General features: G+C 44.1%; 59 protein-coding genes, 1 pseudogene and 2 other annotated features (1 of these 62 running past the window's edge). Of the genes and pseudogenes, 6 read left to right on the top strand and 54 right to left on the bottom strand.

Features of this window, described 5'->3' with window-relative positions:
* The 5 genes from FFM75_RS10200 to FFM75_RS10180 all read right to left on the bottom strand — a co-directional run.
* Positions 1-875 carry the 5' portion of an exonuclease SbcC gene (locus FFM75_RS10200; protein ID WP_137629072.1) on the bottom strand. The gene continues 19 nt to the left of window position 1, outside the view, so 875 of the gene's 894 nt are visible here — the first part of the coding sequence; the start codon lies at positions 873-875; the stop codon falls past the left edge of the window.
* Between the two features lie 260 nt (positions 876-1,135).
* Complete coding sequence (glnA, locus tag FFM75_RS10195) at positions 1,136-2,482, bottom strand: type I glutamate--ammonia ligase (RefSeq protein WP_137629071.1); 1,347 nt, start codon at positions 2,480-2,482, stop codon at positions 1,136-1,138.
* Between the two features lie 44 nt (positions 2,483-2,526).
* Positions 2,527-2,907: a MerR family transcriptional regulator gene (locus FFM75_RS10190; protein ID WP_137629070.1), complete on the bottom strand. Its 381-nt coding sequence runs from the start codon at positions 2,905-2,907 to the stop codon at positions 2,527-2,529.
* A gap of 109 nt (positions 2,908-3,016) precedes the next feature.
* Positions 3,017-3,940 (bottom strand): tRNA (adenosine(37)-N6)-dimethylallyltransferase MiaA, encoded by a 924-nt coding sequence (miaA, locus tag FFM75_RS10185; protein ID WP_137629069.1) that lies wholly within the window; start codon positions 3,938-3,940, stop codon positions 3,017-3,019.
* 3 nt (positions 3,941-3,943) lie between these two features.
* A complete protein-coding gene (locus FFM75_RS10180) occupies positions 3,944-4,678 on the bottom strand; it encodes a glycerophosphodiester phosphodiesterase (RefSeq protein ID WP_137629076.1) in 735 nt (244 codons plus the stop codon).
* Between the two features lie 102 nt (positions 4,679-4,780).
* On the opposite strand from FFM75_RS10180, the gene FFM75_RS10175 reads away from it, so the two are divergent.
* Positions 4,781-4,957: a DUF3042 family protein gene (locus FFM75_RS10175; protein ID WP_137629068.1), complete on the top strand. Its 177-nt coding sequence runs from the start codon at positions 4,781-4,783 to the stop codon at positions 4,955-4,957.
* 53 nt (positions 4,958-5,010) lie between these two features.
* Here FFM75_RS10175 and FFM75_RS10170 read toward each other — a convergent pair whose 3' ends face one another.
* From FFM75_RS10170 to FFM75_RS10140, 7 genes are all read right to left on the bottom strand, one after another.
* Positions 5,011-5,424, bottom strand: coding sequence for a rhodanese-like domain-containing protein (locus FFM75_RS10170; RefSeq protein ID WP_137629067.1), 414 nt, complete (start codon positions 5,422-5,424; stop codon positions 5,011-5,013).
* Positions 5,425-5,593: 169 nt separating this feature from the next.
* Positions 5,594-6,556: an ROK family glucokinase gene (locus tag FFM75_RS10165; protein ID WP_137629066.1), complete on the bottom strand. Its 963-nt coding sequence runs from the start codon at positions 6,554-6,556 to the stop codon at positions 5,594-5,596.
* A gap of 1 nt (position 6,557) precedes the next feature.
* Positions 6,558-6,800: a YqgQ family protein gene (locus FFM75_RS10160; RefSeq protein ID WP_137629065.1), complete on the bottom strand. Its 243-nt coding sequence runs from the start codon at positions 6,798-6,800 to the stop codon at positions 6,558-6,560.
* 27 nt (positions 6,801-6,827) lie between these two features.
* Entirely contained in the window at positions 6,828-7,514 is a 687-nt protein-coding gene (locus FFM75_RS10155) for a rhomboid family intramembrane serine protease (RefSeq protein ID WP_137629064.1), read from the bottom strand.
* Positions 7,492-8,058, bottom strand: coding sequence for a 5-formyltetrahydrofolate cyclo-ligase (locus tag FFM75_RS10150; RefSeq protein WP_137629063.1), 567 nt, complete (start codon positions 8,056-8,058; stop codon positions 7,492-7,494). The genes FFM75_RS10155 and FFM75_RS10150 overlap by 23 nt, the downstream gene beginning before the upstream one ends.
* Positions 8,059-8,206: 148 nt before the next feature.
* The gene (rpmG, locus tag FFM75_RS10145; RefSeq protein ID WP_081721478.1) at positions 8,207-8,356 is read right to left on the bottom strand and encodes a 50S ribosomal protein L33; all 150 of its coding nucleotides are present in this window, start codon (positions 8,354-8,356) and stop codon (positions 8,207-8,209) included.
* Positions 8,357-8,483: 127 nt separating this feature from the next.
* Complete coding sequence (locus tag FFM75_RS10140) at positions 8,484-10,520, bottom strand: peptidoglycan D,D-transpeptidase FtsI family protein (protein ID WP_137629062.1); 2,037 nt, start codon at positions 10,518-10,520, stop codon at positions 8,484-8,486.
* Between the two features lie 197 nt (positions 10,521-10,717).
* On the opposite strand from FFM75_RS10140, the gene FFM75_RS10135 reads away from it, so the two are divergent.
* On the top strand, positions 10,718-13,360 hold the full coding sequence (locus FFM75_RS10135; RefSeq protein WP_137629061.1) for a YfhO family protein: 2,643 nt from the start codon (positions 10,718-10,720) through the stop codon (positions 13,358-13,360).
* 69 nt (positions 13,361-13,429) lie between these two features.
* On the opposite strand, the gene FFM75_RS10130 is transcribed toward FFM75_RS10135, so the two are convergent.
* On the bottom strand, positions 13,430-13,735 hold the full coding sequence (locus FFM75_RS10130; protein WP_137629060.1) for a HesB/YadR/YfhF family protein: 306 nt from the start codon (positions 13,733-13,735) through the stop codon (positions 13,430-13,432).
* Positions 13,736-13,917: 182 nt separating this feature from the next.
* Between FFM75_RS10130 and FFM75_RS10125 the strand changes: the two genes are divergently transcribed.
* Both FFM75_RS10125 and FFM75_RS10120 read left to right on the top strand, forming a co-directional pair.
* The gene (locus FFM75_RS10125) at positions 13,918-14,370 is read left to right on the top strand and encodes a LytTR family DNA-binding domain-containing protein (RefSeq protein ID WP_137629059.1); all 453 of its coding nucleotides are present in this window, start codon (positions 13,918-13,920) and stop codon (positions 14,368-14,370) included.
* Between the two features lie 3 nt (positions 14,371-14,373).
* Positions 14,374-15,111 (top strand): LiaF transmembrane domain-containing protein, encoded by a 738-nt coding sequence (locus FFM75_RS10120; RefSeq protein WP_137629058.1) that lies wholly within the window; start codon positions 14,374-14,376, stop codon positions 15,109-15,111.
* A 67-nt stretch (positions 15,112-15,178) separates the two neighbouring features.
* Here FFM75_RS10120 and greA read toward each other — a convergent pair whose 3' ends face one another.
* The 8 genes and pseudogenes from greA to FFM75_RS10080 all read right to left on the bottom strand — a co-directional run bounded on the left by greA (position 15,179) and on the right by FFM75_RS10080 (position 23,509).
* A complete protein-coding gene (gene greA / locus FFM75_RS10115; protein WP_137629057.1) occupies positions 15,179-15,661 on the bottom strand; it encodes a transcription elongation factor GreA in 483 nt (160 codons plus the stop codon).
* A gap of 109 nt (positions 15,662-15,770) precedes the next feature.
* Positions 15,771-16,409, bottom strand: a pseudogene (gene udk / locus FFM75_RS10110) (uridine kinase); the annotation flags it as partial.
* Between the two features lie 11 nt (positions 16,410-16,420).
* Positions 16,421-17,641 carry an endolytic transglycosylase MltG gene (gene mltG / locus FFM75_RS10105; RefSeq protein ID WP_137629055.1) on the bottom strand — a complete coding sequence of 407 codons (1,221 nt, stop codon included), beginning with the start codon at positions 17,639-17,641 and terminating at the stop codon, positions 16,421-16,423.
* Positions 17,642-17,907: 266 nt separating this feature from the next.
* Positions 17,908-20,325 carry a phenylalanine--tRNA ligase subunit beta gene (pheT, locus tag FFM75_RS10100; RefSeq protein ID WP_137629054.1) on the bottom strand — a complete coding sequence of 806 codons (2,418 nt, stop codon included), beginning with the start codon at positions 20,323-20,325 and terminating at the stop codon, positions 17,908-17,910.
* A 9-nt stretch (positions 20,326-20,334) separates the two neighbouring features.
* Entirely contained in the window at positions 20,335-21,381 is a 1,047-nt protein-coding gene (locus FFM75_RS10095; RefSeq protein WP_137629053.1) for a phenylalanine--tRNA ligase subunit alpha, read from the bottom strand.
* A gap of 57 nt (positions 21,382-21,438) precedes the next feature.
* Positions 21,439-21,681: a binding site (T-box leader), on the bottom strand.
* Between the two features lie 45 nt (positions 21,682-21,726).
* Positions 21,727-22,098 carry a winged helix-turn-helix transcriptional regulator gene (locus tag FFM75_RS10090; protein ID WP_137629052.1) on the bottom strand — a complete coding sequence of 124 codons (372 nt, stop codon included), beginning with the start codon at positions 22,096-22,098 and terminating at the stop codon, positions 21,727-21,729.
* A gap of 36 nt (positions 22,099-22,134) precedes the next feature.
* The gene (locus FFM75_RS10085; protein WP_137629051.1) at positions 22,135-22,641 is read right to left on the bottom strand and encodes an HD domain-containing protein; all 507 of its coding nucleotides are present in this window, start codon (positions 22,639-22,641) and stop codon (positions 22,135-22,137) included.
* A gap of 97 nt (positions 22,642-22,738) precedes the next feature.
* A complete protein-coding gene (locus FFM75_RS10080; protein WP_137629050.1) occupies positions 22,739-23,509 on the bottom strand; it encodes a TrmH family RNA methyltransferase in 771 nt (256 codons plus the stop codon).
* Between the two features lie 141 nt (positions 23,510-23,650).
* Between FFM75_RS10080 and FFM75_RS10075 the strand changes: the two genes are divergently transcribed.
* Positions 23,651-23,923, top strand: coding sequence for an acylphosphatase (locus FFM75_RS10075; protein ID WP_137629049.1), 273 nt, complete (start codon positions 23,651-23,653; stop codon positions 23,921-23,923).
* 64 nt (positions 23,924-23,987) lie between these two features.
* Positions 23,988-24,932: a membrane protein insertase YidC gene (gene yidC, locus FFM75_RS10070; RefSeq protein ID WP_137629048.1), complete on the top strand. Its 945-nt coding sequence runs from the start codon at positions 23,988-23,990 to the stop codon at positions 24,930-24,932.
* Between the two features lie 60 nt (positions 24,933-24,992).
* Here the strand turns inward: yidC and FFM75_RS10065 are convergent, their stop codons facing one another.
* From FFM75_RS10065 to FFM75_RS09905, 33 genes are all read right to left on the bottom strand, one after another.
* A complete protein-coding gene (locus FFM75_RS10065; protein WP_137629075.1) occupies positions 24,993-25,931 on the bottom strand; it encodes a 1,4-dihydroxy-2-naphthoate polyprenyltransferase in 939 nt (312 codons plus the stop codon).
* 107 nt (positions 25,932-26,038) lie between these two features.
* The gene (locus FFM75_RS10060; RefSeq protein WP_137629047.1) at positions 26,039-27,007 is read right to left on the bottom strand and encodes a UbiA family prenyltransferase; all 969 of its coding nucleotides are present in this window, start codon (positions 27,005-27,007) and stop codon (positions 26,039-26,041) included.
* 107 nt (positions 27,008-27,114) lie between these two features.
* A complete protein-coding gene (locus FFM75_RS10055) occupies positions 27,115-28,761 on the bottom strand; it encodes a HAMP domain-containing sensor histidine kinase (RefSeq protein WP_137629046.1) in 1,647 nt (548 codons plus the stop codon).
* The gene (locus FFM75_RS10050; protein ID WP_003638551.1) at positions 28,761-29,447 is read right to left on the bottom strand and encodes a response regulator transcription factor; all 687 of its coding nucleotides are present in this window, start codon (positions 29,445-29,447) and stop codon (positions 28,761-28,763) included. Before FFM75_RS10050 ends, FFM75_RS10055 begins: the two co-directional genes overlap by 1 nt.
* A gap of 198 nt (positions 29,448-29,645) precedes the next feature.
* Positions 29,646-30,974, bottom strand: coding sequence for a replication-associated recombination protein A (locus tag FFM75_RS10045; protein WP_137629045.1), 1,329 nt, complete (start codon positions 30,972-30,974; stop codon positions 29,646-29,648).
* A 163-nt stretch (positions 30,975-31,137) separates the two neighbouring features.
* Entirely contained in the window at positions 31,138-32,574 is a 1,437-nt protein-coding gene (gndA, locus tag FFM75_RS10040; protein WP_137629044.1) for an NADP-dependent phosphogluconate dehydrogenase, read from the bottom strand.
* 327 nt (positions 32,575-32,901) lie between these two features.
* The gene (locus FFM75_RS10035) at positions 32,902-33,516 is read right to left on the bottom strand and encodes a hypothetical protein (protein WP_137629043.1); all 615 of its coding nucleotides are present in this window, start codon (positions 33,514-33,516) and stop codon (positions 32,902-32,904) included.
* Between the two features lie 49 nt (positions 33,517-33,565).
* Positions 33,566-34,252 carry a hypothetical protein gene (locus FFM75_RS10030; RefSeq protein WP_137629042.1) on the bottom strand — a complete coding sequence of 229 codons (687 nt, stop codon included), beginning with the start codon at positions 34,250-34,252 and terminating at the stop codon, positions 33,566-33,568.
* An 18-nt stretch (positions 34,253-34,270) separates the two neighbouring features.
* Positions 34,271-34,879 (bottom strand): hypothetical protein, encoded by a 609-nt coding sequence (locus FFM75_RS10025; protein ID WP_137629041.1) that lies wholly within the window; start codon positions 34,877-34,879, stop codon positions 34,271-34,273.
* A gap of 81 nt (positions 34,880-34,960) precedes the next feature.
* Positions 34,961-35,536, bottom strand: a complete 576-nt coding sequence (locus FFM75_RS10020; RefSeq protein WP_137629040.1) for a hypothetical protein — start codon at positions 35,534-35,536, stop codon at positions 34,961-34,963.
* 314 nt (positions 35,537-35,850) lie between these two features.
* On the bottom strand, positions 35,851-36,030 hold the full coding sequence (gene rpmF / locus FFM75_RS10015) for a 50S ribosomal protein L32 (protein ID WP_125072845.1): 180 nt from the start codon (positions 36,028-36,030) through the stop codon (positions 35,851-35,853).
* A gap of 61 nt (positions 36,031-36,091) precedes the next feature.
* Positions 36,092-36,643 carry a YceD family protein gene (locus tag FFM75_RS10010; RefSeq protein ID WP_137629039.1) on the bottom strand — a complete coding sequence of 184 codons (552 nt, stop codon included), beginning with the start codon at positions 36,641-36,643 and terminating at the stop codon, positions 36,092-36,094.
* A 134-nt stretch (positions 36,644-36,777) separates the two neighbouring features.
* Entirely contained in the window at positions 36,778-37,926 is a 1,149-nt protein-coding gene (locus FFM75_RS10005) for a nucleotidyltransferase (protein WP_137629038.1), read from the bottom strand.
* A 9-nt stretch (positions 37,927-37,935) separates the two neighbouring features.
* Positions 37,936-38,670, bottom strand: coding sequence for a class I SAM-dependent DNA methyltransferase (locus FFM75_RS10000; RefSeq protein WP_137629037.1), 735 nt, complete (start codon positions 38,668-38,670; stop codon positions 37,936-37,938).
* Positions 38,667-39,023 carry a ribosome silencing factor gene (gene rsfS / locus FFM75_RS09995; protein ID WP_137629036.1) on the bottom strand — a complete coding sequence of 119 codons (357 nt, stop codon included), beginning with the start codon at positions 39,021-39,023 and terminating at the stop codon, positions 38,667-38,669. The genes FFM75_RS10000 and rsfS overlap by 4 nt, the downstream gene beginning before the upstream one ends.
* Before the next feature lie 23 nt (positions 39,024-39,046).
* On the bottom strand, positions 39,047-39,664 hold the full coding sequence (gene yqeK / locus FFM75_RS09990) for a bis(5'-nucleosyl)-tetraphosphatase (symmetrical) YqeK (protein WP_137629035.1): 618 nt from the start codon (positions 39,662-39,664) through the stop codon (positions 39,047-39,049).
* Entirely contained in the window at positions 39,648-40,283 is a 636-nt protein-coding gene (locus tag FFM75_RS09985; protein ID WP_137629034.1) for a nicotinate-nucleotide adenylyltransferase, read from the bottom strand. The genes yqeK and FFM75_RS09985 overlap by 17 nt, the downstream gene beginning before the upstream one ends.
* A gap of 13 nt (positions 40,284-40,296) precedes the next feature.
* Positions 40,297-40,611 (bottom strand): ribosome assembly RNA-binding protein YhbY, encoded by a 315-nt coding sequence (yhbY, locus tag FFM75_RS09980; RefSeq protein WP_137629033.1) that lies wholly within the window; start codon positions 40,609-40,611, stop codon positions 40,297-40,299.
* A gap of 9 nt (positions 40,612-40,620) precedes the next feature.
* Positions 40,621-41,754 (bottom strand): ribosome biogenesis GTPase YqeH, encoded by a 1,134-nt coding sequence (gene yqeH / locus FFM75_RS09975; protein ID WP_137629032.1) that lies wholly within the window; start codon positions 41,752-41,754, stop codon positions 40,621-40,623.
* The gene (locus FFM75_RS09970) at positions 41,755-42,282 is read right to left on the bottom strand and encodes a YqeG family HAD IIIA-type phosphatase (protein ID WP_137629031.1); all 528 of its coding nucleotides are present in this window, start codon (positions 42,280-42,282) and stop codon (positions 41,755-41,757) included. It abuts the gene before it with no gap.
* Between the two features lie 334 nt (positions 42,283-42,616).
* Positions 42,617-42,976 (bottom strand): 50S ribosomal protein L20, encoded by a 360-nt coding sequence (gene rplT, locus FFM75_RS09965; protein ID WP_137629030.1) that lies wholly within the window; start codon positions 42,974-42,976, stop codon positions 42,617-42,619.
* Positions 42,977-43,011: 35 nt separating this feature from the next.
* A complete protein-coding gene (rpmI, locus tag FFM75_RS09960; RefSeq protein WP_137629029.1) occupies positions 43,012-43,206 on the bottom strand; it encodes a 50S ribosomal protein L35 in 195 nt (64 codons plus the stop codon).
* A gap of 21 nt (positions 43,207-43,227) precedes the next feature.
* Complete coding sequence (gene infC, locus FFM75_RS09955; RefSeq protein WP_171001478.1) at positions 43,228-43,728, bottom strand: translation initiation factor IF-3; 501 nt, start codon at positions 43,726-43,728, stop codon at positions 43,228-43,230.
* A gap of 43 nt (positions 43,729-43,771) precedes the next feature.
* Positions 43,772-43,895 (bottom strand) — a sequence feature (ribosomal protein L20 leader region).
* 43 nt (positions 43,896-43,938) lie between these two features.
* Positions 43,939-45,903, bottom strand: coding sequence for a threonine--tRNA ligase (gene thrS / locus FFM75_RS09950; protein WP_137629027.1), 1,965 nt, complete (start codon positions 45,901-45,903; stop codon positions 43,939-43,941).
* A gap of 382 nt (positions 45,904-46,285) precedes the next feature.
* On the bottom strand, positions 46,286-47,221 hold the full coding sequence (dnaI, locus tag FFM75_RS09945; RefSeq protein WP_137629026.1) for a primosomal protein DnaI: 936 nt from the start codon (positions 47,219-47,221) through the stop codon (positions 46,286-46,288).
* Between the two features lie 3 nt (positions 47,222-47,224).
* Positions 47,225-48,637, bottom strand: a complete 1,413-nt coding sequence (locus FFM75_RS09940) for a replication initiation and membrane attachment family protein (RefSeq protein WP_137629025.1) — start codon at positions 48,635-48,637, stop codon at positions 47,225-47,227.
* A gap of 12 nt (positions 48,638-48,649) precedes the next feature.
* The gene (gene nrdR, locus FFM75_RS09935) at positions 48,650-49,162 is read right to left on the bottom strand and encodes a transcriptional regulator NrdR (RefSeq protein WP_137629024.1); all 513 of its coding nucleotides are present in this window, start codon (positions 49,160-49,162) and stop codon (positions 48,650-48,652) included.
* A 41-nt stretch (positions 49,163-49,203) separates the two neighbouring features.
* Positions 49,204-49,800, bottom strand: a complete 597-nt coding sequence (gene coaE / locus FFM75_RS09930) for a dephospho-CoA kinase (protein WP_137629023.1) — start codon at positions 49,798-49,800, stop codon at positions 49,204-49,206.
* A gap of 9 nt (positions 49,801-49,809) precedes the next feature.
* On the bottom strand, positions 49,810-50,634 hold the full coding sequence (gene mutM / locus FFM75_RS09925) for a bifunctional DNA-formamidopyrimidine glycosylase/DNA-(apurinic or apyrimidinic site) lyase (RefSeq protein ID WP_137629022.1): 825 nt from the start codon (positions 50,632-50,634) through the stop codon (positions 49,810-49,812).
* A gap of 13 nt (positions 50,635-50,647) precedes the next feature.
* A complete protein-coding gene (polA, locus tag FFM75_RS09920; RefSeq protein WP_137629021.1) occupies positions 50,648-53,296 on the bottom strand; it encodes a DNA polymerase I in 2,649 nt (882 codons plus the stop codon).
* 130 nt (positions 53,297-53,426) lie between these two features.
* Positions 53,427-54,149, bottom strand: coding sequence for a Bax inhibitor-1/YccA family protein (locus FFM75_RS09915; RefSeq protein ID WP_137629020.1), 723 nt, complete (start codon positions 54,147-54,149; stop codon positions 53,427-53,429).
* Positions 54,150-54,448: 299 nt separating this feature from the next.
* The gene (murC, locus tag FFM75_RS09910; protein ID WP_137629019.1) at positions 54,449-55,759 is read right to left on the bottom strand and encodes a UDP-N-acetylmuramate--L-alanine ligase; all 1,311 of its coding nucleotides are present in this window, start codon (positions 55,757-55,759) and stop codon (positions 54,449-54,451) included.
* 61 nt (positions 55,760-55,820) lie between these two features.
* Positions 55,821-57,671 (bottom strand): DNA translocase FtsK (locus FFM75_RS09905; protein ID WP_137629018.1); only part of this gene is annotated, 1,851 nt, incomplete at its 5' end.

Below are 57,671 nucleotides of genomic sequence, written 5' to 3'. Positions count from 1 at the left end.
ACCTGCGCCTTTCCAATCAGCGTGGTTAGGTAGTCGACATAGAGGCTACGATTACGCTCATTAAAGTTTTCAAAACTCTTGAAGGACGTTTCAATCGCTTGCTTTTCATAAGCTAAAATCGTGTCTTCTTTAGATAAGGTCAAAATCTTAGCTTCGTTATCCTTCATCGTCGCATGGGCATTATTCGCTTGTTCATCTTCATCGGCCAACTTCGTTAATTGGTCAATGATTTGTTGCCGTTCTTCTTTAATCCGGCCAGAATCAAATAAGGAGTTCCGTTGGCCGTTTTCTTTCAATTGTTGCCGTAAGTCATCTTTTTGATGGTCCCGGTCGCCTTGGGCATCGATCAATGCTTGTAATTGATCATTATCCGCAGAGATACGTTGGATGCCATCGGTATTAAACCGTTTATGACTAGCAGCTAGTTCAAACGTTTGTTGTAATTTGTTAAATTCTTCTTGACTAAATTCAAACGCGACTTTTAAAACGTTTAATTTACCAAACCGTCGCCGATCCCACCAGTTACCGAAGTAAATTTGGAATTCGCCGAGTTGGATTTCTTCGTAATAAAAGAATGGGTATTCATGCGCCAAATAATCAATTAATTTCGTACTCAAATAATGGCTGATTGCTGGATGAACATCCGTAATCAAATTGACTTGCGCATTGCGAGTCGCATTCGGTTCTTCATTTAATAAGGCTTGATGATAGTGGTCACCATCGATCAATTCGTAGATCAACCGGTCATCACCAGCCGTAATTGCTTGGCGTAACGTTGCTAAATAGTCTAACTTTTGTTGCAAACTATCGGTTAGCGCACGCGTAGGTTGATCTTGTTCGTTTTGTTCAAGATCAGGCTGACTTTGTTTTTCCATGATAATCTCCTTGCAATCATTGATAATTGGCAAATTGCTGAATTGCGTTTCTGGTATTAATGTTACCGAAAAACCGGTCAATAATAAAGGTTTGTGCGCCTAATTTTTCAATTTTATAAAACTTTCCAGCCCTTGACCATTAAAAAGTGGTTATTCGCTCCCTATCAAGCACTGAAACACTTGCGACAGTCACCGTTCAAATTGGTTTGCCGCACAAAAAAAGAAGCCCCGTAGGACTTCTTTTCGTGTCAACCAATGGATTAATACAATTCCATGTATTGATCGCGTTCCCATTCACTAACTTGTTGGCGATATGAAGCCCATTCCAACCGTTTGGCTTCTAAGAAGCTTTGATAAATATGTGGTCCTAAGGCTTTCTTCATCGTTGGGTCAGTTTGGAATTCCTTCAAGGCGTTGTGTAACGTTGATGGTAAGTCAGCAATGCCAGCTTCACGACGTTCGTCTTCATCCATCACATAGATGTTACGGTCAACACTCTTAGGTGGTTCGATGCCGTTCTTGATCCCATCAAGCCCAGCTTCCAAAACAGCCGCAAAGGCCAAGTATGGGTTAGCTGATGCATCGACACTCCGAAGTTCCAAACGGGTTGATAAGCCACGTGAACTTGGGACCCGGATCATTGGTGAGCGGTTAGAACCAGACCAAGCCACATAAACCGGTGCTTCGTAACCAGGTACTAAGCGTTTATATGAGTTAACAGTGGGGTTCGTTACCGCAGTATAACTACGGGCATGCTTCATTAAGCCACCTAAGAAGTGGTAAGCATCCGTTGATAATTGTAATTCATCTTGTTCGCTCTCATCGTAAAACGCATTGCCTTGATCGTGGAACAAGGACATGTTCACGTGCATCCCTGAGCCATTAACACCGTTAAGTGGTTTTGGCATAAAGGTTGCCCATAAATTGTACTTGCGTGCAATCGTCTTGACGACAAGTTTAAAGGTTTGGATATGGTCAGCGGCGGTTAAAGCATCTGCATACTTAAAGTCAATTTCATGTTGGCCAGGCGCAACTTCATGGTGACTGGCTTCAACGTTAAAGCCTAAGCGTTCTAGTTCAAGCGCGATATCACGCCGACAGTTTTCGCCTAAGTCCATTGGGGCCAAGTCAAAGTAGCTCCCCTTATCGTTTAATTCAGTCGTTGGTTCGCCTTTTTCATTCATCTTGAATAAGAAGAATTCAGGTTCAGTCCCAATGTTAAACGCAGTGAAACCAGCATCACGCATGTCACTGAGGACCCGAATCAAGTTGTTCCGGGGATCCCCTTCGAATGGTTGGCGGTCGGACGTGTAAACTTCACAAATAATCCGAGCGATCTTCCCATGTTCAGTATTCCAAGGCATGATTAGCCAAGTTGATAAATCAGGATATAGGTACATGTCACTTTCTTCAATCCGGACGAAACCGTCGATTGAAGAACCGTCAAACATTAGTTTGTTGTCCAATAATTTGTCTAATTGTGACACGGGCACTTCCACGTTTTTGATGGTCCCAAATAAATCGGTAAACATTAAACGTAAAAAGTTAACGTTTTCCTCTTTGACAATCTTGCGAATGTCGTCCTTTGTATACTGCTCTTTTGCCATGCAAATCGCTCCTTAAATTGATTGACTAACTGGATGCAGACGCATTAATGAGTTGGAAATTCCGGACCATTTTTGGCTTTAAAGCCACTAATATTCAAGAATTCATCATGTAAGATACGGCGTACATCGTTGTCCGTCAGCGGACGCGCTAAATCAGCGGCCTGTTGCGCGGCTTTTTGCTGCTGCTGGGCATAAATCTCTTTAATCCCAGCCATGTTAATCCCATCAGCTAAGTAATCCTTGATCTCTAATAACCGATCAACATCGTTTAACGAAAACATCCGGCGATTACCGGCATTCCGTTCGGGATGAATCAAGTCCTGCTCTTCGTAATAACGAATTTGCCGGGCGGAAAGATTAGCTAACTTCATAACTGTACCAATTGGCAAGACAGCTAACGAACGACGTAATTCCTTTTCTTTCATGACGACCCTCCTCTTTAATACATGGTTAATATTAGCAATCTCGTATCAGAATGTCAATCATTCATGTAAGAAAATATTACATCATTTATCGAGGTATACCAATTATTTTTTAATTCAACCAACTAGCCAGCTTTTGCTTAATATTATTAAGTTCAGCCGGCTGTTCAATTAAGTTATACCAGTCAACCGTCATTTTGTTACGGAACCAAGTTAACTGACGCTTGGCATAATGACGCGAATCTAGCTTGATTTTATCAACCGCAACTGGCAACGTGCAGTCCCCCGCAAAGTAAGGGAAAAGCTCATGATAGCCAATGCCCTTACCAGCTGGCAGCTGACTGCCGCCTTGTTCATAGAGCCATTTGGCTTCATCTAACAAACCAGCCGTCATCATTTGATCGACCCGTTGATTGATTCGCTCATAGAGCTGGGCCCGCTCAGTTGTCAGACAAATCGTCCACGCGTCTAATGCCGTGGTTGCCACATCTGCTTGGGCCGAGAATAACTGGCCGCTCGTATGATAGTACTCTAATGCGCGCACCACCCGCACCGTATTTTGCGGTTCGATCACTTGGGCAGCCGCTGGATCAAGTTGATTGAGTCGGTCCCAAACCGCTTGAGCCCCTTGTTCAGCTGCAACATCAAACCATTGTTGGCGATACGCCATATCGGGGTCAGCGTCGGTGGGACCGAACTGATAGCCCGCTAGTAAAGACTGCAAATAAAAGCCCGTACCACCAACAATAATTGGCAGTTTTCCTTGGGTATTTAATTGATTGATCAAAGCGGTGGCCCGCGTGACAAATTCAGCGACCGTAAAGCGCTCAGTCACGTCTTTAATATCAATTAAGTGATGCGGGATTCCAGCTTGTTCAGCCGGCAAAACTTTCGCCGTGCCGATATCTAAATGCCGATACACTTGCATCGAGTCACCTGAGATCACTTCGCCATTGAATTGACGTGCCAATGCTAATGACAACGCGGTTTTGCCAACGGCAGTCGGACCCGCGATTAATAACACTTGATTACGCAAAAATTAACCTCCTTGCATTTGTACCCGAATGCGGTGTGCTAATCCCGGGTAATCGGTAATCAGCCCCGCAAACCGGTGGCGATAACAAAACTTCATATCACGTTCCGTATTGACCGTCCATGGCCGCAATTGGACTTTTGGCAGTAAGAGCCAATGACTGCGCACCCAGCGAATATCCGGGTGGTAGCCAATAATAATTTGTTCAGCGTGTAGTCGTTTTGCAGTTTTAAATTTTGTTTGAAATAAGCTGTCAAATTCAACATCTGGTTGCAAGGCATGTAGGCGTTCAATCGATTTGCCATAAAAACTAGAATAGACCAATTTAAATGGCACGTCGTGATGATTAAAATAATCGGCCACCATGGCTTCAATGCCGTCATAATGAATCTTATTGGTCTTGAGTTCTAAGTTAAAAATGCCCGTGAAGTTTTGGTCGATCAATAATTGGACAACTTCATCAAGGGTCGGAATCCGGGTGCCAATATAAGCACTGTCGAACCAAGCCCCAGCATCCAGCTGCTTGAGTTCCGCTAACGTCTGGTCAACGATCCGACCTTCACCATTAGTGGTCCGATCGACACGTTCATCATGCATGATAATTAAGTGACCGTCTTTTGACAAATGGACATCCGTTTCAATGCCATCAGCGCCATCAGCTAAGGCCGCTTGAAACGATGGCAACGTATTTTCTGGCCGGGTACCTTTACTCCCCCGGTGGGCAATAATTTGTGTTAACATTTTTACCACCTGAATTCCCCCATGATAATTTAAGTTATTTATATTGATATCCAACCGCAAAACAATCATAATGAACGTAAGAACTTACGAGGAGGGTCGCTTATGAAATCATTCACACGCGGTTTCTTATTTGGTGTTGTCGCAACGGCAGGTGCCGTTATCGGTTCAGTACTGTCATTTAAGAAACAGGTCGTTGATCCAATCGAAGACCAAGAAAACAAAGTTGAAGAAAACCGGAAAAAGGCATTACGGAAGAGTCGTTCCGCCCATAACGGTTAATTAAAAAAATGGTGGCATGAACAAAAAGATATTTTGTTCCGGCCGCCATTTTTTTAATACTTCGCTTTTTTGGTCTTGCCTTCCCACTTTGCATAACCAGGCTTCAAGATAAATAAATCTTTATAACCCTTCTTAGCTAACATCACCACTGCCCGCGTACTAAAACTATGGGTTTGGTCATATAAGTAGATTGGCATATCACTGCGTAGTTCATTCATTCGCATTTTCAATGCACTGAATGGAATATTACGGGCGCCTAAAATATGGCCCGCATCAAATTCCTTCTTTTCACGCAAATCAATTAATTGGGCTTTGCGCATACCCGCTTGAAAATCTTCTTCATCCAGCATCTGAGAAACTTGCCGCCGCCGAATATAATTGTATAGTGACCAACCAAAGTAAGCCACAATCAAAATTAATAAGACGATGTTAACGATCGTTAACCCGCTAATCGCACCTAAAATCACAGTATCCCTCCTAATTTCTACTTCTATATTTTACACATAACTTGAAGCCCTGTAAACCGCGGTTTCACAAGCATGCCCCAATTTTGGTAACGCCACCAACTGGGGCAACAAAAAAAGGGAGCGACCGCAGCCACTCCCCAATGTGTCTTAACGTTATTTAATTAACGATCTAGATGAAACGGGTTGCCAATGAAGCGGCCCCAATCACCCCAGCATCGTTACCTAAAACAGCTAATTTCAAAACAGTCGTGTTCCGTACAGTTGGGAACGTGAATTGTTTGAAGTAATGGTCAACTTGCTTCAATAAGAAGTCACCAGCTGCTGACACCCCACCACCAATAATAATTGATGAAGGGTTCATGGTGTTACCAACGTTACCTAAAGCTAAACCTAAGTAGTAGCTAACCTTGTCGACAACGCTCTTAGCTAAGATGTCGCCTTCTTTAGCCAAATCAAAGGTAATCTTTGAGCTGATTTCTTCACCATTATCTAAGAGTTCTTTTAACTTAGATTCGCCAGAGAATTCTTCAGCCATATCGCGGGCAACGTGAACCACACCAGTTGCTGAAGCGTATTGTTCCAAACAACCGCGTTTGCCACAAGTACACATATAACCATTTGGTTCAACGGTCACGTGACCAATTTCACCAGCGGCACCTGCTGTCCCATGTAAGAGATGGCCATCAGCGATGACCCCACCACCAACACCAGTACCTAAGGTCACAAAGACAACGTCGTTGCCGTTTTCGCCGGCACCCTTCCAACGTTCGCCCAAAGCAGCCACGTTAGCATCGTTGTCTAACGTAAACTTAATGCCAGTGCCAGCTTCGATTTGTTGCTTAACTGGTTGGAGTGTCTTCCAGTTCAAGTTGTAAGCGCCAATAACGGTCCCTGCTGCTAAATCAACAGTCCCAGGCGTACCCATACCGATCCCAACAAAGTCAGACTTATCCATGTTGTATAAGTTGATCCGGTGGTTAATTGAATCGATGATATTAGGCACGATATGTGCCCCTTCATCTAAAATCGTGGTTTCAATACTCCACTTTTGTTGGATTTCACCATTTTCAGTTAAAATAGCGAATTTAGTTGTCGTACCACCAAGGTCGACCCCGATTAATTTGCGATCCATGTTACAAAATCCCTCCATCATTCTGGTTATGCGCCGCTTTAGCTTGCGCACGTTCTGCTTCTAGCCGGTGCTCATGACTCAATACGACTTTCACGCGGGCATACATTTTGGCGTCAATGACCCCAGCTTGATACAAATGATCAACCTCGATCGCCATTAACTCAATATCCCAAATGCGTTTGCCCACGTAAACGTAAACGCCGAATTTCTTCAGTAATTGTTGGACATCGTAAAGTGTTTTCATGTGCATATCCTCGATTAATTATACAGTTTATTGCCAGTTTGTAAAACCTAATTTTAGTAACGCGACCCACGCAATCACAATTGTAATTGCGGCTAAAATCCGTTTGACTTTTGGAATCGCGCCAATCCGCGGCACGCCGACCACATAGGCCAACAAGAAGCCGCCAGCTAATCCACCAACATGGCCCCATAGATCAATACCACTTGAAAAGAGGTCAAAAATTAAGTTGATTACCGTTAACATTAAAAATTGTCGTGTCAGTTGCTGAATCACTGGGTTCTCCCAGAACGACTCCCCGACCATTAAAAACGCCCCAAATAGCGCAAAAATGGCCGTACTAGCACCGACTGATTGATCTGGTGACAACGCAAAACTCATCACGTTCCCACTGATACCCCCTAAGAGATACAGGGCCAGCATCCGCCAGTGGCCGAATAGGGCTTCAATCTGCATGCCCATAAAGTAAATCACGACGCCGTTAACGGCAATGTGCATCAAGCCCATATGTAAAAATATCGGCGTAATGAAGCGCCACCATTGACCTGCAATAATTGCTTGGTCGTTTTTAGCCCCTAAGTAATATAAGACGGCCGTAACAGTACTGCCACCTAATAACCATTCAATTAAGAAAACCGCGATCGTCACGCCTAATAAGAGTTGCGTCATCGCCGGTTGTGTGTGCCACCATCGCTTAATGTCCGTTGTTAACACCATCCTCTGCTACGATTAACTGATCTAATAAAATATCATAGGCATCGACCGGCCATTCGGCATGATCGAAGGCCATCACTTGGAAGGCCAGCGTTAACTTGACACCAGGGTAATCAGCCAAATAGCGGTCATAATACCCCCCACCAAATCCGATGCGCGCATGTTGGTCACGGCTATAGCCTAGACCAGGAACCAAAATCAAATCAATCGCTGTTTTAGCCACTGCGGTACCGTTAACCGGTTCCAAAATACCAAACTTGGTACGCGCTAATTCGCTCGTTGCCGTATACGGCATAAAGGCCATTTGACGATGTGGTAAGGTCTTTGGAATCACGACTTGTTTACCCGCTTGCCAGGCTGCTTCAATGATTGGCTGCGTATCGACTTCGATCGCACTGCTAATTGTCATTGCCACCACTTGAGCTTGTTGCCAAGCTGAGCTCGCAAATAATTGTTGTTGCAAGTTGGCATTTTGGGCCTGACGTGTGGGTTCCGATAGTTGGCTAAGTTGCGTGATTTGGTGTTGGCGGAATGCTTTTTTCTCCATTGTGGCAGCCTCCCAAATTTAAATGACTTAATAAAAAAATCTCATTCATCAACATGGATGATTGGCAAACAACCACCCATTTGCTAACAAATGAGATACCCATTGTCTGATGACAATGTCGCAGAAAAAACAACAGGTAACCCTGTTGTTATTTTGTTTCACGATGTAAAGTTACTTTACGTTCACGTGGACAATACTTCTTAAATTCAACCCGGTCCGGATTGTTCCGACGGTTCTTTGAAGATAAGTAGTTACGTTCGTGACATTCTGTACATTCAAGTGTAATGTGTACCCGCATGTTGTTGACCCTCCAAACTCATTCGCATATTACAGGGCCGGAACCCTTAACTTGAATTACTATACCATTAATAACCTAAAAATACCAGTATCAATTAAGATACTGGTATCTAAAAATCTAAATTTAATTATTTAGAATAATACTTCCAGAATTGCTTGTAGATCAACTTGGCCGTATCAGTGTTGGCAGTCCCACCACTAGAATTCATCCCTGGGAAGACGATGGCAATCGCAACCTTTGGATTATTGTAAGGCGCATAAGTCGCCAAACTCAATGTTTCAGTGGCTGTCGTGCCATGGTAAGTTTCGGCAGTCCCAGACTTAGCGGCTACGGCTGGTGATAAGCTCGAAAGCGCACTCCCGGTCTTATAAGCACTAGTCCCATGAACCACTAAATAGTACCCTTTTTGCACGATATCAAAGTATGATGATGGCACATCAATGGTGTTTAAGACGCGTGGTGTCACGTTAGTCTTAACTTTACCTTGGGTCCCATCTGAATTCGTCCCCGTAATGGCTGAAACGATATGTGGCGCAATCCGCCGACCACCGTTAGCCATCGTTGAGATATATTGGGCCACTTGGATCGTGGTATAAGCATCGTAGTTACCAAAGGACAAGTCTAACGCTTTCCCAATATTGGCTGTGTTAGAAGCCCCTTGGAACCCAGTAGCTTCACCAGGTAAATCGACCCCAGTTTTGACCCCAAGTCCAAATTCATTAAAGTAACCCCGCAACTTCGAGAAGACTGACGTTGACATCGTCAAGGCTTTCCCTGAAGCATACGAATAGTTACCTTCCTTCATGGCTAATTGCATCATGTACGAGTTAGAAGAAACTTCCATCGCTTCAGAAGCATTCAATGATAAACTCGTCCCACCAGATTTGTTGAACCAAGAACTCTTAGTGGCCGTCCCGGCTAACTTGATCGGTGTATCCGTTAAGGTGTTATTGGTTGGCGTGATGACGCCAGATTGTAAGGCACCCATGACGGTCGCACCCTTAACAACTGACCCCATAACGAAGGTTTGGTTAATCGTCCCTAAGGCATTTTCGGTTACTTTACCAGTTGATAAGTTCCGACTAGCCCCAGCTAAGGCATAGATCGCCCCCGTGCTAGGATTCATGACAACTGCATAAGCCCCTGGCAAGTATGGATTGCTGGCCCCAACTGATTTAGTTTCTGACATCATAATTTCTTGAACGGCTTTTTGGAACTTAGAGTTGATCGTCAAATCGATGTTATCACCTTTTTGACCACCATACTTCTTGATTTCTTTTTGAATAACGCCATCTTGCGTCTTCACTTCAGTTTGTGACTTAGTCCCCTTCAACACATTTTCATATTGTTTTTCAAGTTGACTTTGACCAACTGAGTCATCACGCGAGTAACCTTCGGCTAACAAGGTCTTGATGTTGTCACTTGGCAACCCTTGCTTTTCAGTCGTAACAGTCCCAAGCACACTCGTTAAGCTCGTCCCGTTTGGATAACTCCGCGTCCAGCTTGTCCCAACTTTAACACCCGGCATTTCAGATTGATGTTCACCAATCTCAGCCAATTCGGTGCTCGTAACACCCGTTGACTTGATGTTGACCGTTGACAGTGAATACGCAGCACTCATCTTGGCATAAATGGCGGCAGCATTCTTTTCAGCTGAGGTGAAGTTCTGAATCAAATTCTTTTCAACATACGTGACTTCACGGTCATACAAGACGTCAGAATCAGTCGACGTTTTGACATGTTTCGCCGCAGATTTCAAATTGGTCTTGTTGGCCAAGTAATAATCCGCTTTGTTCCGATCCGTTAAACTCGACGTTGAAACCGTCAAGTAACTCCCAAGCTTAGTGGCAATCGTGTACATCTTATCAGACGCCACACTCAACCCTTTGGTATATTGAATCGCTTGATGCGACTTGTTACCGACTAATACCCGGCCCGTCGAATCGTAGACCGACCCCCGTTGGACACTGGCGGTCGCGGTGGTATTGTTCGCTGAATTAACTTCGGTGGCGAATTTTTGACCATAATCAACTTGCAAATAAGCAAGCTGAGCGATTAAGGCCGCAAACAGTAGAAAGACCACGAAGAATAAGAAATTCAGGCGGAAAGGTATATGTGACTTATTAGGGTCACGGTTGGCAGAAATTTTTTTAAACAGTTTCAATTCTCAAGCTCCCGTTCTTAAACTTAGTAAACATTTAACAAAATTTCGTCAGATGCTACTAGCAATCCTAAATAATTGCGCTACTTATGTTATTCTAAACGATAGGCATAAAAATTTCAGCCGATATTCAGGATTTTAATGTTTTTTTGATTTTTCTGTATAATTGCTGAATATTTTAAAAAGATTGAGGTGGCATTTTGAAAATCCGTCGTATTTTTGACAAGCAGACTTGGCCGCTCTGGTTAAGCTTTTGGCTGCCATTAATATTAATGACTGGCTATTTTATTTCTCGACACATGGCGCCCTTTGGTTCTAGCAGTTTGTTAACTGTAGACATGGGCCAACAATACGTCGACTTGTTTGCTTATTTTAGGCATACCGTCCTGCATGATCCAAGTGCATTTTTCTACTCCTTTTCTAAAACCATTGGGGGTGACATGTTAGGGGTCTGGGCTTATTACTTAATGAGTCCCTTCAATTTAATCTTGTTAGCCTTCCCAGGTCAATCAATCACCACCGGAATCTTTATTTTAACCATTTTAAAATATGGGTTTGCTGGTTTATCATTCGGTTGGTTGTTAACAAAAACCCACACACAAAAGGGCTGGTTAGTCCCAACTTTCAGTACGGCGTACGCCATGATGGGCTGGATGATTGCTAATCAGTTGAATGTCATTTGGTTAGACACCACTGCTATTCTACCACTAGTTATTCTCGGCTTAGAGCGCTTATTCAAAACGGGGAAAATTCGTTGGTTTGCCGGTTGGTTAACCGTGATGTTGATCGACAACTATTATATGGGCTATATGGTCGTGTTATTTAGTTGTTTATATTGGCTTTACGCGGCCACTAAATACTGGGAAAACTTCAAAACCCTTTGTATTCAAGCTGGTAAGTTTATCTGGGGTGGTCTGACCGCTGCGTTACTTTCAGCATGGTTACTCCTACCAACGTTTTATGCGCTCTTGCAAAGTAAGGCGCAATATAATGAAACAAAAATTAGTTGGAAATTAGAGTATGCCCCTTGGAAGATGTTGGCCAAAACCATTATTGGTAGTTTTAATTTCGACCAAATGCCATCCGGGCAACCTAATATTTACATCGCTTGGCTAGCAATTATCGGTTTTATCGTCTACTTCTTACGGCATAAACCAAGCTGGCCTGTTAAAATTAGCGCGCTAGTTATCACCGCTGTTCTCATACTCTCATTTTGTTTCGAACCACTGGATTTGCTCTGGCATGCCGACCAATTTCCAGTCTGGTATCCTTATCGGTTCTCATTTGTCTTTTGTTTCTGGATCATATGGCTTGGCGCCCAGGCATTGACTGAGCGGCTAACCATTAAGTTGTGGCAAGCCCTAGTGGCCCTTGGTATTTTTGCTGCTATCTTTATTACCGTGGCCTTAAACTTAAAACACGTGACCTATGTCAGTGCTGGCAATATCGCGATTACGGCTGGTTTAGCGGCTATTTCATTAGTCTTACTCGTGATTCCCAAGCAGCGTAATTTGATTATTTATCAAATCGTCGCCCTCTTGCTAGTTGCTACCGATATGACCACTAATGCAGTGGCATCTTTAAATAATATTTCGTATGTCTCCCAAAGTGAATTTGGCGACTACACCAATATTTTAGATCAGACAGTTAGTGGTATTCAAAAACAAAATAGCAACTTTTATCGCATCGGTAAGACCTTTACCCGGACCAAGGATGACCCGTTGCAAGCCGCTTATAACGGTGCTGATCACTTTAGCTCGACGTTTGAAAGCATTATTCCAAACTTCTTTGGCTCAATCGGTCAACCAGATGGTGACGGGGTCGTCACCTACTCTAACGGGACCTTGATTACCGATTCGTTACTTGATATGCAGTACTTTATGGATAAAAACATTCCGACCGCAGAAACAAATAACGATAACTATCACAGTTATATTCCGGTCACAAGTACTAAACCAGATTTACGGTACTATCAAAAGTCCTCTAGTTTAAGCAACAGTAAAGTTAATGTCTATCAAAATCCTTACGCACTGGGGCTCGGCTTCGGGGCTTCAGATAAGATCTTGAACTTGAAAGTCTCAAAAACGACCGGGGACCCAATTGCGCGGCAAGAATTGATTTATCAAACACTTGCCAACCGGTCGACATCAGCTTTGATTTCAGCAGAAAACTTTGATCAAGTCGTTTTCCAAAATGTCAAGAAAGTCGTAACGTTGACGGGTTCGGTCGTCAACAAGAAGAATCTCGCTAAAACCGGGGCCATCTACTTCAAGTTCACGCCGAAAACGAATGATTCGTACTACATTACGCTGGGACAAAATTTGACGACTTCTAATGCGAGCTTCTATATTAACGGTAAGGCCTTAAAACAATATCCGACCTACCGGCATACCGTCGCCGTCAATGTCGCCACGCACAGTAAGGGTAAAACCGTGACCTTCGGGATTCAAATGAAGAAGACCTCGCTCTGGTTACAAAACTTTACCCTTTATAAACTCGATAATAGTCAATTTAAACAGTCCGCTAAAAAGCTGCAAAAATCACCTTGGCACATCACGAAACATTCCAGTCGCAAGTTAACTGGGACGATCAACATTAAGCAAAAACACCAAGTCTTAATGACGACCATTCCTTACTCGGCTGGTTGGCATGCCAAAGTCGATGGCAAGACGGTCAAGACCCACAAAGTAATTAACACCTTTGTGGCGGTCCCATTAAGTAAAGGAAAACATACGGTGACCTTAACTTATCGGCCACCATACTTCCTCCCCGGCTTAATTGCCAGTGGGACGACGCTTGTCGCAACACTTGCCTGGTTCGGCCTCAAACGGCGTCGACACTAAGTTAAGCACTAATTAAAAACGCGTCCCCTAGTTGTGAAGACTACCTTCACGAATTAGGGGACGCGTTTTTTAGACATCCTGATTAGGCGTATAGTCGTATTTGGGGCCATCGTTAACGGCATCATAGTCCACCGTTAAATCATAGCCTTTGAAGAACCACTCGTCACGGTCATTGACGTAGTAAGTGACGTCGTCAACCGTGGTACTAGCAATGGGACGATGCGGTTCATCGTCACGCATCACGCCGATAGAAAAACCACTATGAACGGCCGTTTTTCCATAAGTTTTCCCAAAAAAGCGCACCCCATTACCGGTCGTGACCCCCATCTCTTCGTGGAACCATTGACTCGCTGCTGCCGTAATTGTAATTTTCACGCGTCTCACCCTCACTAGTTGTAATCGTTTACAGTCATTGTCCCCTTTTTAAGATTAAAACGCAACATTGCGCCACAATGAGCAAACCGACCACTTAGGCTTGAAATCTGACCGCTTGTGCCAACCTAATTTACAATGGGCCTGAGTTATGGTGTACTAATAACACCAAGGAGGTGGCTGGGGTGCAAATTCACGTGGAAATCGACCCAACTTTAACAGCACCGGAAATCAATGTACGGGCGCCAGCGGCCGATGACCAACTGACAGCACTCATCCAGGCGCTCGAAGAATTAACGACAAGTACCGCTACGTTAGCCGTTTCACAACAAGGCCGTACCTTACAATTACCGTTAACCGATATTATTTTTATTGAGGCTAGTGGTCATGACGTTCGAGTGCACACCCGCACAGAAGCGTTTAAGACCACCACGCGTTTATATGAATTGGCAGAACAACTACCGGCAACTTTTTTACGGGTATCCAAATCAGCCATCGTTAATACTGATGCGGTCTATGCTTTGACCAAATCATTAACAGGAAACTTGATTGAGTTTCAACACACGCACAAACAATTGTATGCGTCGCGGCGCTACTATCAACAACTAAAAACCGCTTTAATGCCAAAGGAGTCTTAATATATGTCAAAAAAATTCAATCGTCAGCGTTGGTTCTGGGGTGTCTTCTTTCTCGCCAGTGCCATTATCTTAGTCCTGAGTCAACTGGGCGTCTTCAGCTACCATGTCAGTGTCTTCACGTTAGTCTTAACGATCATATTAGTCGCCGTCTTACTGAATAGCTTGCGCTATATGATGATTCCGGGGGCCGTCTTCGCCCTGGCCTTTCTCGCCATTCTTTATGCCCACCCACTTGGGATTGCCAGCTTGGTGCCGTGGACGATTTTAGGTGCCGCGCTCTTGTTAAGTATCGGTCTTAGCATCATCATCAATCCCCGACGCTTTTGGGAACGCCGGTGGCACCATCATCACCGCAACTTCAATCACCACCATGGCAACTGGGATGACTGGGAATCAACCGAAACGATCGACGATGCCCACGTCAACTTAGACCTCTCGATGAGTAACAGCATTCGCTACATCCATAGTGAAGCGCTCGCCTCAGCCAATATTCGCGTCTCAACTGGTGGGGCTAAAATTTACTTTGATGACGTCACCTTGGCTAATGAGACCGCAACAATCAACTTGGATGTGTCATTGTCCGGTGTTGAACTTTATTTACCGAGAACTTGGCAAGTACGGGTTAACCTAGATAACAACATGAGTCACATCGACACGCTTGGTCAGCCAACCACTGCTGGACCAGTAATCGATTTAACCGGTCGGATCTCACTTTCTGGACTAACGATTAACTATTTATAACCAATTGAATCTATAAAAACGCCACTAACGAGTTTTGCGACTCGTTAGTGGCGTTTTTGGTTAACCCTTAGGCATTTTCAACCTTTAAGATTTTAACTTTCATTGAACCAGCTGGGATATCAATGCTAACTTCTTCATCAACGTGATGGCCAATTAAGCCTTTAGCAATTGGTGAATCGTTAGAGATTTTCCCGACCATTGGATCTGCTTCCGCAGCACCAACAATGGTATAGCTTTCAGGTTCTTCGTCAGGTAATTCTTTGAACGTGACGATTTTACCAACTGAAACTTCAGTATTGTCGATTTGTTCGCTATCAATGATATCAGCGTATTGCAGCATATGTTCCACCGTTTTGATCCGGTTTTCTAACATACTTTGTTCATTTTTTGCTGATTCATATTCAGAATTTTCTGATAAATCCCCGTAACTACGGGCAATCTTAATTCGATTAATAATTTCAGGTCGTTGGTTGACTTTAAGGTCTTCAAGTTCTTTTTCAAGTTTAACTTGACCTTCTTCAGTCATTGGATATCTTTTTTCTTCAGCCACTGTTTCCACTCCTCTAGTTCTTTAACATAGTTGACATTGACCAGACTACCATGTCAGTTTTTAATTGTAAACTCTCAAAAACAAAATTTGAGCAGTCTTTTCGTTCAGTTTACAAAATTGAACGGACTTTAGTCGTTAACAAGTCAATCGCAACTTCATTTTCGCCACCCTCGGGCACAATAATGTCCGCGTAGCGTTTCGTTGGTTCAACGAATTGGTGATACATCGGCTTAACAGTCGCTAAGTATTGGTCAATGACCCAATCTAGCGTCCGGCCACGTTCCTTAATATCTCGTTGAATCCGCCGAATGATTCGAATATCGTCATCGGTATCGACAAACACTTTAATATCCATTAAATCACGTAAGCGTTGGTCGTCTAAAATCAAGACGCCTTCAACGATAATCACATCACGTGGTTCTTGATGAATCGTTTTGCTACTCCGAGTGGATTGTTCATAATCATAAACTGGTTTTTCAATTGGTTGGTAAGCCAACAAAGTTTTGATTTGGTCAATCATCAAATCCGTATCAAAAGCCAAGGGATGATCGTAGTTGACTTGCCGCCGTTCGGCCATCGTCATTTCACTTTGATCATTGTAATAGGAATCTTGTTGTAAGATTAGCAACGATTGCCCAGACAATTGATTATAGATTGCTTTACTAACCGTGGTCTTACCACTACCAGAACCACCCGTAACCCCAATCACAATTGGTCGGTGGTGTTTTGCTTCACTCATTAATTTAGCCTCATTCTTACTTAGTTACTTGCTTCGTCGTTGTGTTTAGCCGTTTTTTGGATATTAGCAGCATGACCGGCTGCCGTTTTGGCATAGTAGACTTTCCCAGTCTTCAAATCAGCCACAAAGTACATGTAATCTTTACTTCGTTGGGCTGGGTCTAAGACGGCTTTAATCGAAATCAAACTAGGACTGTTAAATGGTCCCGGGCCGTAGCCTAAGTACAACCGTAAGTTGTATGGTGATTTCGTTTGTAAGTCTTTATTCGTTAAAGTCGACTTGGTCGAGTTGATTGCATAGAACACTGAAATATCAGAATCTAAGCGCCATTTAGCATCTAACCGGTTCAAGAAGACCCCGGCAATGATCCGCCGATCTTTGGTGGTACTCCCTTCACGTTCTACCAAGGAAGCTAACGTCATAATTTCTTGGACTGACATTTTTGACTTCTTGATTTGCGCATAATAAGGTTGCAACTCATCATCCGTCTTAGCCACCATTTGGGTCACTAATTGCTTCAACGTTGTCTTCTTGTCAGCCCGATATGTTGCTGGGAACAAGTAACCTTCCAAGCGATACCGAACTTTCTTTGCCTTCATCGCAGACCCTAATAATTGTGGGTATTTCTTCGCCAACGACTTAATAAAGGTTTCATCCTTCATCAAGGCCAAGAATTCCTTCGATGTAAAGTCGGTCTGTTTTTGAATCGTTGTGGCAATCGTCTTAATTTGACTACCTTCCACAATTAACACTCGACCAGTTGAACTTTGCACTGGTTCTGAAGAGCCACCCTTGTTCAAGGCCTTGGCAACTTGGGCCAATGACATTGACGGCTTCAATTGGTAATAGCCGGCATGGAAGTTAGATAAGCTGTGCGCTTTCGTCCAATAATCAAACACAAACCCACTCTTAATAATGTGCTTTGATTGCAAAATTTCTGCGATTCGCTTGCTATTCGCACCGTAAGGAATCTCAACTTGAACCACTTGATTGTCGTTTTTATTGTAAGGTTGCGTGGCATTATCGAAATATCGATAACCCATGACCCCAATAATCACTAACAAAATCACTAAAATACCAATCACGCCACCAATGACGTGTTTGGAAAATGATTTGCGTTGCTTTTGTACGAGCCGATTACCTCGTGGTTCAGTCGTGCTAGGATTTGGCTTCGGTGCTTGATCCTTTTTATCTGATTGATCCTGGTTATTTTGATCGTTATTCAAAATTCGCCCCTCCATCTAGTTAGTCATCTTGTCAATTATACAAAACTGGCCGCTGCTTTGCACTAACTCTAGCATACTTTTAACTTTTTTTAGAGTTATCACTAATCTGTTGTTCGCCGTCATCCATCTTAAAGACACCAAACTAACGACCACTTGTCATTAATTACGCAAAACAACCACCCTAACCACGACTTAACTGATTATTGGTTGCGCTAATTCACAATAAAATTCAAACAAACAGCCCGTAACTAAGTTACGAGCTGTCCATAAAAATCTCAGTATTAACGAATTTCAGCACCAAATTCTTCAGTTAAGGCACTTAAGACCTTTTCAAAGGCTTTCGTCACATCATCATCAACTAACGTGGCATTTTGATCTTGATACGTCAATGTATAGGCTAAGGACTTCTTACCTTCTGGCACGTGCTTGCCGTTATAAACGTCAAACAACTTGACCGTTTGTAAGTGTGCCCCACCCTTGCTTGTAATCAAATCAACCACTTGTGCATTAGTGATTTCATCATCGATCAACATCGCAACGTCCCGGGTAATACTTGGGAATTTCGAAATTGGTTGATATTGTTGCCGTTCTTTTGGTAAAGCAATCAACGTCGTCAAATCAAGTTCAAAGACGTAGGTTTCCCGAACCTTATAAGCTTTAGCCGTCGTTGGATGAACTTGACCGACAAATCCAACCAGTTGGTCGCCAACATAAATATCAGCGGTCCGACCAGGATGCATGTCCGCATGGTCAGCGCTAGCCACATACGTCACGGCATCGGCTAAGGCCAGGCTCTTCAAGTAACCAGCCACGATCCCTTTAATTTGATAAAAGTCCATTGGCTTAGCGGCAACGCCCCATTCAGCCGGCACTAGTGAACCAGTAATGGCCCCAGCTAAGTGTTCAACTTCTTTAGGCCGTACTTGTTCTGGTTGGCTAAAGAAGACGCGTCCTTCTTCATACAATGCCACGTCTTGTTCCTTACGGGCAATGTTATAAGCTAAGTCATCCAACAAACCAGAAATTAAGTTCAATCGTAAGGCTGACCGTTCTGAACTCATTGGGAAGTCCAATTTTGTGACTTCACTGGCATGCATGGCAAAGGCTTTGGCCTTAGTTTCAGTCGTCAATGAATAACTAATGGCTTGCGTTAAGCCGGCACTTTCCATTAACTTCCGGGAATCCCGAATGGCTTGTTGGGTTTCATTTAACTTACCAATGGTTGGTTGCCCAGTTGGTAAGGTTGCCGGTAAGTTATCATAGCCGTACAACCGCGCAACTTCTTCGATCAAGTCAGCTGGAATATGAATATCCCAACGCCGGGCTGGAATCGTCACCGTAAACGTGTCGTCATTAACCGTCGTTGGGAAATCCAATCGCCGGAAAATATCAGCAACCGCATCGGCCGTTAATTCAGTCCCTAAGACATGATTGATCCGCGTTAACGTGATATCCACCACAACGGGTTGCACGTCTTCGTCACGACCAATGACAGTCCCGTTGGCAACCGTCCCAGCACCTAAATCAGCAATCATGGCGGCCGCAGCATCTAAAGCTGTTTGAGTCGCACTGTGATCGATGCCTCGTTCATAACGCATCGAGGCTTCACTGTGTAAGCCATGGTTATGCGCAGTCTTACGAATCTTAACGGCATCAAAGATGGCCCCTTCTAAGGCGATATCCGTGGTTTGATCCGTCACTTCAGTATCTAAACCGCCCATCGTCCCTGCCAAACAAATTGGTTGGTCGTTACTGCAAATAACCAAGTCAGTTGGTAATAAATCACGTTCTTCACCATCTAAAGTGGTTAATTTTTCACCAGCTTTAGCTAGGCGAACGTTAACTTTACCGCCATCTAACTTGTCGTAGTCAAATGCATGTAACGGTTGGCCGTATTGCATTAAGATATAGTTCGTCGCATCGACCACGTTATTGATTGGCCGCATCCCAGCATTCCAAATCCGGATTTGTAACCACAATGGACTTGGCTTAATCGTCACGTTTTTGATGAGCCGCATCTTATACATTGGCACATCATGTTCATCAGCTTGAACCGTGACATCTAAGTCATCATCAGCTAAATCATCACTAGATTCAGTCAAATCAACCGTTGGCATCGTTGGCGTTTGATCATAAATGGCTGCTAATTCATGTGCCGTACCATTCATACTCAACATGTCCCCACGATTAGGGGTAACCGACATATCGATAATTTCGTCATCCATCCCTAAGTATGAAAAGACTGGTTCGCCTGGCTTGGCATCCGCTGGCAAGATGAAAATACCATCAGCAACTTCTTTTGGCACTAATTTTTCATCAAACCCAAGTTCATCTAAGGCACATAACATCCCGTTAGAAACTTCACCGCGCATCTTGCTGCGCTTGATCTTAGTGTGGTTACCAATCCATGAGTTTGGTAAGGCCACGATCACATTTTGACCAGCAGCCACGTTAGGTGCGCCACAAACGATTTGAATCGGATCAGCTTCGCCAACATCAACTTGGCAAATGTGTAAATGATCAGAATCTGGATGAGGGACGCATTCTAAAACGTGTCCAACAACGACTTTTTTCAAGCCTTCGCTAGGACGAATCACGCCATCGACTTCGACTGCCGTCCGTTCAATTTTTTCTGCTAATTCATCGGCTGGAAGTGACAACTTCAAATAGTCACGTAACCATGCATACGAAATTTTCATGTGAGTCGCCTAACCTTTCTTATAGAATTGTGACAAGAACCGGACATCATTTAAGTAGAAGTTCCGGATATCATCAACACCGTACTTCAACATTGCAAACCGATCAGGGCCTAAACCAAAGGCAAAGCCACCGTAGACTTCAGGATCAATACCTGACATTTCTAAGACCCGTGGATGCACCATCCCAGCACCTAAAACTTCGATCCAGCCAGTTTGCTTGCAAACTGCACAGCCTTTACCGTTACAGTTAAAGCAAGTGACATCAGCTTCAACGGATGGTTCCGTGAATGGGAAGTAACTTGGTCGTAAGCGGACTTCGAATTGGTCACCGAACAAGGTGTTAGCCACTAACGTCAAGGTTCCTTTTAAGTCAGCCATCGTAATATGCTTATCAACGACTAACCCTTCGATTTGATGGAATTGATGTGAATGGGTCGCATCATCCGTATCCCGCCGATAAACTCGTCCAGGTGATAAGACTTTCAATGGGCCTTTGGAGAAATCATGATTTTCCAAAGAACGCGGTTGGTCCGCAGAAGTTTGCGTCCGTAATAAGACATCCTTGGTGATATAAAAGGTATCTTGCATATCCCGGGCTGGATGGTCTTTAGGTAAGTTTAAGCGTTCGAAGTTGTAGTAATCTTCTTCAACTTCATCACCATCAACGATTTGATAGCCCATCCCGATAAATAAATCTTCCAATTCGGTGATAATTTGGGTAATCACGTGTGGTTGGCCTTGTGGGACGTCACGACCTGGTAACGTCACATCGATTTTTTCTGCAGCCAATTGCTTGTTAACGGCCGCTTGTTCTAATTCTTCACGCCGGTGATCAATCGCGGTTTGTAATTTATCCCGCACTTCGTTGGCATAAGCACCAACTTTTGGTCGTTCTTCTGGGGTTAAGTCCCGCATACCACGTAATACTTCGGTAATGGGCCCTTTTTTACCTAATAAGTCAACTTTAACTTGGTTGACTTTTTTCAAGACATCGGCAGACTTAATGTCAGCCAAGCCTTGATCGCGTAATTCAGTTAACCGATCTTGTAAACTCATAGCGATGCTCCTCCAATATTTTGATTGCATTTTTTGACACAAAAAAACCTCGTCCTAAAAAGGGACGAGGTTATCGCGGTACCACCCTTGTTCGTTCGCTCCAAGTGACAATTGTCATGAGCTAACGCACTTTCACCGAATAACGATCAGTGGCACCGGAAAATTATTTGTTTTAAAAAAACGCCCAATTTCAGCTCAGAGAGTGAATTCACTAATCGCCGTCGCCGGTGGGCTTGCACTCGATGACCCACTTCCCTAAAGACTAGTTGATTAGCTACTGCTTCTCGTCAAAGCTTTTCTATTTACATATGCCAGTTTATGGCAAACCATTGCCAGCGTCAAGCCTTATTCGCAAGATTGCGCTGGACTGTACCATTTATCCGACCAATGATGGACGGTCTGCATGACTTGCCGTAAATCGGCACCTTTGGCAGTTAAGCGGTATTCAATTAAGGCCGAATCGCAATGAGTCACCCGACTAACAATGCCGTTTTCTTCCAATTCCTTTAAGCGGACGACTAAAACGCGGTCGCTACACTTCGGTACCTTGCGTGCTAAATTCTTAAAACGTTGTGGTCCGTCTTCTAATAGAACGTCAATAATTAACCCGTTCCATTTCTTGCCCAAAATTGAAAAAGTCTTTTCAAACTTCGGACACAGTTCAAATTGGGATTCTACGGTCGTTGTGTCAACCGCATCTAGCATCATTTCTGACATTTTCATGACCTCCAAAAAAACATCCGCTTGCCGACCTTATTCAGCGGAGATGTTCCCCCGAAATCGGTCAAGCTGTTTGGCCACCTTCGTACGTAATGGTCCAAAAAATTCATGTTCTGCTTCATAATCATCGACGAGTGAGACTAACAAACTTTCACGATACTTTGGCATGGCTAGTGTTGCGCCAAACATATGCTTTAAAATGATATCTTTTTCCATCGGGGTTAGTTTGGTTAACTTTTCAGCATTCCGTAATGCAACCCGGGGATGAATAAATGCATGGGACCCAAGATCAAACTTGGTTTCACGCCAATCATAATAAAACAAATCATGTAACAACCCACCCCGCGCAACCGCGGTGGTGTTTAAATGCCATTTCTTTGCTAACAAATAACTATCGTATGAAACTGCAATTGAATGATCTAAACGATTCGAATGATGGTGTTGGGTAAAATCAGCTAAATGTTGTACGGCTGGTTGGGCTAATAAGTCGGCCACAATTGCCATGTATTCAGGATCTTGTTTCCATGCATTGGTTTTCATTGAAAGCTCCCTTTACTAATAACTACCGCTATTCTACTAAAAAGTAAGTAACTTTGAAAGTATTTTGTTCAATTTAGCTTGGAATCAAACAAACTGATTAACGGTATAAGCCAAACATTAAGATGCCGGCAGCAATCGCCACGTTTAAGGATTCGGCACGGCCTTTGATTGGAATGTATAAGTTCTTGTCCGTTTGGGCAAGTAAAGCAGCGCTCATCCCATTACCTTCATTACCCATAATCAAGCCAAAACTTGCCGGTGCGTCGATGTCTAAATACTGAGCGGCTTCCGGATTTAATTCTGAGCCATAAACGGGTAAATCGGCCTGATGGAAGCGAGCCACAAGTTCGCTTAAATCGGTACTAACTAATTGCAAATGGAATTGACTCCCTTGCATCGACCGTTCGACTTTGGGCTGATGAATATCAACGGTCCCCGTCCCAAAGGCAACCCCAGCAAACCCAGCGGCATCGGCCGTACGGACCATCGTCCCGATATTTCCCGGATCTTGGACATTATCCAGGAGTAACCATGGCCGCGTTAAATCTAAATTAGCCAGTGGATCCTCGGCGGGTTTCGGTAAAATGGCTAAGGCAAAGACCCCTTGAGGTGTCACCGTTGCACTGATATGGCTGGCCACCTCTTCTGAAATCTCAATCACGGCTGGAAAATGTGTTAAATCAGGGGCCGTCGCAAGTTGTTTAGCGGTGATCAATAATGTCTTGATCGCCACGTGGGCTTTAACGGCTTCATTGACCAAGTGCCAACCATCTAGTAAATATTCCCCTTGTTGCTTACGCCCTTTTTTAGTTTGTAACTTTTTCCACGCTTTAACATGCGCGTTTTGTAATGAATTAATTTTTTCCATCATAGACTCCAATTCTGACTCGGATTATTATCGACTAGTATAGCATAGTTAACATGAGATTCCGGCGGTCGAAACGGCCATAAGTTTCGGTTCCATGCTATTATATTAGGTAGACGTTAGACTATTAAAGGAAGTGACAGTATGCGAGCAGTAACCCTTCAAGCCAGCGGTCGTGTGCAAGGCGTTGGCTTCCGGTGGGCCACTAAAGCCGCGGCTGATAAATGTGGCGTCAACGGTATCGTTCGAAATCTAATGGATGGCTCCGTTTTCATTGAAGCGGAAGGCGAGGATCAACGGGTCCAAGTTTTTATTGACGTGATTCGCCAATCACCAACTGATTTCGGGCGGGTCGACCAGTTAATCGTGCATGAAAGCGAACCGCAAAACTACCACAATTTTCGGATAACCAATTGAAATCCCCGCTTGTCTTTAGTATCATCATGTTTATATGTAAAAAAATAAAGGGGATTATCAACTAGTGAAAAATAAAAAAGGTCTGACCGTCACCCTGGCATTGTCCAGTTTGGCTTTAGTCTTAAGTGGCTGTGTGCAGACAAAAAACGGGAAACCGTATGGCTTTATTTACGACTACCTCGCTAAGCCTGGGCAAGCGGTCATGCAATGGATGGCCCACTTGTTTGGTAATAACTACGGCTGGGCTATCATCTTATTGACAGTTTTAGTGCGGTTAGTCTTATTGCCAATGATGGTTAACCAACAACGTAAGTCAACGTATCAACAAGAAAAAATGGCGGCTGTACAACCAGAAATGAAGAAGATCCAAGCCGCACAAAAAGCTGCAACGACCCAAGAAGAAAAGGCCGCTGTCAGCAATCAAATGATGCAACTTTACAAAGATAACGGCATCAGTATGACTGGTGGGATCGGTTGTTTACCATTACTGATTCAATTGCCAATCTTCTCGGCCTTGTATTATGCGATTCGGTATTTGCCAGAATTGTCCAATGCACAGTTCATGGGCATTACGTTAGGGAAATCAAGTTTTCTCTTAGCGGTCCTCGCCTTCTTCTCATATGTTGGTCAAGGTTACTTGTCAATGATCGGGTTACCGGCTGAACAAAAGAAGACCATGCGGACGATGTTAATCGTCAGTCCAGTGATGATTTTCTTCGTTTCCATGTCAGCGCCCGCTGGTTTAGGCCTCTACTTCTTCGTCGGTGGGTTATTCGCCTGCTTACAAACGTTAATTATCAACTTCTTCCGACCACGCATTCGTCGCGAAGTTGAAGCCGAATTAAAGAAGCATCCGATCAAACCAGTGACACCAGTTGCTAGTGCCACGGCTAAACCCGTCAATGCAACTGAACAACCAGCTAATGATGGCAAGTTAAGTCACCCCCGTAACGGCAACGCTAAAAACGGTCGTAACGCTGGTAAACAACAACGACATCATCGCGACTAAACTCAATTTAAACAAAAAGCCAACCGCAATCGCGGCTGGCTTTTTTTGTGACTAGTTTAGTTAAAAAATAATACCAATAATCAGCGCTAAGATCTGCATGCCTTGAAACATCATCAAGTTTTGTGGCGCCGTGTTGAAGGTCGTTTCCTTCACTTGCGTCGCATTGAACGCTTTGATGTTCTTTAACATCTTTGGTAAGACCAACAGGACTAATAATTGATACCAAGGTAAAATCTGTAACGCAACACTGACCAGTACCGGAACATACGCCAATAGCGCCAATGTATCGTAAATCTTAATCGCCTTGGGTTTGCCGATGTAGTAAGGCACGGTATATCGTTCGTTACGAATGTCTTGGTCCAAGTCACAGATGTTATCTGCTAACATGATATTTGACACTAAGAAGATGTTGGGTAACCCGACTAATAACATCACCAAGATGTTTTGTAAGTTACCAACCACTGCAAATTGGGGCCAATCAAACGTAAAGCCCATCAAGACGGGTGTCGCCACGTTCATATAAACCGCTAAGAAGAAGACCCCGAAGCCTTCGACGGTTCCTGAGAGTAGTTCGCCTAATGGAAAACGTGAAAATGGCACTGGGCCATACGTATAAAAGACGGCAACACCAATCGCGGCTGCGCCCATAAATAATAATAGCAAATTCGTTTTGAGCACTAAGACGAGCCCTAAAATAATCGCCGTTGCTAGCATCGCTAACATCATATGCAAAGATCGTTTTGGCGATAAATGTTCACGACCAATAATGTTATACGTATCGCGATAATGAATATCAACGGCCAAGTAATAGTCTTGCACGTTGTTAAACCCCGTCACAAATAACGCAATCGCCACTTGGGCAATTAAATAGATCAATGAATTAACCCAATTAAACGCGTGAAAATAATAAATAGAAAATAAAATCCCAATAAAATACGGCACCACGCTAGCCGCTTTGGCATTCAACCGAATGAACTGTAAAAAGATCTTAAAGGTCATTGGTCGATAAGCTGTTTCGTTCGTCAACCCTGACGCCCCCCTGAATAAATAGTTTGCTCTTCCACTATAACAGTCTTTATCGCACGTGAAAACCTTATCATGTGGATTTAACCGCCAAAAACCAGCCCTAATATTAGGCCAATCATTTGCAGCCCTTGAAATAACATCAAGTTTTGCGGTGCCGTATAAAACGTCGCCTCCCGGACTTGTGTCTGATTGAACAACCGCACATTTTTAATCAACTGTGGCAAGGCTAACAAGGTCAATAATTGATAAATTGGCAATAATCGTAATACCACGCTCAGTAGGACCGGGACATAACTGGCAAAGACCAGCACCCGATAAAGTTGCATCGCCCGATCATGGCCAAGATAATACGGCAATGTATAGCGGTGGTTTTTAATATCTTGTGGTACATCACCAATATTATTGGCTAACATAATGTTGGCGACCAAAATCACATTTGGTAAGCCCACCAGGCCTAAAATCAGACAGTTCTTCAAATTGCCAACTAATGCAAATTGGGGCCAAGTTACCATTAATCCCATTAAATCACTCGGTGCGACACTCATATACACGGTTAAAAAGAACACGCCAAAGCCTTCCACGACCCCCGATAGCCCTTCCCCAATCGGAAACCGCGAGAACGGGACTGGCCCGGCCGTATATAAAATACTAATGGCAATCGCCACGGCACCCATCAGTAATAACAATAAATTCGTCCGCCAAACTAAGATTAGGCCCAAACCACAGGCTAACGCCAAGGTCCCCCACATTAAATGGTACGCATGTTGTGGTGACAAATGCTCGCGACCAATAATGTTATACGTGTCGCGATACTGTTTATCGACGGCCAGGCGATAGTCTTGCACATTATTGAAGCCGGTCACAAAAAAGGCAACGGCAATTTGCGCAATTAAATACAGCCCAGCACTTAGCCAATTGACCGTATGGAAATAATACCAGCTGAATAAAACACCCATCACCCAAGGTACAGCGCTCGCTGATTTAGTCGGTAGCCGAATGAATTCTAAAAATAGTTTGAACGTCATTGGCCGATATGGTTCTGATATCATTTAAATCTCCCCCAAAAATAATCATTAACACGACTTTAATGTTAACAGACTCATCGATATCCTACCATGCAAAAAAGGCCACCAACTCGAGTTTGGTAGCCTTTAACTCAATTATCGTGTTCATGATCATCAAGTGGCGCTTCATCCAGGTCTTGCGTCGCCGGCTTGATACCAGCCGGCAGTTCTGACTTGGCGATCTTTTCGACCGCATCGGTATCAGCCTCGGCTTTTTCTAATAAGACTGGATCTTTTAAGATCGGCAATTGGAATCGGAAGATCGAACCTTGACCAACAACTGATTCGACACTGATCTTCCCGTGGTAGCCTTCAACCAATCGTTGGGCGATCGACAAGCCTAACCCATTACCGCCTTTATCACGACTCCGCGCTTTATCAACCCGATAGAAGCGATTGAAGACGCGGTCAAGATTATCTTTAGCAATCCCTTCACCGAAATCTTGAACGGCCACTTCAACGTAACGAATATCTGTCGATAAGGACAGATGGATTTCCTGACGCTTGGTCGAATATTTGACGGCATTATCCAATAAAATAATCAGGATTTGTTCCAAATGATTCCGGTAAATTTGGGCATAAACCGGCTGATGGACATCATTATCAAACGTAAAGATAAAGTCCGGATGAATCATCTTAAAGTCGTTGAATGCTTGCGTCACCAACTTTTGCACATCAGTCGTTTCACGACTAAAGTTGATTTCCAACTGTTCAGCTCGTGATAAATCAAGCATTTCTTGGACTAGACTCTGCATCCGCTTGGTTTCCGATAATGACGCTGACAACGATTCAGCCAAGACTTGGGGATCATCTTTGCCCCAGCGATTCAAAAGCTCCATATGGCCTTGAATAATGGCCACTGGCGTCCGTAATTCATGCGAGACATCTTCAACGAATTGTTGTTGCTGATTGATGTAGCGTTGCATCTGGTCCAGCATATCATTAAATAACATCCCAAGATCAGACAACTCATCGTTACGATCTAAATCAGGGACGCGTGAATCAGTCTGTGGATCATCTTTAACCGCATTGATGGTCTTGGTGATTTTGCGCATCGGCCGTAATAAAAAGGCCGCTAAGAAATACCCTAATAACGTTGACCCGAAAATCGCAATCAACGTCATCACGATGAAGATCCACATCAAGTTATGCGTCGTCGTATGATAATCACTTAAATTATCAGTAATCTGCACATACCCGATCAACTTATGCGTTGTTGCCGCATGGATTGGTGCCCGCCCGACTAATTCAGCATCATTACCTTGACCAACCATTTTAATCTGACGATTGGCACTCTTTTGAAACTCATGGGCATCTTTTCTTGAAATATAAAGCGTCGTCCCATGGGTATCATAAACCGTCACCGCTAAATTGGTACGCGACAACGCGGTCAATTCTGAATCCGAAAAAATAGTCGTCTGTAGCGCCCCATGCTTACGCGATTCCATGCCATCAGCCGGTTCAATATTGGCTTCCGGTTGTAGTTTTGAGGCAACTGACTTGATGGTCAAGCCCTTCGTTTCGGTCCGCAATGACTGCTGGACCGTGGTGACAGCGCTAACCACGTCGCGTTGTTCTTGCCGTAACAAGAGGTTCGTGAAACTCTTGTACACCAAGACTGAAAAACAAATAAAAATGAGCGCGGTCCCAATTGCGGTCCCTAACGCCCATTTCCACTTCAATGACCAACGTTTACGCGGCTTAACCGTTGTCGCCTTTGTATCCGTTGTGGCGGTCATTAGGACCGAATCACGTAACCTGTCCCACGAACGGTTTGGATATAACTCTTTTCACCCGGACGGTCGATCTTGTTCCGTAAGTACCGGATATAAACGTCAACGACGTTAGTTTCAACTTCTGATTCGTAGCCCCAGACCTTGTTTAACAAGACGTCTCGCGCCAAAACCACGTTGATATTTTCCATTAACGTCAATAGTAATTCGTATTCACGCTTCGTTAAGTTGATCACTTCATCGCCGCGTTTAACGACTAAGTTTTCCTTTTCAATCGTTAAATCTTTATAAGTAACCGTGGTTTGTTTCGTGCTTTGTTGTTCGCTCTCAAGATCGATACGGCGTAACAATGCCCGTAAGCGTGCCAATAATTCTTCAATGGCAAATGGCTTAACGATGTAGTCATCAGCCCCATGATCTAAGCCAGAAACACGATCAATAACTGAATCGCGGGCAGTCATCATGATGATTGGTGTATTTTTAACTTCGCGGACCCGACGGCAAACTTCCAACCCATTTAATTCTGGTAACATTAAATCGAGTAAGATAGCGTCAAAATCTTCGGCTAAAGCAGCATCGAGGCCTTTACGACCATTATATTCAACTTGAATGTCGTAACCTTCGTGCTTTAATTCCAGTTCGACAAAGCGGGCGAGGTTCTTTTCGTCCTCAATAATTAATATTCGACTCATTTACTTTTAGTCACTCCTAATATTCAACTTATCTAACTAGCGTACCTGCTCAGTGTTTAATGAGAAACGACCCCCAATAAACATGTACAACATGTTATTTTACCATGAATACGCTGAATTTCCTACACCCGATGTATGCAGGAATCCTCATTTAACTCTCATTTTAACAAGTTAAAGTGAAAACGCAATGTTAAGCCCTTAGGATCGTGGATGCTGGGCATGCCATTGTTTAATGGCGGCAAGCCGCTGCTGCCAAGTTTTCTCTTGCCCCTGATCAGTTGGTTCATAATACTGATGCCCACTAAGTTCTGGTGGCATCGTCGTCATGGTCGTCAACTTGTCCGCGGTATCATGCGCATATTGATAATCGTCGCCATAACCTAAGTCTTTCATTAGCTTGGTCGGTGCGTTTCTAATTTGCAAGGGCACGGGTAAATTCCCGGTGGCTCGAATATCCGCCTGCGCCGCTGACTTAGCGGCATACAGCGCGTTTGATTTTGGCGCTAACGCTAAATAAGTCACCGCTTCAGTCAAGTTAACATCACATTCTGGCATCCCAATCAATTGACAAGCTTGATAAGCGGCAACGGTTAGTGGCAAAGCTTGCCGGTCAGCCAACCCAACGTCTTCGCTGGCAAAACGGATCAAGCGCCGCGCAATATACAGCGGGTCTTCGCCACCTTTGAGCATGCGCATCAGCCAATAGATCGCCGCATCAACGTCACTGTTGCGCATCGACTTATGCAAGGCGGAAATAATATTGTAGTGTTCTTCCCCATTTTTATCATAGCGTAACGACTTGGTATTGATCAGCTGATGCAACCCAGCCGTCGTTATCGTCACCACTTGACCCTCACGGTCGCCATTTAAGACCGCCATTTCTAACGTATTCAACGCCATCCGAGCATCGCCGTTAGCAAATTCAGCAATCAATTGTAGCGTATCTGGTTGTAAGGTGACCGTTAGTTGTGGAAACCCCTGCGGATTTTCCAGTGCCGCCTGTAAGATATCGACTAAAGCCGCAGGTGTCAGTTCCTTTAAAACCAAGACTTTACACCGCGACAATAAAGCCGCATTAATTTCAAAAGATGGATTTTCAGTAGTCGCCCCAATCAACGTGATGCTTCCCCGTTCAACATACGGTAAGAACGCATCTTGTTGGGCCTTGTTGAAGCGATGGATTTCATCGATAAAGACAATCGTGCGTTCGCCAAAGTCACGATTAGCTTCGGCCTCATCCATAATCGTCCGAATCTCTTTAATCCCGGTAGTCACTGCACTAAACGTGATGAAATGTGACTTGGTCTGTTGGGCAATAATTTCGGCTAAGGTCGTCTTACCAACACCCGGTGGTCCCCAAAAGATGAGCGATGGAATCTGATCTTCGGCAATCAATTGCCGCAATAGTTTGCCAGGTCCTAATAAGTGGTCTTGGCCTTTAAAACCGTCCAAAGTCGTTGGCCGTACGCGATAAGCTAACGGACTACTCGTGCCCCGCTCCGCATTAAATAGTGATTCTTGCTTCACAACCACACCCCATTTCCGTGTCAAAGTTATTATATTAAGTATAACGCAAACAAACGTTCGATACAAAAAGTCGCGACTACGATTACTTTAATGACGACATCTTGTTCAGGGCAACAAAAAAGCCACAATCCCAAAGATTGTGACTCCAAACTAAATTTAGTTTTTATTGTTCTTCATACCAGCTGTAATGGTACATGCCGTCGCGGTCAGTCCGTTCGTAGGTATGGGCACCAAAGTAGTCACGTTGTGCTTGTAACAAGTTGGCTGGTAAAACTTCGGCCCGATATGAGTCGTAGTATGATAACGCAGCACTAAATGATGGTACGGGTACGCCAGCTTGGATTGCCAAGCTTAAGACGTCACGCGTTGATTGTTGGTACTTAGCAGCGATATCTGCAAAGTAATCATCCATCAATAAGTTGTTCAAATCAGCTTTCTTATCAAACGCATTGGTGATGTTTTGTAAGAATTGGGCCCGGATAATGCAACCGGCACGCCAGATTTGTGCTAATTCACCGAACTTCAAGTCCCAACCGTAATGTTCAGCGGCGAAACGCAATTGTTCGAAACCTTGCGCATAACTCATGATCTTACTGAAGTAAAGCGCTTGACGAATCTTTTCAACTAATTCTTCTTTAGCTGGTAATTGTAAGTCGTTCTTAGGACCAGCTAATTTCTTAGAAGCTGCGACCCGTTCGTTCTTCATCATTGAGATGTAACGCGCATAAACGGCTTCAGTAATAACTGATTGTGGTACTTGGACGTTCAATGCATCTTCTGAACTCCACTTACCAGTCCCTTTATTGTTCCCACGGTCTAAGATCATGTCAACAATTGGCTTCGTCTTGTCGTCACCTAAGTCGTCTTTACGTGATAAGATATCAGCCGTAATTTCAACTAAGTAACTGCTTAATTCGCCCTTGTTCCATTCAGTGAAGACGTCAGACATTTCATCAACTGATAAACCAGCAACGTTACGCATAATGTTGTAGCTTTCGTCGATTAATTCTTCATCACCGTATTCGATCCCATTATGAACCATCTTAACGTAATGGCCAGCACCATTAGCGCCAATGTAAGTGACACATGGTTCGCCATCTTGAGGCGCCTTAGCCGCAATCTTCTTCAAGATTGGTTCAACTAAGTCATACGCTTCTTTTTGGCCACCTGGCATCAAAGAAGGCCCTTGTAAGGCACCTAATTCACCACCAGAAACACCCATGCCAATGAAGTTGATGCCGGATTTGTCCAAACGGGCATTCCGAGCCATCGTATCGTTGAAGTTGGTGTTCCCACCATCGATCAAGACATCGCCCTTATCAAGCAATGGTAATAATTCGTCGATAACGGCATCAGTTGGCTTCCCAGCTTTAACCATCATGATAATCCGACGTGGTGTTTCAAGTGAAGCCACGAAGTCTTCGATCTTGTAACTTGGTACTAATTGCTTGTCCGCATGGTCCTTAACAACTTTTTCAGTCTTGGCGCCAGTCCGGTTAAAAATAGCGACCTTGTAGCCGCGGCTTTCAATATTCAAAGCCAAGTTTTTACCCATGACGGCCATGCCAATGACCCCAATTTGTGGTTTTTCATTACTCATTAGATGTTGACCTCCCAAATTTTACTACGTGACAATCGTACCAAAAAAGGTTAATTAATTAAAGTTATTTGAGCCGATTTATCAAAAAAGTTTCATATTTTTCACATTTATAAGAAATTTATTTTCATAGCGGTGATCTAAAGGCATTTTTACCCTTAAATCTAAAAAGCTTGCCCAAATAGGATTCACCTATTCGCACAAGCTTTTATTTAATTATTTTGCAGTCTTTACCGTAATCACAACATGGGTTGCGTGGTGTGCTTTAACTTTGGTCTTCGACTAATGTGTCGCGACGATTACGCTGAACTTAGCTAGCTACTAACTTCATCACTTAATTTTTGTATAGCGTAAATTAGTTAACGTGTCAAAACCACCAGGATTATCAGTTAGACTATTAGACCAACGAATCACACCCAATTGAACCGTTTTAACATTCGCTTTATAGCCTTTAATTTTCGGTGCAGCAACTTTTACGATTGACCAGTTAGGTGCCGTCACTTTACGCGCTTTAAACGCATATTGCTTGCCATTTTTAGTGGCCTGAATTGCGCCATGCACGGTGATTTTTTTACCAGTATACTTCTTTTGAACCTTATAGTAGTTCAGAATATCTGTTAGTGCCCATTGATACTGGTTATTATTTCCATATAAACTAATTAGCACTTTAGGCTTAGCTTTATATCCGGCTAACTTAGGTGTCGCGGCATAAATATATGACTGACCAATCATTTTATTAGGAATTGGTGCCGTCAATTTTTTAAACAAAACCCGCTTTACTTTTTTATTCACAGTTGCTGGCATCGTCACATTTTGAGTAAACGTCTTACTTGCAGCTTGGACACTAATTGCTGATTCGCCAGTATTGACCACTACCCCGGCAACTAAGCCAACTCCCAATAGTGTCGTCCCGATGACTAGACTTGTTACCTTTGATTTTGACATACTTACTGCCCCTTTTTTATTTGTTCTTTTCAATTAATGACGCTTCTGTTTAATTGGCCATATGGCTCCAAAACCCATAAGCGCTGTAATAATTAAAATGAATCCCTTTAAATAGTCCAGTCGTCCCGCCAGTAGCGTATTGCTTCTTCACGGCTTTGCCAAAATATTTTTTCACACTAGGATTGATTTTTTGATAAAAAGCGCGATTTTCTTTAGCCGTTTTACGACTCGTGACCATCATGCCAAATGGATTAGAACCGCCAATGTTACGTTGCCGGCTATCATGCTTGGCTTTGGTATAGATCATGTAGCCAGTACCATGTTGCTGCTCATTGTAACTAATGAGCACAGCTTTACCTTTGATGGTCGTGCGCCGGATCGTATTAATCCCCGTGCCATTAAGTAAATAAATCGTATTTTTATGCGTGCCAGCACCACTGACTTTATACGGCGTGAAATACTGTTCACTCGTTGCTGACATTGAACTGCGATCAAGACTTTTACGATATTTAGAAATACTGAATTTCTTGCCAGTCACTTTTATTTTAAGGCGCTGACCATTGCTTGCATCCCCGTTTAAATACCAAGTCCCATGAAATGTTTTTGGTAGGCTGGTAAGTTTATGCGTTTTAACAGCGGCCTGAGCCGTTACCGGTTGCGTCATACCAATTTCAAATAACATGGCACTACTTGCGACTGCCATGGTTAGACCTAATACACTGACTAATTTTTTCATTTGGAGTCCCCTCAGAATCTATTCCTTAACGTAATGTAACATAAAAGTACCATCCGGCACGGCCGCAGTTTTCTTGCTCTCAATGCAAACTTTAACGGTTTTAGTATCTGCCTTATATCCTTTGATTTTTGGTGTTTTAATTGTCACTAATGTCCCGATAATGCCTTTAGTTTTAAATGAGACAAACTTTGTCTCTGGCGACTTGTCCATATAGTACGTAATGGTCCCTTTAACGCTCACAGCCTTTTTGGATTTAGCATTCTTTTGTTGCTGTTTTGCGGAAATAGTTTTCACAAAAAACATCGGCGTTGCCGTCAGGGAAGTCGTACGCTTAACTTTTCCCTTTTTACTAACTGACACTGAACCAAGGCTGCCATTCCAGGCATCCTTATAGCCCTTAAAACTTGGCTTTTTCACTGAAACAGTTTTTCCATAAGGTACTTTGACGGTAATTGAAGACCACTTACCATCCTTCCAGTAAGCTTTTTTAATCGTTACCTTTTTTACTTTTGTCGCCGCTTGGACCGTCGCAGGCTGACTCACCTGAGTTGCGACTACCCCAACTGCAACACCAGTTCCCATCAACGCGGTCCCGACTGCTAAACTTGCTAACCACTTCTTTGACATCTTCATCAAACCCCTTTTTTGACTCATATCGTTATAGATATTTTTCGTAATTCTTGAAATGCATAAACCATAAATTGATTATTACTTACGCTTATAAGTAACTTTTGTTAACTTCCAAGCGCCATCTTTACCTTTATCATTAATGCCTACCTTCATTTTCTTCACATTTGATTTATAACCTTTTATTTGTGGTACTTTTGCCGAAACAATTGTGCCAACTTTACCTTTGACTTTATAACTAACCGTTTTAGCGTTGCCGTAATAAATGGTACCGTTAGTCGTTACTGCCTTCTTTGACTTAGCATTGGCCTTCTGTACTTGGGCTGAAATCGTTTTAAAATAGTAACCACCGTTACCAGACATTTGCACATCACCATTAGCCGTCAGCGTTAAGTTAAATTCACCTCGGGTATATGCCACATAGCCTTTGAACTTGGGTGTTTTAACTGTAACCGGCTTACCATAGGTTAATTTGACTTTCATCGTGTACCATTTACCATCTTTTCGATAAGCTCTATCAATTTTATACGTCTTTGTTTTCACAGCCGCTTGGACCGTCGCAGGCTGACTCACCTGAGTTGCAACTACCCCAACCGCAACACCAGTCCCCATCAATGCCGTTCCAACTGCTAAACTTGCTAACCATTTTTTTGACATCTTCATCAAACTCCTTTTGCTTCATTTTTTATGTCAGCGCTAGCATAGCATAACGCCCCGACACCCTCTGTCGTTTTAAAGTATTGGTTGAAAATAATTCAAATAAATTTTGTCATAACGACGTGATTGATCCGGATAGACAAAAAAACGCCATTCAGATCAAGTTGCACTGACCTAAATAGCGGATAGTAACCTTTTATGTAAACTTAAATTTGCGCACAAAAAAACTCGCCTAAGCGAGTTTTTGAATCGTATTCAGATGAAAAGCGACATGCGCCATGGCCGCACTGCGGCTTTTCAGCAACTAAATCAAATTAGTTGTTTACTTTTACGACTTGTTTGCCGTTGTAAAAACCACAACTTGGGCAAACGCGATGAGATACACGTAATTCGCCACAATTTGGGCATGGTGCCAAATTTGGTGTAGCCAATTTGATATGACCACGACGGTTGCGTTTACGCATCTTAGATGTTCTTCTTGCTGGTACAGCCATCAACCTACACCTCCTTAAAATAATTTCACTTAACGTGAGGGTATGATAGGTTTAGCTAAACTTAATCCTTGGCTTCCTGATCAGGGAACAGGTTTTTTAACTTAGCTAAACGCGGATCAACAGTTTTATGTTCTTCAGCTTGCTTGGCGAGATCATCTTCACCGATGACTTCCCAACCGTTACCAGTGGGCATCGGTTCACCATTTTGCTCAGCTTCAGAAAGAATCTGCATGGGGATGTGAATTAAAATATTATCCTCCACAGCGACATCAAAATTCAAAATATCATCTTCGGGTAAAATAATTACCGTATCGTCGTCTTCGAACTGACTTAAATCAGTTCCTTGCGACACATAATATTCTGTCATTTGAAAAGCCAGCGGTAAGTCAACTGGCGTCAGCGACCGTGTTGATGGCACGGTTAAGTCCGCATCAACATGGGCTGAGATTAGCACGTTACCCTTATCATAGGTCAAATACCCTTTTACTTGGGTTGCTTTAACATCGATAATTTCGGGATAACGCGTCATCAGGGAGTGTTTTAAATCCAACGCTTCATCAAACTGAAGTGGCTCATCACGATAGCTTCGTAGCTGACTTAACGACCATTTCATTTAAAAACCTCCTAATGCAACGTGATAAATTATACCTGTGTGAAAATCCTTTGTCAATGTTTTTTCCTTGACAGGCTGAAAAGCCCGCCATCGTTCACCACCATACCAAGAAAAGCGGTCATGGTCAACTGAAATTACTTCGGGGCGTTTTCAATCATCAATGGCCGCCGATACAAGTCTTGGGTTTGATGATTGATTAATTCATAGACCCGCCCCGCACGATAATCCAGTGCCAACTCATGTAACCGCAAGTCCTTACTCATCTTCGTATATAGTGGCAACGTTAACTCTTTTTTAACTTGATGCAAGTAAGCCTGTCCGACTGGACTAAAGCCGAGCACCCGCAAGTAATTTTGCATCTGTGCGGCTTGGACCTCGGTTGCCGTTAGCTGTAACAACGTGGCGGTTGCGACTCGCTGCAGGCGCGTATACGTATAACGTTTCGACTTAACACGCGTCAAGAAATCGTCAAAGCTAGTGGCCGATTGCGCCATTTCGCGTAGTCGATACTCCAGTCCCTCAGCCATCTGATCAAATTGACCACTGCGTTCAACCGTCGTGCTCATCAATTGATAGTGCAGGTAAGGCCAAAAATCAGCCCAACTCACCAATGGTTGTTGTTGCAGCTGCGCTAAAGTTGTCGCTGGGACCACTTTAGCCACCGCTGACCAATTGCCGGTAAGCGCTGCTTGACGAATCGCTGTCCCACTCGCAAATTGACTCATATGAATCGCGGCATCGTTATGATCCGCGACTTGGCGCTGAATCGACACCAGCTTCAAATGACCGCCTAAATGCTGATTAGCGACGTAATAGCAATACCCTAACATGTCATTGGATTTGGTCAACGCTTGCCCTGTAGCCGTCTTTAAAGCGGCATTAAACAGGGTCGCATAGGTCGCATTGTACTGTTTAAACGCTTCGCGACCATTAGGAAAAGCGGCCATCAATTGGCCAAAGTCCAATTCGGGATGCTCGGCGCCAAAGACCAAGCTCTCACAACCTAACGCCGTTAATAACTCAACGCCACCACGCGCGAATAAATGTGCCGGTTGCGTGGCAAAAAAGACTGGCAGTTCAATCACCAAGTCCGCCCCGGCCTGCAACGCCAGTTGGGCCCGCGTCCACTTATCTAGGATCGCTGGTTCCCCGCGTTGCAGCCAGTTACCACTCATGACGACCACCGTACAATCCGCACCAGTTTGTTGCTTTGCCTGCTGTAAATGGTACAAATGCCCATTATGCAGTGGATTATATTCAGTTATGACACCAACTGCGTGCATCCTGGTCACCTACTTTTGACAGACAAAGAACCACCGCGTCGTTTGGTCATCAGGTTCATGTTGCCCAAAGTCGGCCGTCACCGTAACGTGACTAAACCCAGCGGCCGCTAAAGCTTGTTGATAGGTGGCTAAGTCATATGTTTGTTCTTGATGTAACTCGCTAACTTCATCAAAGGCTTGTTTATCGTCGTTCCAAATAAAGAACGTTAAATCATGTTCGGCACTATGCGGCGTTTCACCAGCATAGCTCGTCCACATAAAGGCCCGTTCATCATCACGATAGTTATACATATAGCCCGGATAAACGTCATCTGTTTGGTGCGGTGTGATCACATCAAACAAGAACTTACCATCCGCCGTTAAGTGTTGTGCCACTTCGGTAAACGCTTGTTGCACCTGCGTAATGTCTGGTAAGTAGCAAAACGAGTCGGCAAAACAAGTGACCGCGCTAAACGTGCCTAATTCCGACAAATCAAGCATATTGCCTTCGATTAACGGAATCGTCACGTCAGCGGCTTCGGCATGTTGTTGCGCTAAGGCCAACATATTATCAGACAAGTCAAAACCAGTCACATGGTAACCCGCTTGTGCCAGTAACACGGCCAACCGACCAGTCCCACAAGCTAATTCCAAGACTTCACCCGTTTGGTCAGGTAATTGACGACGCACAAAATCCAGCCATTGCTGGTACATGGCTGGATCGAAGAGTTCGTCGTATAATTCGGCAAACGTCTGATAAATCATGCGTTAACCCATTGGTCGACATCAACTAACGGTGCATCGGCCCATAATTTTTCTAAGTTATAATGTTGACGTGCGTCTTTTTGGAAGACGTGCACGATGACATCGCCGCAATCGATTAAGATCCATTCACCAGCGGTCCGACCTTCAACGCTCTTCACGTCAGAACCAGCCTTGCGGATAAAATCAACCACGTTATCGCCAATCGCTTGAACTTGGCGTTTTGAATCTGCTGATAAGATGACAAAATAATCCGCCATCAAGCTCACTTCAGCAACATTTAAAGCGACGATGTCTTCGGCCCGCTTGTCATCAGCGGCTTCAACAGTTAATTGTAATAATGCTTTGCTATCCATAAAATACTTCCTTTAAGTTTGATTTAATTTGGGGTGACCGCACCGACGCCACCGACCCAAGCATTATAAGTCGCTAAGGTTTGTGGGTAGACAGCTTGGCCTTTTTCAACAAGATACGCTAACGTATGTTGAATTTGGTAGCGGACCCCGGCCGCTAATGATTGTTTGGTTAATTTCCGGGCCTCATCAACGCCTGGAAAATCCCGATTCGGTTCAATAAAATCAGCCATAAACACAATTTGCGCTAACTTTGGCATGTAAGGTGCGCCGACCGTATGCAACCGGACAGCATTTAAAATGTCTTCATTATAAATATGAAGTTCATCTTTAATCAGTTCAGCACCAACAACCCCATGCCAAACCCCATTGCCATAATGGACTAATTCAGGATCTAAGCCATGGGTTTGAATAATCTTGATAAACGTTGCATCATCACGTTGCTTGGCATAATCGTGTAATAGCCCAGTAATGGCAGCTAATTCAGGGTCAACCCCGTTTGCCACGGCTAAGTCGCGTGAGGTTTGCTCTACGCGTAAGCAATGTTGGTAACGTGAATCGGTTAATTGTGCGGCCACTTTCGCCATTAGTTCAGCGTGGGTATACGGCACTAAGTTTTCTTGATACTCAATTGGTTGGCTCATATAACTGATGCTCCTTAATATAGTCTTCAACGGCTGCCGGCACTAAGTAACGAACCGTGTGACCACGGCTGATCTTCTGCCGAATCTGCGTCGAACTAATATCAACTAACGGCGCATCGACCCACATCACCGGATATTGGCTAGTCGTTGGGTAACCAGTCCGTTTGATGCCAACAAAAGTCACTAATTTAACGAGGTCATCGATGCGATACCACGTGTGTAAATAGTCGACCATGTCGCCACCAATAATGAAGTAATATTGCACTTCAGGATGCTGGGCCTTGAGGGCTTTTATTGTATCATACGTATAACTTTTACCGCCGCGTTTGAGCTCGGCAGTTTCTAATTTGAATAACGGGTTATCAGCGATGGCCCGTTCGACCATGTTTTTTCGGTCGACGGCCGCAATCGTCTTTTTTTCATCCACATGCGGCGGTTGTGCATCTGGCATAAACCGCACTTCATCTAACCCAAGTTGATCACCAACTTGTTGCGCCATAATCAAATGACCTAAATGCGGTGGATTAAAAGTACCACCTAAAATACCGACCCGTTTGTGCGGGATATCGGTCACCATTTCAGCTACCACTTTCGTCGCTGTTTGACTAACCGTCTTCAAACCTGATTCCTCCCTAGATCTTATCGACTGCCAATGACAGCTTTTGGTCTTCGGCATGACTAGCTGGCATGTATAAGACCAACACGCGGCCAATCGTTTGCACAATCGTAATTGGCGTATTGGCTTCGATCGCAGCTTTCACTTCATCAGTCGTCACATCTGCATTCTGTAAAATGTTCACTTTGATTAATTCGCGCTTGTCTAAAGCACTAACTAATTGACCGAGCCATTCTTCAGATAAACCATTCTTACCGACCGCAAACACTGGCCGTAAGTGATGGGCTTGACTTCTTAAATAACGTTTTTGTTTTCCACGTAAGTTTTCCATTAAATTCTCCTATTGCTTGTTAATCATTGCTGGGCGCGTTAACACGTCGACCCCTTTTGGTGCCCAACCAGCGACCCGGGTATCAGCGGGCACCGTTACCCAACCAAGGCCTTCAAAGACCACGTCACTAGTCGTCGTGGTCTTGAATTCATGCCGCACCAATGGTGGGAAGTCTTTAACGGCATCCCCGGTTGGTGGCGTGATCAATTCGCCAACATGCTTCGTATAAAAGTTGTCCGCATTGTCGGTTTTAGTCCGATGTAACGGTAAGTTATTGTCGACATAAACCACGCCGGCTGGCTTCAACGTATCAATAATATCTAACCGGGCAACGCCACCTAAGAACAAGGTTTGACCATTGCCTAATTGATAATTTTTTGGCCGGATTTCTTTTTGTGGTGAGACTAATTTCAAGTCATCGCCACTTAAGACATGCGCCATTTGTTCTGGATGAATAATCCCTGGGGTGTCAACCATCTTATGGCCATCATCCAATGGAATTTCAATTTTATCTAAGGTCGTTCCTGGGAATCGTGATGTGGTAATCAAGTCTTTCAAACCAGTATTGTTCGCAATGATCCGGTTAATTAAGGTTGATTTACCGACATTAGTGACCCCAACAACGTACACATCGCGACCGCGACGATACTTTTCAATTAAAGCTAATAAATCATCAATCGCATGACCACGTTTGGCACTCGTTAAAGCGACATCAACGGGTTTAATGCCTTGTGATCGGACTTGTTGATTCATCCATTCACGAAGTTTCGTCCGGCGTAATTGACGTGGCAAGACATCTTCTTTGTTCCCAACGAGCAAGACGGGATTATCCCCGACAAACCGTTGTAACCCAGGAATAATACTCCCGTTTAAATCAAAGATATCGACCACATAGACGACCAACGCGTTGGCTTCTCGAATCGTGGCTAATAAATGCCGGAAATCATCGTCAGTTAACCCAACTGGCACGATTTCGTTATAATGCCGCAACCGGAAACAACGTTGGCAATATAAGTCTTGCGTATCGGATTCTAATGATTTCTTTAAAGCTGATGCAGGGGTGTACCCTGCAGCTTTCGGGTCAGTCGTTTGAATGGCTGCCCCACAACCGATACAATATAAAGTTTCTTGTGCTTCGCTCACTTATTTAAGCTCCTTTTGAAAATGCATTGTTGGATAACGATGTGCTAAACACATCTTAATAAACCGTTCAAAGAAACGATTGATCCGGGTATTCCACGCATCCGTTTCGACTAAGGGACGAACTAAAATACTAGCGACCCCCGCCATTCGTGATGCCCACATATCCGTAATATATTGGTCCCCGACCATCACAACTTCACTTTGACGTAAGCCAAGTTGATGGCGGGCTTTATGAATTCCAGTTGGTAATGGCTTTAAGGCCCGTGAAACAAACGGCAAGTCAAGCGCCTTAAGTGCTTTTGCCACCCGATCATGGGAATTGTTGGACACGACCACCACTGGAATACCAGCATCTTGCAACGCGTGTAACCATTTTTTCAGTTCCGGGGTGCCATCGGGATTATCCCAAGCAATCAACGTATTATCAAGATCGGTAAAGACCGCCTTAATGCCCTTTGCGCGCAATTGCGCGGGTGTAATGTTATAGATTGCATCGATCATCCAAGTTGGTTTAAATTGCTTAATCATGGTTTTCCCCTTCGCTTCTGTTTTCGTTATTAGGTGTTCGGCCGGGACCTCACTGACCTATTTTATCATACTACATGTAATCGTTGATATTGTTTGATTAATCCTTTGATGGATATTTATGATTTTGCTCGGTTGTGCCGGTATTTACACCTAAGATCTCACGAGTTAGACCAATATGTCCATCGTTATGGCTTTGATTGGTCCCGTGGCAGCTGGAATTACTGCCAACCGGAGGCGGCAATTCCCCCGTAAAGCCGAGCAAAAATAAAAAGAGACACCACCCAAATGATGGCATCCCTTCTCAACCTGACCGTTTATGGCTTGGATTTTTTAATTAAGCTGCAAGAGCTTTCTTAGCTTCTTCAACTAAAGCCTTGAATGCGTCAGCATCGTTAACAGCTAAGTCAGCCAACATCTTACGGTTCATATCGATGTTAGCAAGCTTCAAACCATGCATCAACTTGCTGTAGCTCATGTCATTCAAACGAGCTGCCGCGTTGATCCGGGCAATCCAAAGACGACGGAAGTCACTCTTACGCTTCTTACGATCGCGGAATGCGTATTCGTATGACTTCATTACTTGGTCCTTAGCAACCTTAAATTGGATATGCTTAGCACCACGGTAACCTTTAGCTAATTTTAAAATGCGTTTACGACGCTTGCGTGTTACAGTTCCACCTTTTACTCGAGCCATCTTATTTCCTCCTAGATTTAACTAAAACGTGTTAATTATTTTTGTAATAACTTGTGATATGTTTTGACCATTGGCTTTTCGATCACAGCCGTACCACGTAATTGGCGACGTTGTTTCTTAGTCTTACCATGGAAACGATGACTTGTGAAAGCGTTGGCGCTCTTAATCTTACCTTTACCGGTAACTTTGAAACGCTTAGCTGCAGCGCGGTTTGTCTTTTGTTTTGGCATAATCAATAATCCTCCTAGAAATTACTTATCAGTTTTTGGTGCTAACACCAAGAACATGCTGCGCCCATCCATCTTAGGATAAGCTTCAACGGTCGCATATTCTTTAGTGGCTTCAATCATACGATTCAAGACTTCGCGACCAATATCCTTATGGGTAATGGCACGGCCCTTGAAACGAATGGAAACCCGAACTTTGTCACCTTTTGACAAGAACTTTTCAGCATGTTTCAGCTTCGTGTTAAAGTCATTGGTGTCAATTGCGGGACTCAAGCGCACTTCTTTGATGCTAACAACTTTTTGCTTCTTACGAGCTTCCCGTTGTTTCTTTTGTTGCTCGAAACGATACTTCCCATAATCCATAATTCTGGCTACGGGTGGCTTCGCTTTCGGTGCAACTAAAACAAGGTCTAAGCTTGCATCTTCAGCAATCTGCATTGCTTCTTGTCGTGACTTGACACCTAATTGTTCACCATCACTGGCAATCAAACGTACTTCGCGAGCACGGATGCCGTCATTAACCATTGAATCCTTAGCTATGGTAATTCACCTCCGTAAAATTTCGAGAAATCCACAAAAAGAGCGGGCGCATAAAACGCCCGCTCAACCCCGTTAATGGGAATCAATTCATCGTTCATCTGCCCGATAACTCAGGTTACCAAGGCGAGAAGCGGGTGCTTCTGCTTTTTTTCTCAACTCCAATATAATACCAGAATCGAAAAATTGTGTCAACACTTATTTGCTGGCGCCACGACTGTAGCTGCGAACTTCTTGGGTAATCGCACCAATGAACATATCGATTGGTTCTGATTCCGTCCGTTCTTCACCATACTTCCGAACCGAAACATTCCCGGTCGAAACTTCTTGGTCACCGACAACTAACAAGTATGGAATCTTCTTCGTTTGTGATTCACGAATCTTGTAACCCATCTTTTCGTTACGGTCATCAACGCTAACCCGAATGCCAGCTTCAGCTAAACGACGACGGACATTTTCAGCATAATCGCCATGAGCACCGTTGTTAACTGGGATGATTGTTACTTGCTTAGGTGCTAACCAAGTTGGGAAGGCACCCTTATAGATTTCAGTCAAGTAAGCCACGAAACGTTCCATCGTTGAAACTAAACCACGGTGAATCATCACTGGACGATGTTCTTCACCATCAGAACCAACGTACTTCAAGTCGAAGCGTTCTGGTAATAAGAAGTCTAATTGGATGGTTGACAAGGTTTCTTCACCACCGAGGGCCGTCTTAGTTTGAACGTCCAACTTAGGACCGTAGAAAGCAGCTTCCCCTTCAGCTTCGAAGTAATCCAAGCCCATGTCATCCATGGCTGACTTCAACATCTTTTGGCTCCGTTCCCACATTGCGTCGTCATCGAAGTACTTTTCTTTGTTTTCAGGATCACGGTAGCTTAAGCGGAACCGGTAATCAGAAATATCGAAGTCTTCATAAACTTGAACCATCAAGGCCAAGATCTTCTTGAATTCTTCTTCGATTTGATCCATGGCAACGAAAGTATGACCATCGTTTAAGGTCATTTCACGAACCCGTGACAACCCAGTTAAGGCACCAGATTTTTCATAACGGTGCATCATCCCAAGTTCAGCAATCCGTAATGGTAATTCACGGTATGAGCGAATATGGTGGTTGTAGATTTGGATATGTGATGGGCAGTTCATTGGCCGTAATTCCAATTGTTCGCCGTCACCCATGTCCATTGGTGGGAACATATCTTCACGGTAGTGATCCCAGTGACCAGATTGCTTGTAAACATCCAAGTTAGCTAAAACTGGGGTGTAAACGTGTTGGTAACCATTGGCCACTTCTTTATCAATGATATAACGTTCGATTTGACGACGGATCGTCGCACCGTTTGGCATCCAGTAAGGTAAGCCGTTCCCAACCTTAGGATCAACAAAGAACAAATCAAGTTCGTTCCCGATAACCCGGTGGTCGCGTTCACGGGCTTCTTGACGCCGCTTCAAGTCAGCATCTAAGTCCTTTTGCTTCAAGAAAGCTGTCCCGTAAATCCGTTGCAACATTGGGTTGCTGGATTTACCTTGCCAGTAAGCACCGGCAACTGACAATAACTTGAAGACTTTGACTTTACCAGTTGAAGCTAATTGGGCACCATCTGATAAATCAACGAAGTCGCCTTGCTTGTAAACAACGACTTGACCGTCATTTTCAGCAGCCCGTTCGTTAACTAAGTCTTGTTGGTAAGGATTGTCACCAACTAAAGCTAATGCATCGTCTTTTGATAAGACTTCACGCACGATTGGTAAGTTTTCTTTGATGATGGCTTGCATCTTGATACTGATTGCTTCCAAGTCATCTTCACTTACTTGTTTGCCATCTTCGTCCGGATTGTCGGTATCAAAGAAGAAGCCATTTTCGTTACCTTCGCCACTCCCAAAATGAACATTTGGGAATAATTGCTTAACCGCGTTAGCTAAGATTTGTGCAGCAGTTTGACGTAAAACTGCTAAACCTTCATCACTATCGGCCGCAACAATTTCAATGGCACCATCCGTGGTTAATGGTTGGCGATAATCAACGACTTGACCGTTGAACTTCCCAGCCACTGACCGTTTAGCCAATGAGGGACTGATTGATTTTGCAATGTCTTCCGTCGTAACGCCGGCATCGAATTGCTTTTCCGCGCCATCTGGAAATTTAACCTTAATACTTGCCATAAAATAGACACACTCCTTCAAAATTTACCCACTCACCAAAACGAACCTGCGCCGGGACGACAAAAAAGTCCCCACTACTAGCCATAGCTAGTAATAGGGACGTGATTGACGTGGTTCCACCCGATTTTTCAGTAACTTAAAGTCACTGACTCATTAGCGCTAATAACGGACGCGTTCCGGCTCAATTGAGCATTACTACGAAAGTGGTATCTCCAAAAATCCGGTCCAAAACTTCCAGCTAATGTTTTGATCTCTGCGAGCCATGATTAATTGAGCGTGTCTTTCGTATCTGTTTTCAATTAAACCACTTTTGTTTCAAAAGTCAATTAAATTTAAGTCGGCATAAAAAAAGCGCGACGACTAAACGTCTGCGCTTCGTTAGTTAATCAGTTGGATTTAACCGCCGATTGCGGCCAACCATTTCAATTTCAGTGGCTAAAAATCGTACGCGTTGCATGATTCGTTGGGCTTTGACTGGTTCTTCATCACCCTTTTGCGAAATCGTTAAATAGCCATCTTGCAATTCTTGCATTGCGAAGTTCGATGAAAAGCAAGTTGGCAATTCTTCTTGCATGCGGTATTCCAAAATAACCCCTAACACATCATCGCGAATCCACGTTGACGACGCATCGGCACCAATATCATCAATCATTAAGATTGGCGCGCGCTTAATCGCATCAACTTTATCACCAGACGTGTTGTTACCAATCGAGCGCTTCATCTCGACTGCAAAGCTTGGAAAATGAATCAATGTCGTTTGAAAGCCGCGCGTGGCCAGTTCGTTAGCCATCGCACCCAGCAAATAAGTCTTGCCAACCCCAAACGACCCATACAAATATAGCCCGCGATGGAACCGTTTAGGCGACTGCGTGTAGGCGTCAATGAAATCTAAGGCCGACATCAAAGCTGTGGCCCGGTCCCCATCTTGATCATACGTTTTCAGGCTGGCTTCTTGAATATTCTTGGGCATACTAATCGACCGCACCCGTTGCTTAAGCGCCCGTTCTGCTTGGGCTTCTTGCAATTGGGGCGTTGGTTGATAAGCAATATCGATCAGATGATTGCTCATAACAAGTTCAGGCTGATAGCCTGGTGCTTGCGTCGGTTCATGACGCGCCAGTTTACGTTTTTCTTCGCAAAATTCATAAAGTTTCGTTGCGCTTCGCTCTAAAGCGTCACTTGAAAGTTCTGTTTGATGGGCCGCCAAAAAATCCCGAACATCCGGATCTTGATAAACGGCGGTCATTAAATCTTGATACCGTTGATTTAAGTTCCGACGATTCATCAATGTTTTTAACGTTTCCGAAATATTTTCCATCGGCTAACCCTCCTTATCGGCGTTTGAGCCTAAGTTTGCAATACGTGCCGCTAACTTCTGCCGATCAGCGTCAGTCATTGCTTGACTAGGCTCACTACCCTTAGTTGTCGCAGCACTAGTCGCGGACTTCTTTGCCCAACCCGGCACCACTTCTTTACGCGTCGGCCGACCATTCGATCGTTGATTCCGCCGCTTCGAGGCTGGTTTAGGTTGCTGGCGTTGTTTTAAGTAAACTAAAGCCGCTTCTGGTGTTGCAATTTGATGTTGTTGCCAATCATTGGCCATCGTCTCTAACAAATTTTTATTCAGTGTTGTTAGTTCACGATTTTGTAGTAAATAGTAAATAATCATATTAATAACGGCATTTGAAAGTACCCCACGACCAACTAAGTCATGGACTAAGCGATTCTCACCACTCGTCACAAAACCGTGTTTTTCTTTCTTTAACGCTTCAATAAAGTCATACGGCGACGTTTGCTTGGCAACTGCGACCAATTGTTGTTCGGCCGCCGTCAATTCAGTTGCCGGGCTTTGCGAGGTAGCTGTAGCCGCCGCTGAAGCAGCTGCCGGGGTTGCAACCGGTGCGGGCGTACTTGGACGCTGATACCGACGCGCAATGGCTAACTTCAATTGATTGGCATCAAACTTACCAGTCGTTAAACTAGCCACTTCACTGATCAACTTACCCATTTCGACTTCACTGATACCGTAGACCCGACTCTCCGTCACGATAAGTTGCCGTGACGCTTGAACTTGATCCAAATCAACATAGTTTTGTTGTAAGATCTGCCCCAAGACTTGCCAATCGAAATTCGTGGTCGCTAAAGCTGGTGCCGCAGCACGCGTTGCCGACTCAGGTAATTGCTGGCGGACTTGTTGAATTTCAGTCGGGGTATGCGTCACCTTTTGACTATCGACATGAAAGACACTTAACAAGTCGGCGGTCACTTCAGTCGCCTGACTCAAGTCAACCGTTGTTGGTGTAAAGTCAGCTGCTAGTTGTTGATAACGGGTCTCACCAACGGTATCCAGTAACAAGACACTCAGTAAGTCATCATCAAAAAATTGTTTGGCCGTCATCGGCGCTTGGAGTTGATATAAGTACAACTCACCGATTTGGTCTTGTTGATAATAAGTCCGTAATAATCCGGTTGCCTCTAACTTTTGGCGCGCCGTCACAACGGTCGGTAAATCCACATTTAAAATGCCCAGTAATTCGGCATGACTACGACGCCGGCTTAAATCGCCCGGTTCCCGTTGTAGGCTACGTAAGGCTGCATATAAGCTATAAGCCAGTGCACCTGTCAACGGTAAATACAGTTCGGCTAAAATAGCCTGTTCAGTTGCTGATAAAGCCGCGACCGTTGGGACGATCAAACCCGCTTTAGGTGTCAAAGTTGGGTTGTTATCTGGCATATTGCATCACCATTATTCTTTTTTAGCTTTCGTCGACTTATTCGTTTTCGCCGTCTTAGCCAATTTAATTTTATCGCGTTCCATCATGTCTTGGAGTTCATTCAAGAAGACATGCATATCTTTAAATTGCCGGTAAACACTGGCAAACCGAATATATGAGATTTCATCAATATCGGCTAATTTTTCCATGACGTATTCACCAATGACTTGACTTGAGATTTCATTTTCACCAAGTGAGCGGACTTTATTCTCAACGTCATCGACGATTCCCGTCATGGTTTCCATACTAACTGGGCGTTTTTCGGCGGAACGAATAATCCCGCGCAAAATCTTTTCGCGATTAAATTCTTCGCGCGCACCGTTCTTTTTGATCACTAACAATGGCGTGGCTTCAACGCGTTCGAACGTCGTAAACCGAAAACCGCAGTTTTCACATTCACGTCGCCGCCGAATCACGCGGCCGTCGTCGGTTGGCCGACTATCGACGACCCGAGAGCCATTATGATGACAGTGTGGACATTGCATGGACTTTTCACCTCATTTTTCTAGTAATGATAAGTTTTCAATTAAGATTTAATAGTTTTCAGCCATTTTAACACGGCTTGCCTAGTTTCATCAATGTTAGCCCCGTTATCAATCACAATATCAGCTAGCTTAACCTTCTCAGCTAGTGGCATTTGACTATCGATCCGGGCTTGGGCGGCTGCAGCGGTTAAGTTGTTGCGCGCCATTAAGCGCGGTAAGACAACTGCTAAGGGCGCTGACACCACGATCACTTGATCACAGACATGTTGCCAACCATTTTCAAGCAATAACGGGATATCTAAGATTACTGCTGGCGGCTGCGTTTTACCAGCATCTAACGTGGCTTGTAAGATTGCGTGTTGAATGGGACCACTCGTAATGGCATTTAGGGCCTTCAAAGCGGCATCATCGTTAAACACTTGGCGACCCAACCATTTCCGATTCAAGCTACCATCTGGCAACTGCGCTTCCGGTCCAAACTGCGCGACAATCTGTGCAAGCACGGGGGTCTTAGGGCCTTCAACTTGCCAAGCGATTTTATCCGCATCGACAATTGGCAACCCCGCTTCCGCTAACATCGCCGAAACGGTCGACTTACCCGTCGCAATCCCACCAGTCAAACCAATAATTTTTGTCATTGCCGGCACCTACAACTGTTGCTCGTGCGGGCAAAAGTGCGTGCCACGCTGGGCAACTTTGATTTTTTCAATCAACGTCCCACAACGTTCGCACGGTTCACCTTCCCGACCGTAGACATGCAACTGATTTTGGAACTGACCGGCTTCACCAAACGCCGTTGAAAACGAATGGACCGTCGTCCCGTGACCTTTGATCGCCATCGCCATCTCATCAATGATATTTTGTCGCAAAACGTCGATTTCATCAGCTGTTAATGAACGCGCTGGTCGCATCGGATGAATCTTGCTCATCCACAGCGTTTCGTCGACATAAATGTTGCCTAAGCCCGCAATCTTACTTTGATCTAGCAATAACGGCTTGATCATCTTTTTAGACTTGCTAAAGATCGTCTGCATATAGGCCACGGTCAGTTGGCTCGCAACCGGTTCAGGACCCATCGTCTTCAAGCCACCAACGGTATTTTCTTCACCAGTTGGCACTAACGTCATGCGACCAAATTTGCGGGTATCGTTATACCACAAATCACGGTCATCCGTTAGATGAAAGACAACGTGGGTATGTTTGGTTCGGCTTTCACCAGCCGGTACCACATTATACTTCCCTTCCATGCGCAAATGAGAAACCATCGTCAACCCATTGCTGAAGCGGAATAATAAATACTTGCCTCGCCGGTCGACAGTTTCAATCGTTTGACCAGCCAAACGCTGTTCAAAGCTGTTAAGATCATTGTTAATAATTTTAGGCCAGTAAACATCGATACTGGCAATCGTCGCCCCTTTTACTAAGCGGTTCAAGCCGCGACGAACGGTTTCAACTTCTGGTAATTCTGGCATCGCTTGTCACTTCCTATTTCGCATCATACCAAGTATCGCCATAGTGGCTTTCGACTTTTAACGGCACGTCTAATTTTACGGCCGAATCCATCACACTTGGCACTAATTTTTCCAACGTTGGAATTTCACTAGCAGGCGCTTCAAAGATCAATTCATCATGGACTTGTAATAACATCGTGGCTTGCAAGCCCGCATCTTTTAGTGCTTGTTGCATTTTGATCATCGCAATCTTGATAATATCAGCGGCGCTCCCTTGAATTGGGGTGTTCATCGCCGTCCGTTCAGCAAACGAGCGTTGATTAAAACTACGGGCGTTGATATCTGGCAAGTACCGCCGCCGATGTGAGATGGTCTCAACATAACCTTGGTCATGCGCCAGCTTCACCACATCATCCATGTATTGTTTAACACCTGGGTATTCTTGGAAATAAGCATCAATAAATTGCTTGGCTTGCTTCCGGGTAATCCCGATGTTTTGCGACAAGCCATAATCACTAATCCCATAAACGATCCCAAAGTTGACCGCTTTGGCTTGCCGGCGAATGTTAGGGGTCACGTCGGCTGGCGATTTCAAATTAAAAATCCGCATCGCTGTGGCCGCATGGATGTCGTCACCTTCATTAAAGGCAGCCTGCATGTTTTCATCATGCGTAATGTGGGCTAAGACTCGTAATTCGATTTGCGAATAATCAGATGAGAAGATTTGCCAATCTGGATGACTTGGGACAAAGGCTTGCCGAATGCGACGTCCTTCTTCCAAACGCACCGGAATGTTTTGCAAGTTGGGATCAACTGAAGACAAGCGACCAGTTTGCGTCAACGTTTGTAAGTAACGCGTGTGGACTTTTTGGTCCGTTGAATGAATGGCATCTAATAAACCTTCAACATACGTTGACTGAATCTTAGAAATTTGCCGATATTGTAAGATATTCGCCACGATTGGGGCTTCTGGCGCTAATTTTTCTAAGACATCGACTGCCGTCGAATAACCAGTCTTGGTCTTTTTAATTACGGGGAGCTTCATTTCTTCGAATAAGATTTGCCCAAGTTGCTTTGGTGAATTGATATTAAATTCATGACCCGCTTCTTGATAAATCGTCTGTTCAATTTCACTCAATCGTTCTTTAAACTGGCTACCCATCGCTTGTAAGTGACTGGCATCAACCGTGATCCCGGCCATTTCCATTTGGGCGAGCACCAAGGCCATTGGCTTTTCAATATCATGATATAACGGCGTTTGTTCATTTTCATCGAGTTGCTTTAACAACATTGGTTTCAAGGCCGCAATCGCCGCTACCTTACGGGCAAGATGGCTAAAGAAGACATTGTCATCATCTGGAATCGCCCGTTTAACGCCCTTACCATAGATTGCTTCATCCGTTGGTAAGTCCGTGTAACCGTGTTGTTCTGCCAAGTTACCGAGGTCATTACTATTGTCATTAGTATCTAACAAATATGAGACTAACAATAAGTCAAAATCAACCGCATGCAAGCTTAAGTCTAAGCGATTCAAACCTACAATCGTGCGTTTCATATCAAAAACGTTCTTTTGAATCGTTGTGCTAGCTAATAAGTCTTTCAATGCTGGCGCTTGCAACAAGTCAATATTACGACTGATATACCAGTGATCCGCATGACCAATCGCAAAACCAGCAAACGCTGAGACGTGATAATTCGCAGTTGGCATTTCTAAGTAAAATTCAACTTCAGTCGTGAATTGACTTAGTTCGCCCAAATTATCTTTGGTCAAAACGGTATAGTCGATTGGCGTTTCTGGTTCAGCTGGACCAACATTAAGCTTCTTCAAGAATGATTGGAAATCCATCGTCTGATAAAACTCAGCCAACTTTTCGATATCTGGACCTGCGTAAGTTAACTCTTCAATCCCAACTTTAATCGGGGCGTCCCGTTTAATCGTCGCTAAAACTTTGGCCCGCGTTGCCAAGTCATGATCTTCAATCAGATGTTCTTTCATCTTGCTTTTTTTCATATCGTCGATATTTTCATAGACGCCTTCAATTGAGCCATATGCTTTCAACAGCTTCAACGCGGTTTTTTCACCGACTTTAGTGACCCCAGGATAATTATCAGACGTATCACCAGTTAACCCCTTCATATCAATAATTTGCGTTGGGGTAATGCCTAATTTTTCTTGCACATGTTCTGGGGTGTACCGTTCAACTTCTGAGACCCCTTTGACAGTCACGGCCACCGTTGTATGGTCGGTCGTTAATTGCGTTAAATCACGATCCCCAGTCACAATCGTGGTCGTGTAGCCCGCCGCATCAGCTTGGCCGGCTAGCGTCCCGATAATATCATCAGCTTCGTAATCTTTTAGTTCGTAATGTTGGATGCCATATGCATCGAGTAATTGTTTAATATACGGCATTTGTTCAGAGAATTCGCCCGGCGTTTTGGCACGACCGCCCTTGTAATTATCAAACATTGCCGTCCGAAAAGTCGTTTTACCAGCGTCAAACGCAACCAACATATCAGTTGGGTTAACTGCTTTGATCATGTGATCAAGCATGGTATTGAAGCCATAAATGGCGTTCGTGTGCAACCCATCCGCGTTCACAAACCGGTCGAGTTGGTTGTGCAACGCGAAAAACGCCCGAAACGCGACGCTATTGCCATCAATCAATAATAATTTTTTTGCCATTATTTTACGCTCCTTAATGTCGGACTATGATACCTTTAATTGTACCAAAGAAAGGCGTCAAACGGGACTTTAGGCTACGAAAAAACGAGTAACTGAACGTGTCAGCACTCGTTTTTAAGGTTTTATTTAATTAATCGCGGCTTGAACCACCGAAAATTTGGACGAAGTATAAGAAGATATTGACAAAGTCCAAGTATAATTGTAACGCACCCGTTACGGCCAACCCAGTTGAAGAAACTTGGTCGCCGTATTGCAGGTACATATCCCGCATCCGATTAGCATCCCACATGGATAAACCGGCGAAGATCAACACACCGATGTATGAGAAGACGTAGGCAATTGCAGCGCTTTGTAAGAACATGTTCACAAGTGACGCCACTAATAACCCGATCAAAGCCGCAAATAAATGCGTACCTAAACGTGACATATCACGTTTCGTGGTCGTCCCAATCACCGCCATCGTCCCGAAGACCCCAGCCGCAGCCACAAAGGCACCAACGATCGTGGCACCCGTGTAAAGGGCTAACGTAATCGACATTTCAGCCCCAAAGACGACCGCAAAGAGCATTAACAACGTAAAACTCATGGCTGGGTTACGGTTAGCGTTAACTTGAATCCCGCCGATCATCGCAAACATACTAATGACAAAGATCATTAAGAACACGAGTGGATGTGATGCAAACGCCCCATAAATCACGGGTTTCCAAATCGTCATTGATAAATAAGCCACGACCGCTGACACGATAACAGCCAGTGACATGTAACCATACATTTTTGTTAAGAAGCTCCGCAACCCGACTTGGGTATTAATTGTCCGCGGCCCCTGTTGTGGTTCTTGTTGAAAGTTATTCATAGAATCCCTCTTTCACCTAAAATTGAGTATATTCCTGCAAAATCCGAGTTTAAAGCGCTAATTGAGTCGTCACTAACAGCTTGCTAGTGACGTTCACCGGCTAATTTGTCAATTACATGGCTTGACCATCGACATATTCCCATCTCAATCAGTCACCTCAACTTTCTTGGTATATAGTGTAGCAGATTAGTCAGGGAAGGTAAAACAGTTTGTGCCTGAGATTAGCATAAGAATTTCTTAGAAATAACATTAAGTAAAAGCTAAAAAAAGAGCCCGCTCAGCGGACTCTTGTGATGAACCTATTTCATTTGGTCTTCGTAAAGCTTTTCATATTTTTGAATATCGCCAGCGCCCATGAAGACAACGACAGCATCATGATAAGCCGTTAAAGCTGACATATCATCCATCGTAATGATTTCGCCGCCATTTGGTAACTTAGCTGCTAAATCTTTCGACGACACATCGCCACTCTTTTCACGCGCAGAACTGAAGATATTAGTCAAAAAGACATGGTCGGCCATGCTTAAGCTGCTGGCAAACCCATCCATCAAGGCCTTCGTCCGTGAATACGTATGTGGTTGGAAGACCGCCAAGATTTCTTTATCTGGATACTTTTGGCGTGCAGCATCTAAAGTCGCTTTGATTTCTGATGGATGATGCGCATAGTCATCGATCAACATCATATCGCCCACTTGGTGTTCAGAGAAGCGGCGTTTGACCCCACTAAAGTCCAATAATTCTTTCCGGATTTCAGCCAAGTCAACTTTTTCAAAGTACGCGACCGCAATGACAGCCGTACTGTTCAAGACGTTATGTTCACCAAACAATGGAATTTCAAATTCGCCTAATGATTCATCGTGGTATTTCACTTCAAAAGATGACCCTTTTGTCGTCCGTTTGATGTTAACGGCTTGGAAATCATCACGATCTTTGGTCCCATAGTAGTAAACCGGGGTTTGAACATCTAGCTTGCGGAGGCTTTCATCGTCGCCCCAAGCAAAAATCCCCTTTTTAACTTGACTCCCAAATTGTTCGAAAGCTGATTGCACATCAGCTAAGTCTTTATAGTAATCCGGATGGTCAAAGTCAACATTAGTCATAATGGCATAGTCTGGATGGTAAGCCACAAAATGACGCCGATATTCATCCGCTTCAAAGACGAAGAACCGGGCATCCGGCGTCCCTTTACCAGTCCCATCACCAATCAAGTAACTCGTTGGTGCAATATTACTTAAAACGTGTGATAACAACCCAGTCGTTGACGTCTTACCATGTGTCCCGGCAACCCCAATACTCGTGTAACCAGACATCAATTTACCTAAGAATTCATGGTACCGATAAACTGGTAAGCCCATGGCGCGTGCTTTTTTAATTTCGGGATGATCATCAGTGAAAGAATTCCCAGCAATCACGGTCAAGCCTTCATGAATATTGTCTTCTGAGAAAGGTAACATCTTAATCCCAGCTGCTGCGAGGCCCTTTTGCGTAAAGGTATATTGTTCGATATCGGAGCCTTCTACTTTGAACCCTTTATCATGCAAAATCAAAGCTAGGGAACTCATCCCTGAGCCTTTAATACCTACAAAATAATAAACCGTTGCTTTATCCATTGTCTTTATAATCTCCCATATTGGCAATTCATCAGTGACCTAATGAATCCTTGATTTTTAATTATGAGTTAGCTTGTAAATTTGTTAAATCTTCCGCGGTGAAATAAACATCGCGTGGCTTAGAACCTTTGGCCGGTGAAACATAATTGCGATTTTCAAGATCGTCAATAATATTAGCGGCTCGATTGTACCCCACTGAGAAGGTCCGTTGCAACTTCGACGTTGAGACCGTATCTTCATCAGCAAGGTAAGCCAACACTTCTGGCATCAATTCATCTTGATTTTTAGCCGCTTCTTCGTGCTTCATCAAGTTGTCGGGTTGAAATTCATAGTGCGGCGCCGCCTGTTCACGCACAAACTGCGCAATCCCATCAATTTCACTATCAACATACGTCCCTTGTAGTCGAATTGGTGTGCTTTGGCCGTTACCGAGATATAACATATCCCCGCGACCAAGTAACCGTTCCGCTCCACTCGCATCTAAGATCGTCCGTGAATCAATTTGACTGGCAACCATAAATGCAATTCGAGTTGGAATGTTGTTCTTGATCAAGCCCGTTACCACATCGACACTTGGGCGTTGTGTTGCAACCAACAAATGGATCCCAGCGGCACGCGCCTTTTGGGTAATGCGCGCAATATAGTCTTGCACTTCACTAGACGCGACCATCATCAAGTCAGCCAATTCATCGATGACAATCACGATGTATGGCATTTTTAAACTCTCTTCATGATGTTCAACCGCCATGGCGTTGAACTGTTCAATATTGCGGGCCCCACCAGCGGCGAGTTTATCATACCGATTATCCATTTCATCAACGACCCACTTCAAGGCAGCCGAAGCAGCCTTAGGTTCTGAAATGACTGGTGCCAACAAATGTGGCACCTTATCGTATGGCGCTAATTCCACGGCTTTCGGGTCAATCAGTAACAATTTGACTTCTTGCGGATTAGATTTATACAAAATCGATACTAAAATACTGTTGATGAAGACTGATTTACCAGAGCCGGTGGCCCCAGCAATTAAGCCATGCGGCATCTTCCGCAAGTCAGTCACTTGTGGTTGCCCAAATAAATCGACCCCTAACGCAACGGTTAGTGGCGATTTACTTTCTTTGAACTTCGTTGAGTTCAAAACTTCGGACAACATGACTGGCCGCGACTTCTTGTTTGGAATTTCAATGCCGACCGTATTCCGGCCGGGAATCGGTGCTTCAATTCGAATGTCTTTTGCCGCTAAGGCCAACTTTAAATCATCATTTAAGTTGGTGATTTTGCTGACTTTGACCCCACGCGCTAATTTGACTTGGAACTGGGTAACCGTTGGCCCCACCGTCCAATCAACAACATTGGCATCGACACCAAAGGCATCTAAGGACTCATCTAAAGCACTTGCCTTACTTTCAATCCAATCATCCATTTCAGATTCATCGGGGATAACTGGCGCTTTCAACAAGTCTAATGGTGGCAAATGATAAGCTGCCAATTCTTTATCAGCCAAAACCGGCGCTGCGGAAGTTCCCGCATGGACCGCAGAAACGGGGGCTTCATCAATCCCCGCACTACTATTCGGTGTTGGCGCTACCTGACTAACCGGTGTAACTGAACTTGGCGCCGCAACCCGTGTTGGTGGCGTTGGCCGAGGTTCGCGTTGTCGATGGACGCCGACGGGTTGATACAGGTCGTCATCATTTTCTGGCACTGCTGATTCAGCAGTATCCGCCACAACTGGCGCATCTTTAAATAAGGCCAAGTCAGCTTGGGCATTGTCTTCTTCAGTCATAATCGCATCAAGTGATAGCCCTAACCCATGCGCTGGTTTGGCCGCTTCACTGGCTTCACTGGCTTCACTGGCTTCACTGGCTTCACTGGCTTCACTGGCTTCACTGGCTTCACTGGCTTCACTGGCTTC

It is taken from the genome of Lactiplantibacillus daowaiensis, from assembly GCF_005405085.1.
Lineage (GTDB): Bacteria > Bacillota > Bacilli > Lactobacillales > Lactobacillaceae > Lactiplantibacillus > Lactiplantibacillus daowaiensis.
Note: the sequence above shows the minus strand (reverse complement) of the source record. Positions and strands in the feature narration are given on the sequence as shown.

What these genes read in the sequence shown, in the direction of transcription:
- FFM75_RS10095 (WP_137629053.1), bottom strand. Translation starts at nt 21,381, where the DNA reads ATGAGTTTACAAGATCGGTTAACTGAATTACGCGATCAAGGCTTGGCT.
- FFM75_RS10035 (WP_137629043.1), bottom strand. Translation starts at nt 33,516, where the DNA reads ATGTCAAAATCAAAGGTAACAAGTCTAGTCATCGGGACGACACTATTG.
- nrdR (WP_137629024.1), bottom strand. Translation starts at nt 49,162, where the DNA reads ATGCAATGTCCACACTGTCATCATAATGGCTCTCGGGTCGTCGATAGT.
- FFM75_RS09940 (WP_137629025.1), bottom strand. Translation starts at nt 48,637, where the DNA reads ATGCCAGATAACAACCCAACTTTGACACCTAAAGCGGGTTTGATCGTC.
- pheT (WP_137629054.1), bottom strand. Translation starts at nt 20,325, where the DNA reads ATGAAAATTTCGTATGCATGGTTACGTGACTATTTGAAGTTGTCACTT.
- rpmG (WP_081721478.1), bottom strand. Translation starts at nt 8,356, where the DNA reads ATGCGGGTACACATTACACTTGAATGTACAGAATGTCACGAACGTAAC.
- dnaI (WP_137629026.1), bottom strand. Translation starts at nt 47,221, where the DNA reads ATGGAAAATATTTCGGAAACGTTAAAAACATTGATGAATCGTCGGAAC.
- coaE (WP_137629023.1), bottom strand. Translation starts at nt 49,800, where the DNA reads ATGACAAAAATTATTGGTTTGACTGGTGGGATTGCGACGGGTAAGTCG.
- FFM75_RS09970 (WP_137629031.1), bottom strand. Translation starts at nt 42,282, where the DNA reads ATGATTAAGCAATTTAAACCAACTTGGATGATCGATGCAATCTATAAC.
- mutM (WP_137629022.1), bottom strand. Translation starts at nt 50,634, where the DNA reads ATGCCAGAATTACCAGAAGTTGAAACCGTTCGTCGCGGCTTGAACCGC.
- FFM75_RS10165 (WP_137629066.1), bottom strand. Translation starts at nt 6,556, where the DNA reads ATGGATCGCAAATTAATCGGGGTCGACCTTGGTGGTACGACAACTAAA.
- FFM75_RS10175 (WP_137629068.1), top strand. Translation starts at nt 4,781, where the DNA reads ATGAAATCATTCACACGCGGTTTCTTATTTGGTGTTGTCGCAACGGCA.
- FFM75_RS10005 (WP_137629038.1), bottom strand. Translation starts at nt 37,926, where the DNA reads ATGCACGCAGTTGGTGTCATAACTGAATATAATCCACTGCATAATGGG.
- rplT (WP_137629030.1), bottom strand. Translation starts at nt 42,976, where the DNA reads ATGGCTCGAGTAAAAGGTGGAACTGTAACACGCAAGCGTCGTAAACGC.
- FFM75_RS10090 (WP_137629052.1), bottom strand. Translation starts at nt 22,098, where the DNA reads ATGTCAGAAATGATGCTAGATGCGGTTGACACAACGACCGTAGAATCC.
- yhbY (WP_137629033.1), bottom strand. Translation starts at nt 40,611, where the DNA reads ATGGAAAACTTACGTGGAAAACAAAAACGTTATTTAAGAAGTCAAGCC.
- infC (WP_171001478.1), bottom strand. Translation starts at nt 43,728, where the DNA reads ATGGTTAATGACGGCATCCGTGCTCGCGAAGTACGTTTGATTGCCAGT.
- mltG (WP_137629055.1), bottom strand. Translation starts at nt 17,641, where the DNA reads ATGGAGGGGCGAATTTTGAATAACGATCAAAATAACCAGGATCAATCA.
- FFM75_RS10190 (WP_137629070.1), bottom strand. Translation starts at nt 2,907, where the DNA reads ATGAAAGAAAAGGAATTACGTCGTTCGTTAGCTGTCTTGCCAATTGGT.
- FFM75_RS09915 (WP_137629020.1), bottom strand. Translation starts at nt 54,149, where the DNA reads ATGAATAACTTTCAACAAGAACCACAACAGGGGCCGCGGACAATTAAT.
- FFM75_RS10075 (WP_137629049.1), top strand. Translation starts at nt 23,651, where the DNA reads ATGCGAGCAGTAACCCTTCAAGCCAGCGGTCGTGTGCAAGGCGTTGGC.
- yqeK (WP_137629035.1), bottom strand. Translation starts at nt 39,664, where the DNA reads ATGAGCCAACCAATTGAGTATCAAGAAAACTTAGTGCCGTATACCCAC.
- FFM75_RS10160 (WP_137629065.1), bottom strand. Translation starts at nt 6,800, where the DNA reads ATGAAAACACTTTACGATGTCCAACAATTACTGAAGAAATTCGGCGTT.
- FFM75_RS10060 (WP_137629047.1), bottom strand. Translation starts at nt 27,007, where the DNA reads ATGATATCAGAACCATATCGGCCAATGACGTTCAAACTATTTTTAGAA.
- FFM75_RS10080 (WP_137629050.1), bottom strand. Translation starts at nt 23,509, where the DNA reads ATGGAAAAAATTAATTCATTACAAAACGCGCATGTTAAAGCGTGGAAA.
- FFM75_RS10030 (WP_137629042.1), bottom strand. Translation starts at nt 34,252, where the DNA reads ATGAAAAAATTAGTCAGTGTATTAGGTCTAACCATGGCAGTCGCAAGT.
- thrS (WP_137629027.1), bottom strand. Translation starts at nt 45,903, where the DNA reads ATGGCAAGTATTAAGGTTAAATTTCCAGATGGCGCGGAAAAGCAATTC.
- FFM75_RS10065 (WP_137629075.1), bottom strand. Translation starts at nt 25,931, where the DNA reads ATGACCTTTAAGATCTTTTTACAGTTCATTCGGTTGAATGCCAAAGCG.
- FFM75_RS10155 (WP_137629064.1), bottom strand. Translation starts at nt 7,514, where the DNA reads ATGGTGTTAACAACGGACATTAAGCGATGGTGGCACACACAACCGGCG.
- FFM75_RS10020 (WP_137629040.1), bottom strand. Translation starts at nt 35,536, where the DNA reads ATGTCAAAAAAATGGTTAGCAAGTTTAGCAGTTGGAACGGCATTGATG.
- glnA (WP_137629071.1), bottom strand. Translation starts at nt 2,482, where the DNA reads ATGGCAAAAGAGCAGTATACAAAGGACGACATTCGCAAGATTGTCAAA.
- gndA (WP_137629044.1), bottom strand. Translation starts at nt 32,574, where the DNA reads ATGAGTAATGAAAAACCACAAATTGGGGTCATTGGCATGGCCGTCATG.
- FFM75_RS10025 (WP_137629041.1), bottom strand. Translation starts at nt 34,879, where the DNA reads ATGTCAAAGAAGTGGTTAGCAAGTTTAGCAGTCGGGACCGCGTTGATG.
- FFM75_RS10180 (WP_137629076.1), bottom strand. Translation starts at nt 4,678, where the DNA reads ATGTTAACACAAATTATTGCCCACCGGGGGAGTAAAGGTACCCGGCCA.
- murC (WP_137629019.1), bottom strand. Translation starts at nt 55,759, where the DNA reads ATGGATAAAGCAACGGTTTATTATTTTGTAGGTATTAAAGGCTCAGGG.
- FFM75_RS10150 (WP_137629063.1), bottom strand. Translation starts at nt 8,058, where the DNA reads ATGGAGAAAAAAGCATTCCGCCAACACCAAATCACGCAACTTAGCCAA.
- FFM75_RS10120 (WP_137629058.1), top strand. Translation starts at nt 14,374, where the DNA reads ATGTCAAAAAAATTCAATCGTCAGCGTTGGTTCTGGGGTGTCTTCTTT.
- FFM75_RS10050 (WP_003638551.1), bottom strand. Translation starts at nt 29,447, where the DNA reads ATGAGTCGAATATTAATTATTGAGGACGAAAAGAACCTCGCCCGCTTT.
- rpmF (WP_125072845.1), bottom strand. Translation starts at nt 36,030, where the DNA reads ATGGCTGTACCAGCAAGAAGAACATCTAAGATGCGTAAACGCAACCGT.
- rpmI (WP_137629029.1), bottom strand. Translation starts at nt 43,206, where the DNA reads ATGCCAAAACAAAAGACAAACCGCGCTGCAGCTAAGCGTTTCAAAGTT.
- rsfS (WP_137629036.1), bottom strand. Translation starts at nt 39,023, where the DNA reads ATGGATAGCAAAGCATTATTACAATTAACTGTTGAAGCCGCTGATGAC.
- FFM75_RS10055 (WP_137629046.1), bottom strand. Translation starts at nt 28,761, where the DNA reads ATGACCGCCACAACGGATACAAAGGCGACAACGGTTAAGCCGCGTAAA.
- FFM75_RS10000 (WP_137629037.1), bottom strand. Translation starts at nt 38,670, where the DNA reads ATGATTTATCAGACGTTTGCCGAATTATACGACGAACTCTTCGATCCA.
- FFM75_RS10010 (WP_137629039.1), bottom strand. Translation starts at nt 36,643, where the DNA reads ATGAAATGGTCGTTAAGTCAGCTACGAAGCTATCGTGATGAGCCACTT.
- FFM75_RS10085 (WP_137629051.1), bottom strand. Translation starts at nt 22,641, where the DNA reads ATGAAAACCAATGCATGGAAACAAGATCCTGAATACATGGCAATTGTG.
- polA (WP_137629021.1), bottom strand. Translation starts at nt 53,296, where the DNA reads ATGGCAAAAAAATTATTATTGATTGATGGCAATAGCGTCGCGTTTCGG.